Here is a 57,671-nt window from a genome sequence, read left to right on the forward strand (position 1 = left end):
TCGTTACCTTCTCAATGCCCTAAATATTTTTCTAAATCAATGAAGATGAGTTAGGGAACATAGCTAAGACCACATGCAAATTTGGATATTCATCTATCCAAAGAATCTGATGAAAGAAATGAAATCAAAACACAACAACTTAAACTCAATATTCCTTGAGCAATCGCCCCCAATTGTTCATTAATCACAAATTGCAGATAACAAGCCACAGCCGAGGCAGTTTTCTTAAAACTCAAAAAAAGCACACCAACATTTGTCAGTGTGCTTGAATCATCTCATGGCAGGGGTAGCAGGAGTCGAACCCACATCAACGGTTTTGGAGACCGTTGTTCTACCATTGAACTATACCCCTAAGTGCTTGATTATTCTAACAAAGAATATCTGGGTATGCAACGATTATTTTAAAAAAATTGTAAAAAATCAAATGAGCGGATTTGTTTGCGGATCGATCCTCATCTTTTGCACAACACGAAAAAGCACTGCGCTTTCCTTTTGAGATTGAGCAGTGCTTTTTAAATCATTTTGATTGATTCGTAACAATTTTTGCGATTAGTCTAAATCTTCGCCATCAGAAGCGATCACTTTTTTATACCAAGCAAAAGAATCTTTTCTTGAACGCGAGAAATCCCCTGTTCCATCATCATGACGATTGACATAAATAAAGCCATAACGTTTTGCATATTGACCTGTACCGGCAGATACTAAGTCAATTGGACCCCAAGTCGTATAACCGATCAGTGGTACGCCATCTTCGATGGCTTCTTTCATTTCCTGGATGTGATCACGGAAGTAATCAATACGATAACTATCGTGCACAGATCCATCTTCTTCGACTTGATCAAATGCGCCAAAGCCGTTTTCAACAACCATCAGCGGTGTATTCGGATAGCGATCATGCAGTTCATTTAATGTATAACGTAAACCTTTTGGATCGATCGTCCATCCCCAATCAGATGCTTTTAAGTATGGGTTTTTCAAGCCCATGGACATGTTGCCACCAATTTTTTCAGCAGTTGGATCGATCGAAACACAGTTTGTCATGTAATAAGAGAAGGTATACATGTCCACTGTTCCTTCTTTAAGGATTTTCTTATCTTCTTCTGTAATGAAAGAAGGATCGATTCCGTTTTCTTCGAAATAACGATAAGCATAACTTGGATATTCCCCACGAACTTGCACGTCACCACAATAGAAGTTACGGATTCTTTCTTCTTTTTGTGCTAACAACATATCTTCAGGGCGTGGCGATAATGGATAAACTGTAGATTGCGCAATCATGTTTCCAATCATGAAGTCTGGATTAATTTCATGACCCGCTTTTACCGTTAACGCACTAGCCACAAATTCGTTATGTAAAGCTTCCATTGTTTGTTGTCTGTTCGCTTTTAACTGATTTAAAGGAATGCGATGATCAGAATGGATATCTTCTTCATCCATCATTCCCAAACCGTATAAATCGCCCATTCCAAAACCCATCATGCCAATGTTAATTTCGTTGAATGTCAGCCAATATTTAACTTTATCTTTATAACGTTTAAAGCAAGTCGTCGCATATTTCACGAATAAATCGATCACTTTGCGATTTTTAAATCCACCATATTTCGTCACGATATTCCATGGAATTTCATAGTGGCAAAGCGTAACAAGTGGTTCGATTCCGTATTTTTTGCATTCATCAAAGACGGAATCATAGAATGCCAATCCCGCTTCATTTGGTGTTTCATCATCACCATTTGGGAAAATACGTCCCCAGTTAATGGACAAACGGAATACTGTAAAGCCCATTTCTGCAAATAGCGCGATATCTTCTTTGTAGTGATGATAGAAATCAATCGCTTCATGGCTTGGATAGAAAGCAGTTGGATCATTTTTGGGTAAGAATGTACGAGGGGTATTCACATCTCCCCCTAATAACATATCTGGTACACATAATCCTTTACCATCTTCTAAATAAGCTCCTTCACATTGGTTGGCTGCAACGGCGCCACCCCATAAAAAGTTTTTTGGAAAGCCCATATTTTCCTCCTGATTAATCTAAGTCTGCACCATTAGATGCGATCACTTTTTTATACCAATAGAAACTATCTTTGCGATAGCGATCAAATGTTCCATTTCCGGCATCGTCTTTATCGACATAAATAAAGCCATATCGTTTTCTCATTTCACCCGTTCCAGCAGACACTAAGTCGATGCAACCCCATGGTGTATATGCAATTAAATCAACACCATCTTCAATCGCCAATTCCATATCTTGGATATGTTTTCTCATGTAATCGATTCGATATGGGTCATGGATTGTGCCATCTTCTTCAAGTGTGTCATATGCGCCAAGTCCATTTTCAACGACCATCATTGGCAATTCATAACGATCGTAGATTTTTTCAAGATAGTATCGTAGTCCTTTTGGATCCAGTGCCCAACCCCAATCAGAATATTCAAGATAAGGATTTCTTGCCCCAGCAGAGAAGTTACCGGATACTTTATCAGTGACTTCATGCGTTGTGACAACAGTGGACATGTAGTAAGAGAATGTATACAGATCCACGGTTCCTTCTTTCAGGTCGATTAAATCTTGTTCAGTAATATCTAAATGAACATCGTGTTCAGCCCATAAACGTTTTGCGAATGTTGGATATTTCCCTTTACATTGCACGTCACCACAATAGTAAATACCTTTTTCCCAAGTGTGACGGTTCAATAAAATATCAGCCGGATCGCAAGTTGCTGGATAGAATGTAATTCCGCAAATCATACAACCCACAACATAATCTGGGTCAATTTCATGTGCCATTTTTACAGCATGCGCACTTGCGACAAACTGATAATGCAGATGTTGGTATGCTTCTTGATACATTTGATCCGTTGCTTTGTTGCCAAACATATCTAAGAACATCACCGTATTGTTGATTTCGTTAAAGGTCAGCCAATATTTCACTAAGCCTTTATATTCAGTAAAACAAGTTTTCGCAAAACGATCATAGAATTCGATCAGTTTGCGGTTTTTCCATCCACCATAATGTTCTTCTAGATACAATGGTGTATCGAAGTGATGGATCGTCACTAATGGTTCAATATTATATTTTTTGCATTCTTTAAAGACATTGCGATAGAATTCAATGCCTTTAGGGTTTGGCTCTAATTCATCGCCCTGCGGATATAAACGGCTCCAAGAGATGGACATTCGAAACATGTTGAATCCCATTTCCGCAAATAATGCAATATCTTCTTTATAGCGATGATAGAAGTCGATACCATCTTGGTTTGGATAGTAACAATCGTCAAGCACCGCATATTTTGCACCTTCTGGCAATTTCGCGCCCATGGATGGCATTTTTTGGGGATTACCATCTTTATCGATATAAGTCACATAGCGTGGTTCTTTAACTGATCCACCTGTCGTTACATCGGTTAAAGCTGGTCCTCTGCCATCAACATTCCATGCCCCTTCACATTGGTTAGCCGCTGTTGCGCCACCCCAATAAAAACCTTTTGGAAAACTCATAAATTTTGCCTCCTATTGACTGCAATCTATTTTTGTTTTTATAAAACAACGCCAAGATCCGCTTTATATAAAACTAACAATCGATCTTGAATTGCCATTGCGTTCTAGTCTAAATCTTCGCCATCGCTTTCAATGCATTTTTTATACCAGTAAAACGAATCTTTTTTATACCGTTTGAGCGTTCCTTTTCCTTCATCATCCATATCGACATAAACAAATCCATAGCGTTTTTTCATTTCACCTGTTCCAGCCGAAACTAAGTCAATGCATCCCCACATCGTATAACCCATTAAAGGAATACCATCGAGATTAATCGCATCACGCATTGATTTGATATTTTTCTGTAAATAGGAAATGCGATAGTCATCATGAACCGAACCATCTTCTTCTAATACATCAGCCCAACCAATTCCGTTTTCGACAATCCATAACGGTTTGTGGTAGCGATCATAGAGTTGATTTAAAGCGATCCGTAAGCATTCCGGATCAGTTGCCCATCCCCAAGCATTACTTTCCAGATAAGGATTGACGCGTCCACTCAAGCCATTTCCACTAGCTTTTCCCCCATTTTCATGGGTTCCTTGAACACCACTTCCATAACAAGAGAACGATAAGAAGTCACACGCATATTGTTTTAATAATTCCAATTCGCCATCACGAATATCTAATTGGACACCATTTCGTTCATATTCTTTAAGTTTGTAGTTTGGGTATTGACCTCCAACTTGCACATCGGCATACCATAAAAATTGTTCTTGAGCGATTTTGAGTGCCAATAATTGATCATAAGGATCGCAAGTTTCTCCATAAATTGGTTGATACGCTAACATCATTCCCACTTGCATTTCCGGATCGATTTCTCGCGCTGCTTTGACAGTCAAAGCACTGGCTAGAAATTGATGATATGCAGCTTCTGCTTTTAATTGATCATTCACCTGCATTAAGCCGATTGTGGAAATTTGCATATGTTCCATCATGTTAATTTCGTTAAAGGTTAGCCAATATTTTACTTTCCCTTTATAGCGATTCATGATTGTCGTTGAGAATTTAACGAATAAATCTACAACTTTTCGATTTGCCCATCCACCATATTTCATGACTAAATCAATTGGGATTTCGAAGTGCGCCATAGTCACAAGAGGTTCAATATTGTATTTTTTGAGTTCATCAAATACGTCATCATAGAACTGCAATCCTTCTTCATTAGGTTGTTCACTTTCTAAATCAGGATAAATTCTTGGCCATGCAATCGACATTCGGAATGTTTTAAATCCCATTTCCGCCATTAGAGCAATATCTTCTTTATAGTGATGATAGAAATCAGTTGCTTGATGGCTTGGATAATATTCACCCTCCATCACACAAGGAATCGCTCCTTGCGGAAATTGTACCGGTTTGCCAAATTCCATTTTATAGACACCCGTTTCGCCTGTTTCCGGAATCACCCAGCCAATCCGGCGTGGTTCAGTATGAGATCCACTCGTCGTTACGTCTGCAATCGTGAGCGCTTTGTTTCCTTCGTTATATCCGCCTTCATATTGGTTAGCAGCAGTTGCCCCACCCCAAAGAAAGTCTTTTGGAAATTTTGCCATTGTCATTCTCCTTATTGAATAAAAAAGATCTGTTTCCAACCAAACCGTGTTAAACAGTTGTTGGAAAACAGATCTGGTTAGATGACTTAAATAATATAAATGTTTAAGTTCATTAAGCTAAAACAGTTAATGCATCTTCTTTTTTCGTGATTTCCCCATTTTTCATTGTCACGATATCAAGATAATCTTTTGTATTCGTAATGATCACTGGTGTGACCATGGAATATCCTTCTTTTTTCACTTTATCAATGTCTACGCTAACTAAAGATTGACCTTTTTTCACATGATCACCTTGTTGAACGTGTGCTGTGAAATATTTTCCGTCTAATTGAACTGTGTTTAAACCTAAATGAATGAGAATTTCTGCACCATCATCAGAGACGATACCAATCGCATGTTTAGTTGGGAATAATGTCATCACTGTTCCATCACATGGAGCAACTACTTCACCATCTGTTGGATCAATTGCAAAACCTTTACCTAAAAGTTCACCAGAGAATGCCGCATCTTCAACGTCTTTAAGTTCCATAACTTTCCCTGAAAGTGGAGAAACTAAAGTTTCTTTTTTTACTTTTACAGCAGTTGTTTCTGCTTCTTTGGATTCTGGAGTTTTTGTGTCTTTATAAGTGAGATAAGCAATCACAAAACCAATGACGACTGCTGCAACAGCAACGATTACTGCCATCATTAAACTTTTGCCTGGATCATTTGGATTAATTGCCCCGGGAATGGCGAAGACACCTAAACCAGCCATTGTATACGAAGTCACACCCAGCATAACGGAAAGACCACCAACAATTCCGGCACCAACACAAGTTAAGATAAATTGTTTACCTGCTGGTAAAGTAACACCATAAATTGCTGGTTCGGTTACCCCAAAAATACCGGAGATCCATGCTGGGAAGGCAATATCTTTGAGTTTTTTATTTTTCGTTTTAAGCCAAATTGCAATTACTGCACCGGTTTGAACAAAAGATGGGAAAGCAACGACTGACATTAATGGTTGTGGTTCACCAGCCATTAATGCCATCATCACTGGTAGAATAACAACAACGTGGCAACCAACCATAACTAATAATTGCCAAGCAAAACCTAATAATAAGCCAGCAACAATTGGACTAAAGCCATAAACACTTGTTAAGAATTGGCTGATCATTGCACCAAGTGCATTTGCAGCTGGACCAATCACAACAAAGCCAAGTGGGAAGCAGATTGCTAAAACAAGCGCTGGAACAACGAATGTTTTAATGACATCTGGAATTACTTTATTTAAGAATTTTTCCAGTGGTACAGCAATGAAAGCTAGTAATACAATTGGCAACATTGTGCTTGTATATGTTGCATTCACCACATAACCAAATAAGTCGATATCCACACCTTGTAAAGTTGGATAACATAAAGCAGCACCTAAAGTCATCCCTAAAAATGGGTTACCACCTAGTTTTTTAAAGGAGTTAAATCCCAAAATAACTGGGAAGAAGAAGAACATGGCATCAGCAACTGCAGCCATTAATACACCTAAGCCACCAGCAGCTGGAATCCAGCCAAGTAAATCCATGACAGAGTTAAAGCCTTTTAAAATACCGGCAGCACACAAAATACCAATTGATGGCATGAAGATTCCACTAATGATATCTAATGCTCTTTGTGCGAAAGTCATTTTCACCTTTACGCCCGTTGCTTCTCCGCCAGAAATTCCTGCAACTTCGCAAACGTCTTTAAATACATCCGGTACGTGGTTTCCAATCACCACTTGGTATTGTCCTGCTGTTTGCATCACAGTCACAACACCATCCATGTTTTTTAGAACGTCAGTTTTCGCGATACTTTCGTCCTTGAGTTGGAAACGAAGTCGAGTCACACAATGTGTTAAAGAGACTACGTTTTCTTTGCCGCCGACATTTTTGATAATGTCTTTAGCGAGTTGTTCATACTTGCCCATAATCTTTTTTTCCTCCTTTGCAATCATGAACATCAATTATGTTGTGTTTGGCCAACTCAATGTCACCATCACGGATCAAATTGAAGACTAAATAAGTTGAGTACATCTATACAAAGCGAATATCGTATGTTGATATCTCGCAGGTTTTGACTATTTATTTTGTTTATAAACAATTCGTTCAATATGAATCATCAAATACAATTGTTCATCTTGAGAAAGATGCATTCCAAATTCTTGTTGAACATATTGATCAATTTTTTTGACACATTCATATGCATTGGGATATTTCAGACGAATAATCTCGAACAAATCATTTTCTTCGGCATCGCCATTTAACTTATTTAAAACAAGTCGTTGAGCGAAAAAACGAATATGCGTAATAAATCGATAGTAATAAACAGATTTCGTATCATATTCAATATGGAAGAAATGACGAACGATATTCGTAATATCCTGGATAATCTTGACTGTTACATAAGCATTGTTTAATGAATCATCATCCATTTCCGCATCCACTAAATGCATCGCAATAAAGCCAGCTTCATCTTGGGGAAGTTGTAGATCATATTTGTCGTTGATCATGTCCAAAATTTGTAGACCTACTTCAAATTCGGGTTCATAGAAGCGCGATATTTCCCACAACATTGGATTTTTTAAAGTCACGCCTTCTTTATAACGAGAAATCGAAGAGTAAATATGATCCATCAATGAAACATAAACCGATTCGCGAAATTCTTTATTGAGTGAGGTTTTCGCAAATTCAATTTCTTTAGATACAAATTCAACACAATCAGATGGAATATCATTTAACAGTTGGATAAAACGATCATTCCATTTGTCATCGTCTTGATAGAATCGTTTATCAATTTTTGATTCATCCACTTCATCACCACAGCGTTTGCCAAAAGCAATTCCTTTTCCCATGATGATCACTTCGCGTCCTTCTTCACTTAAAATCGAAGCCAAGTTGTTGTTATAGACTTTTTTTATTCGCATCTTAATCTACTCTTTTCCTCATCTTTAAAATCTATTTTCGTATAAAAAAACCTACACATAAAAACGACTTATAAATATCCCTTATAAATCCCGTTTTTATCTGTAGGTTTAGCTTGTATCCTGATACAATCACTATCCTGTTGATGCACTCACAAAATAACACAAAGCGCTTACATGTGTCAACAACATTTCAAACAATCTTATAAGTATAGTTTTTAAGGTTCTAAGTAAAACTGCGTGGGATTTGTCTTTTGGATTAAAAATTTAAATCTCTTTTTTCACAAAAGAAAAGAGATCTCTTTAAAATTGTAATAACCACAAAACAACTTAAGGAGATCTCATATGCATACTAACTGTTCTGTGACCATCAGTCAAACTATTCCTGGAGCTATTGTTTATCCTGAATCACTGACTGGATTCATCAATCAAACAACTGATCTAATCGTCAGCGATTCCGGACAACTTTTTTATCATATCTATGGTGAACAATTCATTACTCCAGAAGATTCTGTTTGCCCTTGTTGTAAAACGACGATGCATGTTCATGGTCAAATCACTCGAGTACTCAAGCATGAATCCAAGGGAAATTCAACTTGCAGAATTTTTGTGAAGGTTACTCGATTCAAATGTCCAAAATGCCATAAAACCCATGTGCAACAGATCCCTTATGAATGCCCCAATCACAGAATGACCACTGATCTTTATAAACAGATCGTATATCATCTTGAACGACACGATTTATCGCTTAAAAAGATCGCACAGATCTGTGGAGTAGATCCTCATACTGTAAAAGCGATTGATAAAGATCGTCTCTCAAAGCTCTACACGACAGAAGATGGATCTCATCGCAAACTCAAGAAACCTATGGAGTATTCTCGTTATCTAGGCATTGATGAATTTAAACTTCATAACCATCATCAATATGCCACTCATATTATCGATCTGGATACAGGACATATCCTATGGATCGCTTTTGGAAAGAAAAAACAGATTGTATATGATTTTATCAACCATGTAGGATACAACTGGATGCGTCACGTTAAAGCGGTGAGCTGCGATATGAATGCTTATTTCTACTCGGCATTCCATGAAAAGTGTCCATGGATCCAGGTTGTGTATGATCGTTTTCATTTGATCAAAAACTTTAATGACAAGGTCATTTCTATGGTCAGAAAAGACGAGCAGCGCCGCTTAATCGAAGAAGGTAATATTGGGAAAGCTCGTTCATTAAAACAAACCCGATATATTCTTCTATCCTCTCCAGAAACACTTGAAAGGAAGGATGCGTTAGCGAGTCAAGGAACTTTTCTTGATTCTGGTCATGTCCTATTTCGAAAAGAACCCAAAATTCGCAAAGGCGGGTTAATGAAGAAATATAAACAGCTATTTAAAGAGAACGAACTGTTTTTCGCCATAGATCTCATTAAAGAAGAACTAAAAGAGGCCTATGCGACAAGTGACGAAAATACAATGGCAAATCATCTTACGCATATTGTAGAAATCTGCAATGCGACAAAGAATGAACATTTTAAATGGTTCTCTAACTTAATCCTCAAACACTGGAATGGATTGATTAGTCATGCGATTCTACGCTTGTCTAATGGCAAAATAGAAGGGATCAATAATAGAATCAAAACGGTTCGAAGAATGTCTTATGGTTTTCGAGATGACGAATATTTCTTCTTGAAGTTAATTGACATGAGTCGTTATCGATCAGCTTAATTCATAGATGATCCCACACGATTTTCCATAGAGCCGTTTTTAAACTCATTTTCTTCATTGATTATGCCTGTCGTTTTCTCATTCTCTCGATTATTTCAATTCTATTTTTTATCGCATCCTTTCCTCTATTCTTTTTTCTTTGTGTAAATCTAATTTGTTAAAATAAAGAAACAGAAATTCTACATCACCATTATGTTTGATTGTTCAAATATTTTAATGGATTTGAATTTAAGGAGACTTACTATGCAAATTGCCGATCGTATGAATTTTATTCAAAACTCTGTATTTGCCAATTTACGCAAAGACAAAGAACAATATGAACAACAACATCACCAACAAGTATTAGATTTTACTTTAGGTTCACCCAATATTCCCCCGGCACCGAACGTGATTCAAACACTCTCTAACCAAGCTCAAATTGCGCGTAATTATCGCTATGCTGTGGATCCTTTAAATGAATTGATCGATACGATTAGCGAATGGTATTTCAATCGCTATCAAGTTCGTTTAACTGCCGATGAGATTTGTCTTTTACAAGGCTCACAAGAAGCACTCGTCAATTTACCGCTTCTTTATTGTAATCCTGGCGATGGCATTCTCGTTCAAAACCCTTATTATCCCGCTTATGTCGATGCACCTCATATTGCTCAAGCCGATATTCTCTTTATGCCTTTAAAAGAAGAACATGATTATTTAATCGACTTTGACGCGATTAGCCCGATCCAACGGCAAAAAGCCAAAATGATGATCGTTTGTTACCCAAACAATCCAACAGGAGCGACTGCCCCTGATTGGTTTATTGAAAAGCTCATCCGTTTTGCCAAAGAAAACGACATTCTAGTGATCTATGATAATGCTTATTCTGATCTTATTTTTGATGGCTCGAAAGGAAAAAGCTTTTTATCCTTCGATGGCGCAAAAGAAGTCGGCATTGAACTCAATTCCTTTTCCAAATCTTATGGCATGGCTGGAGCTAGACTTGGGGTAATGGTGGGGAACGAAACAGTCATTGCTCAATATCGCAAACTAAAATCGAATCTTGATTATGGAGTATTCTTACCTGTTCAATATGCTGGTATTGAAGCTTTACAAACAGGATCGAAAATTGTTGAACAAACTAGACAAACTTATATTGAGCGACGCCAACTGCTACAACAAGAATTTTCCAAAGCCGGTTGGGCAATTGAACTAACTAAGGCGACTATGTTTATTTGGGCTCAGATTCCCGATGAATATGAAGATTCTTATGTTTTCACCAAAGATTTACTGTTTAAAACGGGCGTGTTAGTGACGCCAGGACTTGCCTTTGGACAAGAAGGCAAACGCTATGTCCGTCTTGCGTTAGTGACGGAAAATGAAACGATTTGCCAAGCTGCTAAACGATTTGAACAAACGCAATTTTTCCATTCTTTAACAACTTCAGACTAAAATGATTCAAAAAAAGCAGAAGAACTTCTTCTTTTGAAGGGTTCTTCTGCTTTTTCGTTTTTTATGATTTGTGTACTTCACGTTCTTCTTTTAAAAGATCACGAATTTCTTCTAATAATACAATTTGCGGATCTGGTTTAGGCTCTGGTTTTTCTTCTTGTTCTGCTTCTTTTTTCACTAAAGCAGCAGCCCGTTTAGAAGCGGCATTCATCGCTTTAATCATCATAAATACAACAAATGCGATGATCAAAAAATTAACGATAGCTTGTAAAAACGCACCATATTTCACTTGCACCGTTCCTACTTGAATAGAGAGTTGCGCTAGATCAACGCCAGCACAAAACATACCGACAATTGGCGTAATAATATCGTTGACTAACGAAGTCACGATTGCGGTAAATGCCGAACCAACAATGATCCCGACAGCCATATCGACGACATTTCCTCGTGAAATAAAATCTTTAAATTCTTGGAAAAATCCTTTCATACCTTCTTCTTTGAACTCCTCTGTATATTTTAGAGTTTTAAAAAACACAAATTTTGTGTGGTGATGTGTTGTTCATATTGTTCTTTGTCTTTACATAAATCGGTAAATACAGAGTTTTGAATAAAATTCATACGATCGGTAATTTGCATAGTAAGCCTCCTTGTTTTTAGATGATTCCACACAATTTTCCATCGAGGCTTTTTTCTACTCTATAAATTCTTCCTGTTATTCGTCTTTTAACATGCGATAACCCACACCGATATGGGTTTGAATATATTGCGGATTGTTTGCATCCTCTTCGATTTTCCGACGCAATGTCGCCATAAAGACACGCAAAGAAGCGATGTCATTATCCCAACTACTTCCCCATATTTTCTGAGTAATAAAAGTGTGAGTCAAAACTTTGCCAACATTTTGCGCCAATATACAAAGCAATTTATATTCAATCGGAGTTAAATGTAATTCTTCGCCCTTCAAATAGACACAACCGGCAGCATAGTCGATGATCAGATCCCCATTTTTAAAAACAGAGGATTGATTATCGAGATCTTTTTGCATTAATGGCAAACGTCTTTGGGCAACACGTAGCCTTGCTAAAAGCTCTTCAACTGAAAAAGGCTTTGTTAAATAATCATCCGCGCCGGCATCTAATGCTCCAATTTTATCGTGATCTTCACTTCGTGCACTGATAACAATAATCGGCATGCTAGACCAGGATCGGATTGTTTCGATAATTTCCACTCCATCGATATCCGGTAAACCTAAATCAAGTAAAACGATATCCGGATTATGAGAAGAAGCTTCTAGTATCGCATTTTCCCCATTTTCGGCAGTTAAATAACGATAATCGTGCGTCTTAAGTGTAGTAACCATCAAGTTGCGAACTGACGGGTCGTCTTCGACAATAAGTATAAGTGGTTTATTCATGAATTTTCACCTCTCCTATCGGTAATGTAAATCTAAAGATTGTGCCATGAGGCTGATTATCCAATACCGATATCGTTCCTCCATGGGCATTAATAATCGATTTGCATAAAGATAAGCCTAGACCAAGGCTTCGTCTACTATCTGCGATTTTATTTGATCCACAATAGAACATATCAAAAACATGTGCTTTAACTTCATCGGATATACCGGGACCATCATCGCTTATAGAAACGATCGCGTTGTTCCCTTGTTTTTTTGATTCGATCACAATTGATGATCCTTTCGGAGTATATTTAATCGCATTATCGATAATATTAATCAGCACTTGTACGATCAATTTGGCATCCATTTTTGCTAGAAGATATTCATCACTTCGTTTGACAGAAATCTTATGCTCAACCCGTTTTCGATTTACATGACGTAAAGCTTCATCAATTGCATCATCGATCAAATCTTCGCTCATTTGAATATTCAGTCGTCCTTGTTCGATGCGGGTCACAGCAAGCAAATTTTCTACTAAATTAATTAGCCACATCGAATCATCATAAATATCAGTATACAGCTGTAGTTTGGTCTGTTCATCAAAATATTCACCATTGACGATCAAGTTATTCGCATTACCAGAAATAGACGTTAATGGCGTTCGTAAATCATGAGAAATTGCTCTGAGTAAGTTTGCGCGTAGTTCTTCATTTTTAGCACGCACCGCCGCCTCTTCTTTTTCTCTTGCGTTTTTCTCATTTTCCATCGCTAATGCAAATTCCCCCAGTATGGAGAGTAAAATACTTTTTTCAAATGCTTCAAGCGGCTCATCATGCATCACAATGCCTACAACACCATAGACTTGATCGGTTACCCGCACAGCCAAATATAAACATTTTGAATTAGATAACGTTTCTGTAGTCGCCCCGGCATGTTTATTGTTTTTAAACACCCATTTTGCAACTGCTTGCTCATTTTCATTAATATAACTTGGATCAAAAGAATTTTGATGAATAAAAAATGTCATCGGATCTTTGAGCGTATCATTTTGCGCCGGATAAAAAATAATATCTTTTCCTAATAATTTATTCAGTTGTATGCAGGAAGCAGAGATGATTTCATTTTGACCTTTAGCAAACTGCAAGAGTTGGTTGGTATCAAACAAAATCTTAGTGCGATATGCAGCTTGTGCTGATTGCTTAGCATGATTTTTTAAACGGTTCGCTAAAGAACCCGTAATAAATGCTGCAATAAACATAATTACGAAAGTAACTGGATATCCTTGATCATAAGCCTGAAACGTAAACTTCGGATCTGTAAACAAAAAGTTAAACACCAAAACACTGACAATCGACGAAATCAAACTATAAATTTGATGAGTTGTCATAACAGAAGTGACTAAAACGCCTAATACATAAACTGCGATGATGTTGGCTTCATCGAAACCTAAACTTTTGAATAAATAGCCAATTAAACTCGATATTCCTAATATTGCGAAACATTTCAAAATATCTGGTAAAGAAAACACGAAAAAGCGATTCTGTTTAGCTTTTTTGGGATGGTAGCCTGTGATATTTTGATTGGAATCGGGAATAACATGGACATCTAGATTCGGTGCAAGTGAAATCACTTTTTCGGTTAAAGTCGGTTTAGCAAACACATTCTTTTTTGTAGCCAAACTACGTCCAATCACAATTTTGGACACACCAGAAAGACGGGCAAATTCTGCAATCTGAAATGGAACATCATCTCCATATACGATTTCGATTTTAGCGCCAAGTTGTTCAGCCAGGCGCATATTGGTACGCAAACGATTGCGGTCTTGTTCATCCATTTCTGGAAAGTCGGGTGTTTCAACAAACAAAGCTGTAAATGCACCTCTAAAAGCCGATGCCATCCGCGCTGCGGTTCGGATTATTTTGGCATTCGAGGGTGAAGAAGAAAGACAGACTAGAATATGCTCATCGGTATGATAATCTCCTCGACTTTTTATCCGTTCATTTCCCGTTAGCCGATTAACCCGATCAGCACAACGGCGCAGGGCAATTTCTCTAAGTGCCGTTAAATTTTCGACCGTAAAGAAATTCTGAATTGCTCTGTTTGCTTGCTCTTCACTATATACATCTCCCTCATTTAAACGATCAATTAAATCCTGGGGTTCAATATCAACAAGTTCTACCTGATCAGCCTGATCAAAGATCGAATCAGGAATTCGTTCACGAACTAATACTTGTGTAATGGAAGCCACCATATCATTTAAACTTTCAATATGCTGGACATTAACTGTCGTATACACATCAATGCCTGCTTTTAATAATTCTTCGATATCCTGATAACGTTTTGTATGACGGCATCCTTTTGCATTCGTATGCGCGAGCTCATCCACAAGAATCAGTTGTGGTTTTCTCGCCATTGCCTGATCTAAATCAAATTCATTAAGTGTGATACCGTTGTATTCAATTTTCAATGTTGGTATCGTTTCTAATCCTTGCAGTAAAGCCATTGTTTTGGGTCTAGCATGTGGTTCAATATAACCGGCAACCACATCTATACCGTTTTCTTTTGCTTCATGAGCAGCTTCTAACATTGCATATGTTTTTCCCACCCCTGCTGCATAGCCAAAAAATATTTTCAAACGTCCTCTATTTCGTTGTTTGTCTTCCTGATTGATGATTTTGAGCAGTTCATCGGGATTTTGTCTACCATCACTCATAGCATCGCCTCCATCAATATATTCATGTATTCTAATCTAAAGTAAATAAATTCTAAAAAAGTATTTCTCTAATCGTATTAAGAAAATCTAAAGAATAATTTTAAGTCTTATCCAAACTCAGGGGTCATGCAAATCATATAGTAAAATTTACACTTCACATCTCAACTATCACAATAAAAAATTACAAAAAAAGAGCGTATTCACGCTCTTTAAAATTTTTCTATTCTAATATGCCATCCAACATTAAATTCACTTTTAAAACATTGACCGTCTCTTCACCGAACACGCCTAGAAATTTACCTTGAGTGCATTTGTCGATTATCTCTTGCACTTCTTGTTCATTCATTTGATTCTCTTTAGCAATCCTTGCAACTTGATAATTTGCCGCTGCTTTAGAAATATGAGGATCTAATCCACTTCCAGAACAAGTCACTAAATCCACCGGAATTGCCGTTTCTTTCATGTCTGGATTAGCCTGACGAATCATATCAACGCGTTGGGCAACAAGTTGTTGATATTCTTCACTAGCTGGACTGAGATTACTTGGTGTTGCGTACATCAATGGTTCTCCATTTTCATCTTGATAAGTTGAAACATCAAGATTCATAATTCTGCCCCACATATGACGTTCATCATTATATTGTTGACCTAATAACTCACTTCCATATCGAACTCCATTCACTTCAATGATGCTGCCGTTGGATTGATGTGGAAAAATCAATTGAGCAGCTCCGGTAATAACTCCTGTATAAGCAATGCCACAAAGCACAGTAAAGACAATTAACATACTCAATGCTTTTTTAGTTATTTGTTTAATTTCTTTCATGATATCGCTATTCACTCCTTATTAATCCTTAAGCCAATCCAAATGCGACAAGTAACATATCAATCAGTTTGACGAAGATAAACGGTGCAATAAATCCTCCTAATCCGTAAACAAATAAATTAGATGAAAGCAGCTTTCCTGCTGGGACCTCACGATATTTAACTCCTTTAAGTGCCAGGGGGATCAAGGCAACAATAATTAGAGCATTATAAATAATAGCGGAAAGAACAGCACTTTGTGGGGAATGCAATCCCATAATATTCATTGCCGCAAGTCCGGGATATAATCCAGTAAATAATGCTGGAATAATTGCAAAATATTTAGCTACATCATTCGCAATCGAGAAAGTCGTCAAACTTCCTCTTGTCATCAATAACTGTTTTCCGATTCGAACAATATCGATTAATTTAGTTGGTGAAGAGTCTAAATCAACCATATTTCCCGCTTCTTTTGCGGCCTGCGTTCCTGTATTCATAGCAACAGCAACGTCGGCCTGTGCAAGTGCGGGAGCATCGTTGGTCCCATCTCCTGTCATAGCAACTAAATGGCCTTTTGCCTGGAAATCACGAATCATCGATAATTTACCTTCAGGGGTTGCTTCGGCAAGGAAATCATCCACCCCCGCTTCGGCTGCAATTGCCGCAGCGGTCATCGGGTTATCGCCAGTAATCATAATGGTCTTGATCCCCATTTTCCGTAGATCCGCAAATTTTTCTTGGACCCCTTGTTTGATAATATCTTTTAAATGAATAACCCCTAATACTTGATGATTTTTAGCTACAACAAGGGGAGTTCCACCGACACGAGCAATTTCCTGAACGATTTGATCACATTGTTCAGAATATACTCCACCTGCATTTTCAATATATTCCCGAATTGCTTGGGCAGCGCCCTTTCGAATTTCGTTTCCCGCATAATCCACACCACTCATTCTTGTTTTGGCAGTGAACGGAATAAAATTCATTTTTTGATCGGTTAAATTTCTTTCTCGAATATTGAATTTTTCTTTTGCAAGAATGACTACGCTTCTTCCTTCTGGTGTTTCATCAGCTAAAGAAGAAAGTTGTGCCGCATCGGCAAGTTCTTGTTCACTAACCCCATCAACTGGAATAAAAGCAGTTGCCTGACGGTTTCCTAACGTAATCGTTCCTGTTTTATCGAGCATTAAAATATCGACATCGCCGGCCGCTTCAATAGCACGACCACTCATGGCCAAAACATTGGCCTGATTCAGTCGACTCATCCCTGCAATTCCAATTGCAGAAAGCAAGGCGCCAATTGTTGTTGGAGCAAGGCAAACAAGTAAGGCAACTAGTGTGGTCACAGAAGTTGGATTATCGATACCTGCTTGTTTTGCACTAAAGATTGAATAGGTATACAAAGACATCGTAACTAAAATGAAGATAATCGATAATGCGATCAAAAAGATCTGCAAGGCGATTTCATTTGGGGTTTTCTTTCTCGCTGCCCCTTCTACCATCGCAATCATCTTATCTAAAAAACTTTGACCCGCTTCACTCGTAATTTGAACGACAATCCAGTCCGAAAGAACCATTGTTCCTCCGGTTACTGCGCTGCGATCTCCACCCGCTTCACGGATAACAGGAGCCGATTCCCCTGTAATCGCACTTTCATCCACTGATGCCGCTCCTTCAATGACTTCCCCATCCCCTGGGATTTGTTGACCGGCTTTAACGAGAACTAAATCTCCTTTTTTTAAAATACTAGAAGATACAGTAGTGATTTGATCTTTACGATCAATTGAAGCAATGCGATATGCTTCTACATCTTTTTTTGCTGCCCGAAGTGAATCGGCTTGTGCTTTTCCCCGTCCTTCAGCAATTGCTTCTGCAAAGTTAGCAAACAGACAGGTAAACCAAAGGATAATTGCAATCGCTAATGTATAACTACTTGGCGCATCTTTTAGGCCAAATAAAGAAAAGATCCAAAGTCCTGTAGTCAAAATTGCTGAAACATAAACTAAAAACATCACAGGATTATCCAGTTGTGTTTTGGGATTGAGTTTTACAAATGAATCTCGAATCGCTCTCGTCAGCATTTTCTTATCCACAAAAGCATTTTTTGTTTTCATAACAGTCATGCCTCCTTACATCAGGTTGCTGAAAAACTCAGCTAATGGACCTAAAGCCAAAGCCGGAAAGAAACTCAATGCGCCTACAATCAAAACGACAACAATTAATAAGAAGATAAACATTCCATTTGTTGTCGACAGAGTTCCTGCCGTTGTTGCAATTTTTTTCTTTTTGGCTAAATTTCCCGCAATCGCCAAAGTACCCACAATGGGTACAAAACGAGCAATGAGCATCGCCAGACCTAATGAGACATTTAAAAATACTGTATTGCTGTTGAAACCAGCAAAAGCCGATCCGTTATTGCCTCCACAAGAAGAAAAGGCATATAACAACTCACTAAAGCCATGAGCGCCATGATTCGTTAAACTCTCGCTCACTTCAGGAATCATTGCTGCAATTCCACTACCCACTAAGATCACAATCGGTGTTGTCAGGCAAACTAGAACTGCCCATTTCATTTCATAAGGTTCAATCTTTTTTCCTAAAAATTCCGGTGTACGACCAACCATTAATCCCGCAATAAAGACGGTCAAAATCGCAAATGCAAGCATTCCATACAGTCCGCAACCTACACCACCAAAGATCACTTCACCGACTTGCATTAAAAGCATGGTGACCATACCGCCAAGTGGCGTAAAACTATCATGCATCGCATTAACACTACCATTGGAAGCCGCAGTTGTATAAGCCGCCCAAGTTGAGGAAGAAGCAATTCCAAAGCGTGCTTCTTTTCCTTCCATATTTCCACCAGCCTGGTCCACTAGTGAAATATTCACTGCCCCATTTTGGGCAAGTTGCTGAGTTCCTGCTTGTTCACTGACCCCAATGCAGGCAATCGCAACAACTAAGCAAATAAACATCGCCGTAAAAATTGCGACCCCTTGTTTTTTGTTTTTAAGCGCGCTGCCAAAGGTAAAACATAAAGCAGCTGGGATCAACAAGATCGAAGTCATTTCAATCAGATTGGTAAATGCACTTGGATTTTCTAAAGGATGTGCCGAGTTTACGCCCATAAAGCCGCCACCATTCGTTCCAGTCATCTTAATCGCAACCTGACTAGCCGCCGGTCCCATTGGAACAAATTGCTCAGTCACAATTTTTGCATCTTCAATAACTTGACCATCAACTTTAACGGTATTGGAAGATACATTAATATCAGCATCTTCAAGAATTTCACCATCTTGACTCACTGCTATAGGCTCAACTAAAGCAACACTGTTTGCTCCATCAAAATTTTGAATTACACCTCCACCAACGAGAAGTAAGGAAACTACAACATTCAATGGCAGAAGAATATGAATAATAATTCGCGTCACATCGACCCAGAAACTTCCCAGCCCATCTGCTTTCACTTTGATAAAGCCACGAATCAATGCGAACAATACCGCAATTCCAGTTGCAGCTGAAAGAAAGTTTTGAACCGTCAAGCCTACCGCCTGAGTTAAATAACTCAATGTTGACTCTCCGGCATAGGCCTGCCAGTTTGTGTTAGTAATAAAGCTAATTGCGGTATTCAAAGCTAAATCCCAATTCACACCCTTTAAGTGTTGCGGATTTCCGGGAAGAACACCTTGTAAAAGCTGTAAGACAAAAAGAAAGACAAATCCAATCCCAGAAAAGATCAGCACTGAAATTGCATATTTCTTCCAATTCATCTGCTCTTCACTATCCACACCCATCACCTTATAAACAGCAGTCTCACAGGGTGTGAGAATTTTAGATAAAAATGTCTTTTCCCCATTCATTACTTTTTTGATATAAGCACCTAGTGGAATGGCCAGCACAATCAAAAATGCAAGATACAGGACATATTGCATCACTGTCGCAAACATTACTGTTCATCCCCTTTCATCAAAATATAAAAATAGAAGATCAAAAGAGCTGTGGCACAAAGACCAATTGCTCCAACAATGACATTCATACTTTTTCCTCCTTACATGTGATACAGATTATAGTTCGTGCCAAATTAAAAATGGATTAACCTCAAACGCCACGAGATTAAAACTGTATAAAGAAATAAAAACAATTATCGAAAAACAATTTAGACAAATAACATTTAAAAAATAACTAGATGAAATGAAAAAGAGGATAATCAATAAATATCAACGTCATTTAGTTAACATGATTTCTTGTTCGCCAAATGATTCTTATGATTATCGAATTTGGAAAAATAGAAACTAAAATAAACTTTTCGTATTCTCAAAATGGTCCAATAAAAAGCCGATTAATTTGAGTTCTTTGCCGCCCAATGAGTAAGGGTAACTCCGTAAAGAAGGAATAGAGTCAAATAGGATTAATTCAAATTTCACCCTCTCACTACACCGTACGTACAGTTCTCATGTACGGTGCTACAGCTTTAAACCATTCTTATCCAGATTGTTCCAGAAGATTACAATTCTCCTGAATTAGATTTTTAGATCCAGAAGATCAATCCCACTCAACTTTACTTAGAATCAATTACATTAGTCATAATCAAAACATGAGTATGAGATCAGGATACTTCTATAGCAAACCTAATCCCCATGCAATTGGGAATGCAACCATTAAAGTGAATAAAAAAAGCGCAAACAAAGTTAAAATTGGTAATCCAATAAACATAAACAGCAACCCATATAATGGATGTCTAAAAGCCAAATGTTCTGCCCGAGCATCCATTTTATGTAAAATTTGATGAATAGATTTTAATGAATTTGTCATAATTCTTATCCCCCTTACACCAATAAGAATTACACGACTTGAATTAAAATAGGGAAAGGACAAGGATAACAGAATTAAGATCCTATAAACCTCAATTGTTTTTTTTCAGTACTTATCGAGGGCAGTTAGATATCCAATACACCATGACTCTTCCATAATCCCAAAACAGCATGTTCAGACTATCGTCTTGAACCAACGCAAAACAAGGTGCCAGATTCGCTCAAATCTTTTTGTTCGAGCTTACTGACACCTTGTTCAGACTTATTTTGTTCTTAAATAAGAAAGAAAAATTCGATCATTACACATCAATTTATTCTTTCATCAATATTGTGATGGTGTAATCCACTATTTGGATTGTAGACAAGATAAAGGGCTTGGCCAGTTTTCTTCTTCAGCCATGAAAGATATACCTTCATCATACCATTCAACACTTTTTACATATTTAGAGCCTTCTTGATTCTATGTAAAACCATGTAAGATGCTTATTGATTTCTATGTATACAAGGACGAATCATTACCGATCATACTTTTTAGCAAATCAAAATTTAAGCTTTTGAAATAGGTGCTGTTTTATTTTTCAGCCATTCTGCTTCTTCTTGAGTTAAACGTGGAGAAATTGTGTCATATACACGTTTATGATAAGCATTTAACCATTCGATTTCATCATCAGTCATGATGTTTAAATCTAATCCACGAACATCAAATGGAACTAATGTTAGTGGATCATGGCATAAGAAATCATGACTTTCAGTTGAGCAATAAGGTTTTGTGACGATTAAGTTTTCGTGACGAATACCAAATTTACCTTCTACATAAACACCTGGTTCATTACTTGTGACCATACCGACTTCTAATGGTGCAGAATCGCGACGTTCTGGTACAATTCTCCATCTAATGCCGTTAGGACCTTCATGAACGCTAAGTAAGCATCCAACACCATGGCCTGTTCCGTGATTAAAATCTAATCCTTTTTTCCATAATGGTTGACGTGCTTCAATATCTAAGTTTAATCCACATGCGCCTTTAGGGAATACGGCACGAGACAGATGGATGTGTCCTTGTAAAACAAGAGTGAACGCTTCACGTTCTTCATCTGTTAATTCCCCAACAACAAATGTACGAGTAATATCTGTTGTTCCTGTTAAATAATGTCCACCAGAATCGAGAAGGTATAAACCTCTTGGTTCAATGACAACAGGATGAGCTTCATCTGGGTGGTAGTGAGGCATAGACGCATTTGCACCATATGCAGAAATTGTTGTGAAAGAGTCTTCTACGAATTCTGGTTGTAAAGAACGTAAATGGTGCAGGTGGTTTCTTGCATCAATTTCCGTTACAGTATGGCCAGCATTCATTTCTTCTTCTAACCATTTCCAGAATTGAATCATTGCAACTGCATCACGTCTGTGTGTTTCATAGAAACCTTCAACTTCAACTGGGTTTTTCTTCGCTTTTAAAAGTTGAACTGGATCGACTGACCAAATTGGTTGTTGAATTGCACGACCGATGCGAGAGTTGATAAAGCTTTTATCCATTAAAACTGAACCATCGAGTGTTTCAACATCTGCGTAAATGTCGCGATATCCTTTAATTTCAATTCCATTTTGTGTCAATAATTCTCTACTTTGATCATCTAATCGAGAACCATCGATATATAAAACGCCATAATCTTGATCATCTAAAATGGAGTATGCTAAAGCGACTGGAAAGCTTGGAATATCGTGAGCGCGTAAGTTGTAGAGCCAAGCAACTTCGTCAATTTTAGAGAGGACATGATATTTAGCGCCTTCTTTTTTCATTGCTTCACGAACTGCAACGAGTTTATCGGCAATTGACATGCCAGTATATTTTTCATCGTAGTGGAATGTTTTAGAGTTTGGTAAAGCTGGACGATCTGGCCATGCTTCTCCTGCTAAATCTAAATCTGTAACAATTTCCAGATCTTTTGTTTTGAATGCATTTTGATACATTTCAAAATCAGTCATCGATACGCAACGACCGTCGAAAGCAACGCGTTGGTGTTGAGCAAGATGATCTAAAATATAATCTTTAATCGTTGGCGTATCTTTTTCGCCCATTTTCATTAAATCAATGCCACTGCCTTCTAATTCTTTTGCGGCTTGAATGAAGTAGCGTCCATCTGTCCAAACTCCTGCCTGGTCATCTAAAACAACAAGGACACCAGCACTTCCTGTAAATCCTGAGAAGTGGCGACGAGCACTGAAATAGTCACAAACATACTCAGTATCATGGAAGTCAGAAGTTGGAATGATCAGAGCATGGACATCATGTTCCCTCATCTTTTCACGTAATAATTTCATTTGATTGGATTCCATAAGTATTCCTTTCTTTCGTTGGCGTGCACAAGGCTATTTAAAGTCTGTAAGCAAGCATCTCTATTCATTGTAGACCATTTTTCACAATGTTGGGTAAGAATTTGTCTTTCCTAGTCAAACAAAAATAAAAACCCTTCTCATACAAACTCAAATTATTGCGTTTGAGCTTTGTCAAAAAGGGTTTTATTGAATCAATAAATTCAATAAATTTAATTTAAACGCCCGCTGGTACATTTGGATCAACTGGTGCTGAGGCATTTGGATCTACTGGCACATTTGGATCAACTAGTGCTGGGGCATTTGGATCTACTGGAGCACTTGGTTGCGCTTCTTCCGGTGGCATTGATTCTGAAGTAATCTGATCCACTTCATTTTTATTATGCGGTAGACGAACAAGCTTTGTGAGAGTTTGATCTTGGTTATAGATCATGGAGAGCACATTTGTAGAATAAGCACCTAAACCAAACAAGATTGACAACATCAAGAGCGTTTTAATTACATAAGAGACAATATGGACGCCTTTAAATGTATTTTCTAAACGCATATATTTAAACTGTCCCCATAGATTGACTACAGGAACAAGCAATACAATCAATTGAGCTAAATATCCCATTGGAGTAATGTTGTTGAGATAAAGCATAATATTGAATGCTTCTTTGGATTCGATCGTGTTGGCATAGTCAAAGAAATATTTCCATAACATATAACCATTCATCATGCCTAAAGCACACATTAAGCTAATCGCATAAATAGCACTGACAAAGAAAATCACGATTCGCTTATTGGCATCATTGTTGGCTTGTGTTAAACGAACAACACGCGACAATGTACAAAGATAAGTGAAAGTCAGCCACACTCCATATATCCAAGGGGAATATGGGATCCATGGTGCGCTCACACATAAAATAATTGAAATCCAGATCATGAAGTTGGCTAATGTATCCGTTCTAGAATGCCAGCGTTTGATTTTACGGATTCCAAACGTCTTCATCGAAAAAGGTGTCGTACATAATGCGATCATTTTAAATGGCAAGCAAGCGATCAGGACCGCAATGAATATTCCAATTCCGAGTTGAAGGTAAACGTTACTCAAAATTCCATTCATATTTTCTCTTCTTTTTTCCTTTATTTTGTTTAAAAATAGTTCCCGATTCGAGAGGGCTATTTCTTATATTTTTCAATCACCGTTTTTTATCGTATCATTGAATCCGTTTTTCTTCACGCTTTGTCCCATAAAAGCAATTCAATTTCCATAAACTCAATCCAAAAATGAAGCAAAAAAGGGCTGCAACAGCAACTACGGAAACTTGCAGATCTAGACTTGCCAGCTTTGAAACATAACGGATGGCTAAAAACAAAACAAATAATCCGGCTAAAGAAAGCCAACGCCAAATTCCATGATCAAAGCGTATAATCACTTCAATCAATGCCCGACAAACTAGATAGAGTCCCAGTGCACTAACGATTTGTGATAATCCAAAGTTCATCATCCCCATTAAATTTTGATGGTCGATAATTTGATCAAACAGCACATCAAATAAAACAATCCAAGCACTGATTGCTAGCAAAGCATCCCAAAAATCAACTGTCCATTTGTTTTTTGTTTGGATCAGTTTTTCTTTTTCGTTTGCAAACTGTTCTTGAAAACAATCTAATGCAGTTTGTGCATCTTCTTGATTTTGATTCAACTTTTCTAAAAGTTTAAAAATCATTTGTTCTTGTTGAACAAATGGGATTGGCAACGAGCGAATTTGATTGATCAAGCGCTTTGTGGGCGCAAATACACAACTCGGAATTTGATCGACATCAAAGCGTTTAGCATTTAAATACGTATAGAGATTCATGAAAGTACCTTTATATTTTCTTTTGGTAGTGCATCTTCGTGGTTTTGCACAATTTGTTCAACACGGTTACGAACACTGGCTAACACAGTCCAATAATCTTCTTGTTTCGCAAAACAAATGATGCGAATCATGAGTGATTTTCCATTTGTACTGTAGTCTGCTACGACAGTCATCGGCTTCGGATCTTTTAATACGCCCGTTTCATTTTCGAGCATCGTTTGGATCTCATTTTGGATTTGATCATAAGAACATGTTCGTGAAACCGGCACAATAAAAGCCACACGACGACTTGGTGAAACAGAGTAATTCACAATCGGCGTAGAGATCAATTGGGCATTAGGAATGACGACTTCTTGTAAATCAAATGTTTCTAATGTTGTAAACATAATTTCAATTGTTTTGACTGTTCCTTCAAACTCTTCATTTTGGATGTAGTCCCCAATACGAAACGGTTTTGTCATCAAAATTTGAATTCCACTCGCCACATTGGCCATATTTTCTCGCAAAGCTAAAGAAACACCTAAACCTAAAGCAGAAACAGCACCGACTACAACTGACATATTCACGCCAATTTGCGCTAAGGCAATGACAATTGCGATGATTCGAATCGAAATATTGACTGCCGATCCGGTAAACGTTAAAACACCTTGATCAACAAGTGTTCCTCTCGCATTTTGAAATTTTAATATGATATTTTTGACAAAAGAGCCAAAGAAAAACCCAACAGCAATCTCTGCCATTGCCGCTGCAAGATCGATCCAAAAGCTATTTTTAATGAGTTCTTCCCACATTGTTCATCCCTCGATTTCATTTTCTTGTTCAGTGATTTAGGAACTTTAATTTTATCAGACATCGCTTGCTTTAGACGAAAAAAAGGTTATCTCGATCTGGTCATTGATCAAAGACAACCTTTCTATTCATATTTTTTTATTTTTTAGCATTCAGCTTGAGCTGCTTGTAAACGTTCGATAGCAACATCGATACGTTTGAGTGCTTCTTCTTTACCTAAGATGAATGCAATTTCAATTGCTCCACCTGGAGTGAATTGTTTTCCAGAAAGAGCAGTACGAACTGGCCATAAAACTTGTCCGTTTTTCATTTCTAATTCTTTTGGTAAAGCCAAAAGTGTTTCATGTACGGACTCAGCAGTCCAAGTATCCATCTGTTCTAATACCCCGCGAACAGCTTGTAAAGCAACTAAAGCTGTTTCTGGAGTGGATTTCATTTTCTTATGGCGATACATTTCAAGATCGTATTCACCTGGTTGATCAAAGAAATCTACAGATTCTTCGATTTGATTGAGCACATCGATACGAGGCTGAATAATCTTCGCAATTTCACGACGATCATATGGTCCTTGTACAGCTTTTTCTAAATATGATGCAACGGTTTCGTAATATTCGTCTTCACTCATATTGCGCAGATACATACCGTTCATCCAAGTGAGTTTATCGATATCAAAGATCGCACCAGAACGAGAAATACGTTTCACGTCGAAGACTTCGATAAGTTCTTCTAAAGAGTAAATTTCTTGTTCAGTAGGTGGTGCCCATCCTAAAAGAGCGATATAGTTGATTACTGCCTGTGGTAAATAACCTTTAGCAACTAAATCTTGGAAAGATGCGTCTCCATTTCGTTTAGATAATTTATGGAATTCATCCTTCATTACTGGTGGTACGTGTACATAAGTTGGACGTTGCCATCCATATGCGTCATAAATTAAGTTGTATTTTGGTGTAGAAGATAAGTATTCGTTACCACGAACAACATGTGTGATGTTCATTGTGTGGTCATCGATAATGTTGGCAAAGTTGTATGTTGGGAATCCATCAGATTTTAATAAGATTTGTTCATCTAATAAATCACCATCAAATTCGATGCGTCCATAAACTTCGTCATCAAAATAAGTATCTCCCACGTTTTCGATTGTTTGGCGAATAACATAAGGTTCACCTGCATCAAGACGTGATTGAATTTCTTCTTGTGATAAGTGTTTGCATGGATCTTGGAATTTAAAAGAAATTCCTAAAGATTCAGCTTCTTTTCTTTGTTCTTCGATATCTTCTTCGGAACAGAAGCAATAGTGAGCATGTCCTGTTTTTACTAATTCTTCGGCATAGCCTTTATACATTCCTAAACGCTCAGATTGAACATAAGGTCCAAAATCACCACCGATATCTGGTCCTTCATCCCAGTTCAAGCCGACTTGTTTCAATGTGTCATAAATAATATCGACAGCTCCTTCAACCTTTCTGCCTTGGTCAGTATCTTCAATTCTTAACAGAAAGTCTCCACCTTCATGTTTTGCGATGAGGTATTCGAAGAGCGCTGTTCGCAAGTTACCAATATGCATATACCCAGTTGGGGATGGTGCAAACCGCGTTCTGATTTTTTTAGTCATGAAAGAAGTCTCCTTTTCTCATTGAAAGTTTAGTTGATTCCATCGTTTTTTGCAAAAAAACAAATCATCTTTACTCTGACTTTCCTTTATACAATATAAATTTCCACAAAATTACTACACATCAAAAAAAATGATCTTTCCTCGATCAAACTTCATAACAAAAGAAAACAGTATGAAATCTTAATCGTAAAGCTCTATATTTTAAACCTGCCTCACCTCAAAGTTTTGCGGAAATTGGAGGTTTTGGCATATAAAGTTTTGCGGAAATTGGAGGTTTTGGCATATAAAGTTTTGCGGAAATTGGAGGTTTTGGCATATAAAGTTTTGCGGAAATTGGATGTGCATTTGATTTTGTCCTTAAATAAAGCTAAAATAGAATCATGAAAGAGTGGTTCAAAATGTTCAAAAGAAAAATATATAATGAGATTAAAAAATGGAAAGAAGAATCGAATGGTAGAACAGCTTTATTGATAGAAGGTGCTCGTCGTGTAGGAAAATCTACCATCGTAGAGTCATTTGCGAAAAACGAATATGCCTCATATATTTTGATTGATTTTTCTGTTGTCGGAAATGATATAAAGATCCTTTTTGATGATATGTCCAATCTAAATTATTTCTTTACTTCACTACAATTGTATTTTCGAGTGGAATTAAAAGAACGAAACTCTGTAATTATTTTTGATGAAGTGCAGTTATGCCCAAAAGCCAGACAAGCAATTAAATCTTTAGTAAAAGATGGCCGATATGATTATATTGAAACAGGATCACTTATCTCCATCAAAAAGAACGTCAAGGATATTTTGATTCCAAGTGAAGAGCAAAAGATACAAATGAATCCAATGGATTACGAAGAATTCCTTTGGGCTCTTGGAGATTTTTCGACAATGAATCTTTTACGAACTGTATTCGAATCAAGAAAGAGACTTGGAGACGATTTAAATCGTAAAATGATGCAACAGTTCAGACTTTATATGCTAGTTGGTGGAATGCCCCAGGCAGTGTATGAATACATCCAAACAAATAATTTTAAAAAAGTTGACGAAGTTAAAAGAAATATCATCTCCCTCTATGAAGATGATTTTCGAAAGATTGATTCTACCGGTCGATTGGCTATGATCTTTGAAGCTATCCCATCCCAGTTGAATAAAAAAGCCAAGGGATTCCAAACAAAAAAAGTTATAAAATCTTACAAAGTCAAAGAAGATGTAATTTTAAGTTTGATATCAGAGCTGAAAGATTCAAAAGTTGTCAATATTGCCTATCATTGCAACAACCCAGATGTTGGTTTATCTGCCAGCAAAGATTTAGATCTTTACAAATTGTATATGGCTGATACCGGGTTGTTTGTGACGATGCAATTTAAAGATAAAGATTTTACAGACAACATCATTTATGAAAAATTGTTGAGCGATAAGTTATCAGCCAATCTCGGATATCTTTATGAAAATGCTGTAGCACAAGCTATCGTTTCTTCGGGTAATCAATTGTTCTATTACACATTTACCAATGATGAAATTAAAAAGAATTATGAAATCGACTTTATCTTGTCTAAAAAGAACAAAATCTGTCCTATTGAAGTGAAATCATCAAACTATAGAAAACATATCTCCATCGATAAGTTTTATGAAAAATTCTCCAATCGAATTTTAAAACGCTATATCATTCATACCAAAGACATTTCGAAAGACAAAGATATTCAATGCATACCAATCTATTTATCTTCATTAGTATGCGAAGAATAATTTAATATAGTTATCGATAACATCAATTCATCTGCGAAAGTTAGCCAGAAGAGCTAACAACTTTCGCAGATTTTTTATTAAATTTTTATCAACATATAAATGGAGAATTCGTAACCTTAGTTTGCAGAATCAAAATTGTTCAAAGAATGACTTTTGAAATGATGAGTCTCGTCTTGTAATTATCGATGTCAGTTGCTATCACATAACTTGATCTATGGATGACCCCACTCGATTTTCCATAGAGCCTTCTTTTTATATCGTCTACCACACTTCTTTCAGTTCTATGGTTTCACTTTCCCGAAAAAGCATAGTGCCATCTCCTTTATTTCAAATTTGTGCGTCTATCCTATCAAATCGTGCCGTTAAAGCTGACACGATTATGATTCAATTATGACACGTTATATACTGAACTGTTCACATAATTATACCTAAAGAGCCGCTACAGCCCCTTCTTGCTCACAGCGTGTGAAAAGATCGGATTTTACATAGAGAATAAAAAAACGCCATTCTTGCGAATGACGTAACTTTCACATGGCTGGGGTACTTGGATTCGAACCAAGGAAATGGCAGATTCAGAGTCTGCTGCCTTACCGCTTGGCTATACCCCAATGTGCCTAGTTATATTAGCCCACTTCGATGGCAAATGCAACAACGAAATGAAAAAAAGTTATTTGGTCAAGACGATTTTTGTTATCTAATCCTTCCCCTACCCCCAAATCAAAGATCGTTGTTGGTACAATAAAAATATGAATCAAACAAGCAATGCCCAGAAAGATATCATGCAAATGCTCCATCAAGAACCGTTTTTTCTTTCTTTGCATTATGTCTATATTTTATCTTGCCATGATGGAACACTCTATACCGGCTATACCTCTAATCTAATTCGCCGTCTTCAAATGCATAATTGCGGAAAAGGAGCAAAATATACAAAGTATCGCACGCCAGTGTATTTAACTTATCATGAAGTTTATCTTTCTAAATCAGAAGCGTTAAAACGAGAATATAAAATCAAACAGCTCACTCGTCTGCAAAAGCTCGAACTGATCAAAAATCATTGTTTCTGTTTGATTGATTCTTCTTTGCAGTCCTCATTATGGCAAAAATAAAAGGAGACCTTTTACGATCTCCTTATGTTCAATTTTTATTTCATTTCTTCTAGCGCCATCATTTTCTCTTCCCACTCGTTGGTATAATGGGCAATCTCATTATGCTTTTCATCAATTGTGGCATCGAGTTCTTCCATCTTGCGGTAGTCTTGATAATATTCAGGCTCATATCGCAGCTCTCTTAACGCTTCTAACTCTTCTTGCGCTTTTTCAAGTAATTCTTCTAGTTTTGCCACGCGGTTAGTGAGTGCATTTTTTTCTTGACGCATTTGCGCTGCTGTTTTTTCCGGTGATGCCGATTTAAGTTTTTGGCTTGTTTTAGCAACAACAGCAGCTGAAGAAAGCGTTCCTGCTTTTTTGCGTTCCGCATACTGATCATATGTAAAATCAAACAACTGACTATCCTCGCCGATTTCTAAAACTTGATCCGCCATTTTCGATAAGAACATACGGTCGTGGCTAACAAACAGTAATGTTCCGTCATAATCTTTGAGTGCTTTTTCTAACGCTTCTTTTGCTGGAATATCAAGGTGGTTAGTCGGTTCGTCAAGAATCAACAAGTTATCGTGTGCCATCATCAATCTTGCTAAAGAAAGACAAACTTTTTCGCCCCCAGATAAGTCATTGACTTCTTTAAACACCTCATCTTGCGTAAATAAGAAGGCTGCTAACGTACTGCGGATTTGAGTTTGCGTACTATCAGGATTGTCATCCCATAACGTATCGAGAACCGTTTTATTCGATCGCATTGCAGCTGTTTCTTGATCAAAATAACCAATATCGATTTGATGCCCAAAATGGAATGATCCGGACAAAGGCTGTAATTGCCCCGTTAATGTTTTTAACAAAGTGGATTTTCCAATTCCATTTGGTCCAACAATCCCAATTCGATTTTGACGATGCATTTCAAAAGAGACACAAGAAAGTGGATGATCATATCCAAAACAAAGATGATCAACCTCTAAGACTTGATTGCCTCCTTTACGTGCACTCGAAAATGAAGCTTTCAATTTAGACGTATCTGTTTTGACATCTTCAATGCGCTCCATGCGATCTAAATATTTTATCTTCGATTGTGCAAAAGCTGCTTTCGTTCCCTTGTAACGGAATTTTTCAATGACGTCTTCCAAGCGTTTAATTTCTTCTTGTTGGCGAATATAAGCCTCATGATTTTTTTCAAGCCAGTCTTCTTTCGCTTGAACATAATGGGTATAGTTGCCCGGATAGCGTGTCGTTCTTCCAAATTCAATTTCTATAATTTCATCGCAAACATGATCTAAGAACATACGGTCATGGCTGACAATAATGACTGCACTTGGATAACGAGCGATATATCCTTCTAACCATTCGATTGAATCCAAATCAAGATGGTTAGTCGGTTCGTCTAGCAATAAGACATCTGGTTTTTCTAATAACAGACGAGCGAGCGCAATTCGAGTTTGTTGTCCACTAGAGAACTCATTGATCCGTTTTGATAAATCACTTTCTTCAAATCCAAAGTGATAGAACACGCTTCTTAGTTCATGTTCATAATCATAACCGCCCATTGTTTCAAAGCGATTGAGTAAGCGATCATACTTTTCGAGTGCTTTTTCACTATGATCTAAGGCAAGCAATTCTGCTTGTTCATTCACTTGTTTTTCCAGTTCTTTCAAAGGAATAAAGACTTCTTCTAAAGCCTCTAATACTGTCATTGTTTTATCATCAAAAAGCGTTTGGGAAATCGATCCGATTTTTGTCGCGTTAGGAATAATCATTTCGCCACGATCAAAATCTTCGTTTTTCGCAATGATATTGAGTAATGTTGTTTTACCACAACCATTACGACCAACTAAGCCGATTTTCTCATTCCCTTTAACTTGTAAGCTTGCACCTTGCAAGATATCGTGTGCCCCATACGATTTATACAGATTGGAAACCTGAAGTTTCATCGGTTCACATCCTTTCTGTCATAAAAGAAGAAAGTACCACAATCGATACTTTCCGTAATTTTCTATTGAATATGTTGATGTTGAAAGTCAACAAAGATGATTTTAATCGAGTTTGATCGAATTGTGAATGGATGCATAATCTAAAATTCCTTGCGCAATTCCATCCGCAATTGCATCGACATGTTCGGCATAATAAGCGTGAGATTCAATATTCGCCGTTGAAGCATAATAGAAGACAACGCTATTCATACCATATTGATCCGAGAATGCCGCATTTCCTTGCCAATGGCTCATCATCCCGGCACTCGTGACTTTTCCACCCGCTTCGCGAATTTCATCCGTCATCGAAAAACGAGTATATTGATAAGCTTGATCTTTGACGAAATCGTCATAGATATTTCCTTGTTTCAATTCCGAAGTATGACTAACGACCTGCAAAGGTGCTCCCAAGTTTTGACAAGTTGACGAAATTAGGTCCCCTAATTTCGCATTTGTAAAAGGTGAGGACACGATGTAAGGTTGTCCATAATTAGGGTTTGAATTCATCGCTAAAGTTAAAAAGACTTTTGCGTTGGCTTCATATGCTTTTGCCATTGAAGAATCGCCGCCTAAAGTTGTCGTATACGTATCTTCATCCCGTGTTAACATCACGCGAAGTCCCGCTTGTTCTAAACGCATTTTAACTAATAAAGCAAGTTGCCAACTTTGTTGAGATTCATTAAATCCATCCTCTAATGGCGCAGGTGTGATTCCATATTCATTCACCCCGCTTGTTCCCGATGGATTGATCGCAACATCGTAAACTGTTGGTAACATCTCATCTACTTTTGTCACCGTTAAATATAGATAAGCTTGATCATACACTACATTATATTTACGCAAAAATGTTGGATTGGCGATGATACGAATTTCATTCGCTTTACCATGGTCACTCATCGTATAAAAAGGATCAGACAAGAAGTACGATGGCATATATGCTCGTTTTGGTTTATATCCATCAGCCAAATAGACTTCATACACCCCTTCGTCTAAAAGCTGTAAATCAATTCCCGAATCTGCTCCTCCACTAAATGTCGCTGTAACGGTTTCATCTGTTGCAATATTGCGCAACGAACAATTTCGACCAAAAAAGCCATCCGTTTCCATTGGTTCAAACGTACGATCGTAGAACACTAATGAAGTGCCATAAACTGTATAGTCTTTGACTTCAATTTGTTCATCTTTGGCAAATTCTGCTTGCGGTAATGTCATTAAATCCCCAGGTCCTATTTGATCGAGTGCTGTCCCTGTTTGATTTTCTGGCTCACGAATCGCAAAATACCAAATTCCAAATCCTGTTGCCACAATGGCCACGGCAATCGCACAAAGAATTGCGATTGATTTTTTCTTTATTTTTTTTCTTTTCTTATTGTCTTTCCGTTCGCTTGAATTTTGCGACGGATCTTTCTTTTTGAACATCATGTTCAAAGACTAACAAAAAAAAGCGCGAAATGACCAAAAAATCAGAATTATTTCAAAACTGTATTCTTTTCCGTTTCCATTTGATCATTATCCATCGCAAACCCGGTCTATTCTTTATGTTCTGACCTTTTATTTTGTTGAAACGTAAAAAGAAAAAGAAGAATTCTTACCCTCCAATTTGTTATTGAAATGGAGATCGAACTCTTCTTTTCTGAAATATAAGTTATAAGGAATAGAGAAAAAGGAAAACAGAACATTGCTTTAAGCAATTATTTCTTCCTTTACCACTATACAAAATTTAAAAGCATAAGCCTTTTGAAACGCCCAAATATTTGATTTCTATATTGGACAATTGCTAATTCAAAAAAATGCTTAATTGATATACCAAGTAAGAACACTTAACAAAAGTTATCGATCTCTTCTACAAATAGCGAATCATATTTCAGCCCGATTTTGGCATTAATCTTCTTTCCCATATTTTTGCCAAAATCCACTTTTTCTAGGTGCGATTTTCACGTTTATTTTCGACACTAAACCACGGCTATCGCATAAGATTCCCATTGACGGTTGCTAATATACAGTCAAGGAAATCAAAGCAGCAGATTTCCAATAATTTCCTTTCTTTTTTCTCTTAAAACATAATCATACTATGGAAACTCTCGACTCGCCCTCGAGAGTTTTTATTTGTTTTATCAAAGAAATCGATATATATTGCAACTTCATATCACTCTTTCATTCAAATTCAAAAATAGCTATTGAACAAAACTCTAATTCATCAGCCTGTACGAATTAAAAACAGAGATCTTCTTTTCTTATCTTCAAATAAGGAACTGGAATCATTTTCTCTATCGAAATCATCAAGATTTTTCTTACCCACAATTTTGCCGAAATCCACTTTTTTCTTACCTAATTTTAACGTTTGTTTTCGATACTAAACCACGACAATCGCATAAGATTCCCATGAGGAATTGCTAATATACAGTCAAGGAAATCAAAGCAGTGATTTCCAATAATTTCCTTTCTTTTTTCTCTTAATATCATAAACATACAATAGAGACTCTCGATTCGCCCTCGAGAGTTTTTATTTGTTTTGGCGATTTAAAGGAATAAACTTTTCGATCCATATATCAGTAAATTGATTTTTAAGCCAAATCATAGTCTACCTATTTGGAATGAAATCTTATAAAAAAGATTAAATTATCACCTTGCCGTTCGACAAAACAAGCGAAAGCGTTTAACCCATAATTCTGCCAAAATCCACTCTTTTCTTCCCCATTTTTCACGATTATTTTTGATACTAAACCACGACTATCGCACAAGATTCCCATGAGGAATTGCTAATATACAGTCAAGGAAATCAAAGCAGCAGATTTCCTAAATTTCCTTTCTTTTTTCTCTTAAAACATAATCATACAATGGGAACTCTCGCCTCACCAACGAGAGTTTTTATTTTGTCTTGTGCTCTGAATAGATTGATCTTGATCAAATTTCAACATCTTTTTAAAAGAAACTCAGCTCTGTTTAGACATCTCCAAGGCCAAATGGACACACCCACAATTTTGCCAAAATCCACTTTTTTACCACCTATTTTTCACGTTTGTTTTTGATACTAAGCCATGGCAATCGCATAAGATTCCCATCGACGGTTGCTAATATACAATCATGGAAATCAAAGCAGCAGATTTCCAATAATTTCCTTTCTTTTTTCTCTTTATAATATAAACTTTCGATAGAAACTCTCGCCTCACCAACGAGAGTTTTTATTTTGCCTTCTTTGCGCAAATAAAAAAAGCATGAACCTAATCGTTCACGCAATACAGATCTATACAATCTAATTCTAGTTTAAAGGTAATGTAGGATGTACATAAGCCACAAATGGAGTGGAACAATTCACGCTAAAGATTGCTGTTGTAAAACCATTCCATCCGCCGTGTACAGCTTGTCCATCGCCAATATAAATTGCGACATGTCCTTGGTACACAATAATGTCACCTGGAACAGGGGTATTTGTAACTTCACCTAAAGATAAGTAACCAGCAGGTGCGCTATGGAAGTCAATACCAACTGCTTTTAAAGAGTTCGTTACTAACATCGTGCAATCTTGATTTACACCGATTTGGCTTAAAGCTGCTTGGGCAATTTTGTCATATGCTTTTGGATCTGCTTGCCCTTTGCCTGTTTGGTCGAAGTAATAGTTTCCTCTGGTTACGTCAGTTTCCATTAAACCATTTTCGTCAAAGCTATATTGGGCATCGTTGATTTTTACGATTTCGTTTTCAATCATTTCTCCCGATTCATTGAAGTAATATGTACCTGCATTAGTATTCAATAAACCAGTATGTTTACTTCCTTTATTATCTAAGTAATACGTTTTGTCATTGATTTCAGTAAAACCAGTTTTTTTCACTGCATCTTGTACTGAATTTGTTTTATATTTTGAAGAAGTGCCATCCAATCCAGAAATTGTTGCTTTTAAGCTTTTGTTCACGATTTTATTTTGATTCACTTGAGCGGCAAGCACGTTTGGATTGATCACTCCTGTTGCAAGCAAGAGAGCTGTACTAACTGAAAGAAGAGATTGAGTAAATTTTGCTTTCATTTGGTGTCCTCCTTGTCGACGAAAAATACCTTACCAATCCTCTTTTTTGAAATCAAAGCTCTTCGTTCATTTTCCTTAATAATTTCTTAAGAATTTTGTTGATCAAAAATATAAAAAAGCTTTATATAAAGCACTTCTTCAATTTTTAAGGGAAATTATGTGTTTCTTCATGAAATTTCATTATTTTTTGTTTGTTTGTCTATTGTGAACATTTTTCTGTTTTTCCTTGAAATTCGAATACAATTTCAAATTGTTTTCTTCCCATATTTAAGGCATTTTCACTCGTTTTCTCACATTTTTTGCTCGCTTTTTCATTTATTCTGCGCTCATTAGATGAACAATCCCACTCTTTCTAGGCCTTGTTAAATATTAAGAAATTATGAACAAAAGAACGCTATTTTGGTTATTTTCCCTGTCCAACAATCGAAAAAAGGCACCTGATTATACCCAATCAAATGCCTTTTTAAATCTATATTAATATTGAATTTTAAGCTTCGAATTAGAAGATTAAGTTTCTTGGCGTACGTGGATATGGTTGTACATCACGGATATTTTGAATGCCGGATAAGTACATCAACATACGGTCAAAACCTAAACCAAATCCAGAGTGAACGCATCCACCAAAACGACGTAAATCCATATACCATTGTAATGTGGATTCATCCATGCCCATTTTTTCCATTTTGTCTTTTAAGACATCATAACGTTCTTCCCTTTGGCTTCCACCAACAAGTTCACCAACATAAGGAACTAATAAGTCGCAAGCTGCAACTGTTTTTCCATCTGCATTTTCGCGCATATAGAACGCTTTAATATCTTTTGGATAGTCTGTTAAGAATACAGGGCCTTGAACGACTTTTTCGCAAATATAACGTTCGTGTTCGGATTGTAAATCCATACCCCAATAAATTTCGTTATTTTCAAAAGAACCTTTCGCTTTTTCGAGTTCTGCAATTGCTTCTGTATAAGTCATGCGTTTGAAGTCGGAATTTGCCACGCGTGTGATGCGATCGATGCAATTTTTATCAATAACGCGTTGGAAGAAATCCATTTCTTCTGGTGCATGTTCTAATACGTAATTAATGCAATATTTGATCATTTCTTCAATGACATCCATGTTGTCGGATAAATCCGCAAAAGCCAATTCTGGTTCGATCATCCAGAATTCAGAAGCATGGCGTGTTGTATTGGAGTTTTCCGCACGGAATGTTGGACCAAATGTATAAACGTTACGATAAGTTAACGCAAATGGTTCAACGTGTAACTGACCAGATACTGTTAATTGCGCATGTTTGGCAAAGAAGTCTTTTTCGTAATCTTGGTTTTTGATTGTCGTTACTGTGAAGCATTCACCAGCACCTTCAGCATCGTTTCCTGTGATTTCTGGTGTGTGAACATAAACGTATCCACGATCTTGGAAGAATGTATGGATCGCCATGGATAATACAGAGCGAACTCTAAAAATTGCATAGTAAGTGTTTGCACGAGGTCTTACATGAGGAATCTCACGTAAGAATTCGAAGCTGTGACGTTTTTTCTGTAAAGGATAATCATGATCCGCCATACCTAATACAGAAACACGTTTTGCTTCAATTTCCAAAGGTTGTTTACCGTTTGGAGTTGCTTTAACAAGTCCTTCCACTTCGATTGCTGATCCAGTTGTAATTTTACTCGCTTCAGCATAGCCTTCCATTTCTGGCGTATATACGATCTGTAAGTTAGAAAAGCAGCTTCCGTCGTTTAATTCGATAAAACTTACGTTTTTAGAATTACGATTTGTACGCACCCATCCTTGGAGTGTTACGATTTGGCCATCGTATTGTTCTACTTGTTCTTTTAATTTTTTAACGAGCATCTTAATTTCCTTTCTCTTTTTTGCATATTCAAGCGTTTGTTTTTTTACATTTAGAATTCGTGTTCAGTCTGATCCATTCATTCAAAAAAAAGCTCCTCACTATCAAATTGATAATGAGGAGCGATAATTGACCGCGGTACCATCCTGCATTCCCACATCGGGGCACTTCATTAGCCTTAACGCGGCGAACGGAACAGTCTACCATTGATCAAATTGATTTGATCAACTTCTCCAGTTCAGCTCAACAGTTGTTCATTACTGAGTTCTGCTCCGGGTTTCACCTATATCCCGTCTCTCTTTGCCAGAATGATCAGCTTTCTACTGTTTCATAGCTGTTGTTGAATTCATCGAATTCGTTGTGAATACGAGTTCTTGGATAGAAGATACCACATCTACGGCTTTAACAGCAACCCCATGTGGTACTTGGAAGTGTTGATGCGTAAAATCAACGATTCCTGTAATTCCATTTCGAATCAAACGATCGACTGTATTTTGAACATCATCTGAAATTGTTAAAATTGCAATTCGACATCCATTAGGGATTTTTTCTTCAAGTTCATCTAATGTGTAAACATCAATGCCAAATACGTTTCCTGCTTTAGCTGGATCCGCATCAAATGCACATGTAATTTCACCCACGACATAATCCCATTTGTTGTAGTTTAACAAAGCGCGACCTAAGTTCCCGGCCCCAACTAAGATGATTTTTTCATCAAAATCAACGCCAAGCTCAGAGTTGAAAATTTCAATTAATTTATCTACATCATAACCATAACCTTGTTTACCAAGCGATCCTAAAAAGGAAAAATCGCGTCGAATTGTTGTTGGTTCAATGTCTACAAAACTACTTAGTTCACGAGACATAATTTTCGAAACTCCATTTTTTTGAAGTTTGCGCAACGCTTTTAAATAGACTGGATAGCGCTGAAGCGTTGCTTTAGGTACTGGATTTTGATTTTTCATGATTTATCACCGGCATTATTTTATCATCGTTTTTTCAAGTTGTGAATTTATTATCAAAAATTTCGTGCAATTTCTTACTCTTTTCACAAATATACACTGATATTACTCTCTAATCTATTCAAAAATGTCTATTTTTCACAAAAAAATCTTCAATTTCATATTTACGTAATAAGAATTTGAAGATTTTCAGATTTATGAATTTTAATAGTGATCTTCTTGCGATTCACCTAATCTTGAATATTCTTTATTTATATTTCTAGTTGCATGACGAACTTAGTAAGTATCATCACGATCTAAATCAGAAAAATGAATCGAATCTTGATCAGACAGACGAATGATCGGTCTTGCCGCATATCCAGTTTTTTTGCGATTCGGTGCGGCTTTGCGCTCGCTTTTCACTTTTTGTGGCACAGAAGGAACAGCTTCAAAATCGATATTTTCTTTTACAATCGGATTAAATTCTTGCGTGTTTTCGACACTCTTTGTTTTAAGTTTGCTCTTTTCTTGATTCTGTTTTGCCTTTAAGATCACTTCATTTGTAAAAGCAGTTTGTGGCATGTCAACATTAGCTTGTTTTTTATAACGTTCTAATCGTTCTAGATCGATCGACACTTTAAACATTTGTCGAATCGAATGTCCATCCGGTCGCCAATATAAGTTTTGAACATCTAAGCTGCGAACAAAGCACTTGGAGTCTAGCGACATGTCATCCGTAAGTTGTTTAAGACGATAAATATAATGCTTACGATCCCACCACCAAAAGTAATACGCTAAAAAAAGCGCATAGAGAATCAAACAAAGGATTAACATCCAAAAGAAATTTGCATGCAAGATAAAAACAGAAATGGCCATCCACGCCCCTAATAAAAGCGCTAAACCTAAAATCACAAACCAAGCAATGCGACTTCTTTCTTTGGCGATCCGCATCGTTAGGCGATTTTCGATCGGCTTAAATTCTTCTTGAATTGGCATAGTAAAATCGACTGAACGAAACAACATGGCAAGGAGTGGCTTTTGTTTTGCTTGGATGAGTGCATTCATCCAAGCAAAGACACAATCGGCGCTACGTTGATTTTTCCGTTTTTGATCGATACGCGCTAAACATTTCATTGCCTTGAGCGTGCCATTAATTTGTGTTGAAGAAGAAGACATCGATTGAATGTATTCAATCAAACGAGTATTGGCTAAAGAAAAAGTAGAAATCTCATTTTGCATCCCACGTTCAATTTGACATAGTGCAATATAATCGCGATCTTTTCTCATGAAATTTTCTCCTTTCTTCTTACTCCATGTCTTTTAAAAATCCCTATGTTCTTGAGATTTAATTTTAATATTTTACCTTATTTTGAAGATTAATTCGTCATCCATCATAATGGAAATATAAATTTTCTCGTGTTTATCTAAATAAACAAAAGCATTCAGCAAATTGCCAAATGCTTATTCTTGATTGAGTTTTGTTGTTGTTGCACCTTGGAAAAAGGTTACCGGAATCATCCGTCGTATAGAATTGTTTTGCATTGTTCCCACAATTTGTTCATCTAATATTTCGACCGCATTCATTGCAATTGTTTGGACATCTTGACGAATCGAGGAGTTTTCAAACTCAGTATTGATGTAAGGTTTACCTCCATCAAACCCAATAAGTTCTACATCTTGAGGAATACGAATGCCATTGGCACGTAATTCTCTTTTAAAGTGAATTGCTGTCTCGTCTGAATAAGTAAATACACCTAGATGACCAGCACGTTGATGAATCTCGACAATATCCTTTGTAATTTTTGTTACTTCACTTTCAAACAATGCTCTCTTGCGTGAAGAAGGAACTGTATAAATATCGTATTCAACTCCAGAATCGTTACACTGATCAACAAAGCCAGCTTGTCGAGCTAACATCGGAGAATAGCGATTATTTTCCGTACCCACATAAACTAAGTGTTTACAACTACGTTTCAACAATTCCTGAGCTGCAAGTTTTCCTCCGCCATAGTTATCTGAGCTGACTAAAGGAAATAATCCTGTATCCTCTTTTTCAATCGACACGAGCGGGATATTCACTGGAACATGACTATTCAAATCTGAGTAAGAAATTGATATAATCCCCGCCACACGTTGTTCAATCGACATTTTGACATACGATTTTTCACGTTCATAGTTATTTTCCGAAATACCTAAGATCATCTTGTAATCTTTTTCGTTTAAATATCGCTGAATCCAGTACGTTAGTTCAGAAAAGAACGGTGACCAGACCGTTGGCAAAACAAACGCTACACATTTTGACTCATTCATCTTTAATGCTCGAGCCGCATCATTTCTAACAAAATGTAATTTAGCAATTGATTTTTTTACTTTTTCTTCAATGTCAGGACGAACCTTTTTTCCATTAAGATAATTTGAGACTGTCGCAACAGATACATTTGCATCTTTAGCGACATCTTTCATGTTAGCCAATCAAATACGCCCGCCCTTCATAAGGCTGCAAGTAAAGCGTATGATTTAATTCATTCGAATCTAATGAATAGTTGCCGATCAATAATTCTCCATTTTCGAATTGAATGGGGAGATTATATTTGATCCGTTTATTCGCAAAAGAAAGAACAATTAAAATCTTCTTGTTATCCTTTTCGCGCATAAAGCTGATGACATCAGAATCATTGGTTTCTACGATTTGATAATCACCATCAATCAGTACATCATTTGTTTTTCTCAGTTCAATTAACTTTTGGTAGAATCGATAAATCGAGTCTTCACTTGCAAGATCTTTTTCTACATTGATTTTATCATAATTCGAGTTTAGAGCAATCCATGGCTCTGATTGGCAAAACCCTGCATTTTTCTGATTGTTCCATTGCATTGGTGTTCTAGCATTATCGCGTGTTTTCCATTTCACCATTGCAAAAGCTTGATCATCCTCTACTCCTAAACTTTTAAGCAATTCATAAGTGTTGTACGCTTCTAAATCACGCATCTCTGACATCGATTTGAAATCGACATTCGTCATACCAATTTCTTCACCTTGATAAACAAATGGGGTCCCTCTTTGCATGATTGTCAGCATAGCTAACATTTGCGCTGACTTTACACGATATTTTCCTTCATCGCCGAAACGAGAAACAATACGAGGTTGATCATGGTTTCCAAGATAATTTGAATTCCAAGAAAGTCCTTTTTGCCAATGGTCAAGATCTCGACGCAAATCACTCAATTTAAATGCAATATCGGAATAACGACCATATTCTCCATAGTCAACATGCATATGTTCAAATTGAAAGATCATATCGAGTTCTTCACGTTTTGGATCAACATATAATTGACCTTGCTCAACATCAGTATGCGGTGTTTCACCAATTGTAAAAAGGTTATATGGTTTTAAAACTCTCTCATACATTTCATGTAAATATTCATGAAGATGCTCCCCATTTGTGATTCCTTGGTAATAAGCACCGTATTTTTTATTATCCAAAAGAGGTGCATCTTCAAATTCATCAGGCTTTGAAATCAAACTAATGGAATCCATCCGAAAGCCATCAACACCTTTTTTGGCCCAAAATTCCATCGTTTCATACACTGCTTCTCGGAGCGCTTTACTTTTCCAGTTCAAATCTGGCTGCTCTTTTGCGAATAAGTGTAAGTAGTATTGATTGCGTTCTGGACAATATTCCCAAGCTGAGCCGCCAAATACAGATCCATGATTGGATGGTTCTGAGCCATCGGCTTTCGGATCTTTCCAAATATAGTAATCTGAAAATTCATTATCTCTGCTTTGTTTTGAGGCTTCAAACCATGCATGTTTATCGGAAGTATGGTTAACGACTAAATCCAGGACAATCTTGATTCCCTTTTCGTGGGCTTTTTCGAGCAATTCATCCATATCAGCCATTGTTCCATAAACATCCGCAATCTTTTTATAATCAGCAATATCATAACCATTGTCGACCATTGGTGATTCAAAAATCGGAGTGAGCCATAAAATGTTTACGCCTAGATCTTTCAAGTAATCTAATTTTTCAATCAACCCTTGTAAATCGCCAATCCCGTCGTTATTGGAGTCATTAAAACTTTGAACATAAACCTCGTAAACTACGCCCGTTTTCTTTTCTCTATTCATCTTCATCATCCTCGTTCGTTGCAGTTAAAAGAAGATTGACGTATTTCACTTGATCTTGTGCTTCTTTGACGATCTCTTGAATACGATCACTACTCATATATTCGTGACAAGGTTCCATGCTAAAAGCCATAGCAAGTGGCAAGTTCATCCCTGCAACTAAATGAGTATGAGGACGAGAACTATACGGTACAAACTTTTGGTTCACGGATCCAGCCAATAAATCCGTTAATATCACAACTTCGTCTTCTACAGAAATTTCATTAAAGATTTGTTCGATTTGCTCATCAATTGGTTTGTTGTCTACATAGGCAGTGATGACTGTAAACTGCTCCTGTTCACCTTGAAAAAACTGTAACGTTTTTGCAATACCATCTGAGAGCATAGAATGACTAGCAATAATAATTCTTCTTTTCATATTATTCCTCATTAATTAAGCGATTCCTAAGATTCCTGTAGCCGCACCGACTAATGAAATTACAATGATGAGTAAGATGATTTTTGTTGGAGTCCAGTTTTTCTTACCAAGTAAGTAGTAAACGAGTAGCGTTAATCCTACAGGCAATAGAGCAGGCATGATTTTATCGAAAATTTCTGTTTGTACGGACAATACGACATCACCTGTCGAAAATTCAAGAGGGGTAATCATTTTCACTACTGTAGGAATCAAAGATCCAACGACCATTAAGCCCATTACAGAAACAGCATCAGTAAAGCTGCTAATTTGTTTTCCTAAAGATGTAATCAACTTTGTACCAGATTCGTATCCAACTTTACAAAGCCACATTTTTAACCAATAGAATGCAATATACATTACCATCCATAAAATAGCGCCCATCGCATTGCCTTGTAATGCCATGTAACCTGCAATTGAACCCATGATAGTCGGAATTAAAATCCAAAATACAGAGTCACCAACACCGGAGAGTGGTCCCATTAAAGATGTTTTTAAAGATTGAACTGCTTCTTTTGCTTTCAAGCCATCTTTTTCTTCCATTGCCAATGTTGCACCCAAAATGATATTGGCCATTTGTGGGGTAGCATTAAAATATTTGTAATGATTTTCCATTGCTTCAATATATTCTTCATCATTAGGATAAATCTTACGTAAAGCTTTGCGCATCGCAAACACGACTGCAGGAGCCTGTTGGCTCTCATAGTTATAACCAAGACCAGCACCAAAGATCCATCTTCTAAACATGCTTTTGCGATCTTTTTCTGTTAATTTACTCATCAAAATCATCTCCTTCACTTGCATTTCCTTCTGTTTCTACAAATAATTCTTCACTCTTTTGAACATTATTCGAATAAATGATGTATGCAGCTGCTGCACCAAGTAATGCGATTCCCAGTACAGGTACATTTAAATATGCGGAAACAACATAACCAATAATTAAGAACGACATATATTTTTTAACAGGCATATAGCGTAATAATAAGCCAATCCCCACAACTGGAAGCATACCGCCGGCAATCTGTAGTCCGTTTGTAAACCAAACAGGAATAACTTGTAATACCAAATCAACGATTGGTGTTCCAAATAAAACAACTAATGTAACTGGAATTACGTACTTCATCATCCAAGTGACAACGGTTAAATAGAAAACACCATCCATTTTGTTAAATTGTTTATTCTGTAACAGTTTGAGCGACCAATGAGCGTACACGTTATTGATCATTTTCAAAACAACATCTAATTGTAAAGTCAACATCCCAACAGGTAGACCTACTGCAATTGCTGTTCCTGTGTCTGCCCCAGTGCGAACAGCAAGGAAAATACTTACGATTGTGGCTACCCCGTATTCAGGAACAGAGGATCCTCCAATTCCCGCAACACCAAGCGACATCAATTGAAGTGTTCCACCAATTACTAGTCCTGTCGTTACATCTCCCATGACCAATCCAACTAATAATCCAATCGTAACAGGCCAGTTCCCTGTGATTTGGTTTCCGGTCCCGTTATCCCAAGCCATGTAGGCTGCAATCAAAATCACTAAGATATCTTGGATAAAATTCATCTTTATTTCCCTCCTTTAGTCAATAAATCATCTAGTTCAACTTTTTCTTCTTCAGGTGTGTATTGGGCATAAACAGAAACACCTAGTTTTTTAATTTCTTCTAAATCTGCAATTTCTTTTTCATCTAATGCAATACGGGATGAAAATGGTTTACGTTGATCTCTTTCAAACATCGCTCCTAAATCAACTGCTGGTATTTCAACACCACCCTTGAGCATATTCAAAAGCGTTTCTGGTTGTTTGACCAAAACAAATACAGTATGTGAGTCATATTTTCCTGCATTGAAATTGGCAATTGCTGTTTGCGTGTTAATAATCGACATTCCTGTCCCGGATGGTTTGCTCATTCTCATCGTGGACTTAATCATTTCATTTTCACTAATTTCATCATCCACGACCATGTAACGCTTTGGATTCAATGCACGATTCCATTGATTGACGGTCACACCATGAACTAATCTCTCATCAACTCTAGCTAAAACAATAGGCATACTTTCTTTTCTCCTTATTTTTAAACGTTTATATATAAAACCTTTATACACTTTATATATCAATGTTTTAAGAACTTTAAACGTTTAAAGTTTATCGACAATTGAATCATACAATTCGCAAGCTATTATTGCAAGCACTTTCTTATTTTTTTAATTCAAATTCTTAAGCAATTAAAATCTAAAGAATACGACAAAACAAATTGCCCAAAAAACCTTCAAATTTCAAATACAGTTTTTGAAATTTGAAGGTTCAATCTATATGTTCTAGTTGTATATGAACAAAAAAAATAACCATACAGTCGGGCTCTACCACTCCTGATGTAACCGAGTGAATTTGATCACTCGGTCTTTTTTCTCTTGCTATACTGAAATTAGCGGAAGAGATCGTTGCTTTTTTGAGATTTGATCTCGCAAAAAAAATTGATAGAAGATCTTCTGTATGCACCACTGACTGTTTCGAAACAGAACGAATAATTCGCCCTGCTCGAGAACGTAGAAAAAAATATTAATTCGCAGAAGATCGGCCGCTTTTCTATTTTTGGAGGTAATTATGGAAAGACTATATGCGGTTTGTTGTGGTATCGATGTTCACAAAAAGATTTTGGTTGCTTGTTTGAGAACGAAACAATCTACTGAAATTCGTTCTTTTGGTGCATCAACTCAAGATCTTCTTGATCTTGTGGATTGGTTAACAGCCAATCAATGCGAAGCTGTAGCGATGGAAAGTACAGCTTCATATTGGAAGCCTGTTTTTAATATTCTTGAAGGCTATGATTTAAACCCAATGGTTGTCAATGCTCAACACATGAAACAAGTTCCTGGACGAAAAACAGATGTAAAAGATGCTGAATGGATTTCTGATCTGTTAATGAATGGACTTCTTAAACCGAGTTTTATTCCAAATAGACGTCAAAGAGAACTTCGCGAACTTGAACTATGTAGATACAGAAAATCATTGATCGTTGATTTAGGTGCTGAAAAGAATCGACTTCAGAAAATGTTAGAAGGAGCGAATATCAAACTATCTGGGACAATATCCGATATTAATGGTAAGAGTGGAAAAGCTCTTCTTGACTATATTGTTTCTGGCGAAATTTTTGACGACGAAGCTTATGAACGACTTCTTGCAGAAAAGTTGATTTCCAAACGATTAAAAGCACCTAAAAAACAATTGATCAAAGATATGCAAGGTTGTATCAGCCCAATTCAGGCAAAGATGATCAAAGTGATTCGAACTCATATTTCAGAACTTGAAGCGCACATCAAAGAACTGAATGACGACATTTCAAATCATCTAAACGAAGAAGAAGAAAACGCAGTTGAATTAATCAAAGACATCCCTGGTATTTCAGATACGAGTGCACAAACGATCGTTTCAATCATTGGAACAGATATGTCGCGCTTTCCAACAAGCGGAGCTTTGTGTTCATGGGGTGGACTATGTCCTGGAAATCATGAAAGCGCTGGGAAACGAAAGAATGGAAGAACAAACAAGGGAAATAAACTCTTAAGAAGTACTTTAGTTGTCTGTGCTCACTCAGCTGTGTTGAAAAAAGATTCTTACTTTGGAGAAATGTATAAACGGATTGCCTCACATAGAGGAAGGAAAAGAGCTATTGTTGCAGTTGCACACGCAATATTACAAATCATTTGGCAACTACTCAAAAAGAATGAGAGATATGAAGATTTAGGCTCAGATTACTTTGAAAAGAAAAATCACAAAAATAAGTTAGTATCAACTTTAAAGAGGCTTGAAAATTTTGGAATAACTCTCATGCCAGAACAACTGGCACAAGTAGCCTTCTAGAATTTTACTATTTTATTTTTTCAAAAACGTCAGGGATTTTGTGCGCTTTTTTCTAAAACGTTCGATTTGGTTACAGAAAAAAGCACCTGTTTGATCTTTTAGATCTATGCAGGTGCTCATACTCAGAATTTATAAAATCTATTTTGTCTTACTCTAAGCCAATTTCCTGGTTAGCTTGATGCCATTCTTGTTTGCGCAATCGCCGTAATAAAATTGCGGATAAATAAGCGATACATAATCCCGAAACTACTGAAAGCGCACTTAGAATTGGAGCAAGCGTTGCCATGAAAAATTGGGCATAAATGAATGTGATGGCGATAATTTGACCAAACGTATGGCATACAGCGCCCGCTGTTGAAACGCCATAAATGGAGAAGCGTTTGGTGTTTTTTGTCAAAATCATCGCAATACAAGAAAAGAAACATCCTGTGAACGATAAAACAAACGACACAGAAAATAAGGTTCCTGTTGCTAAAGCAGAAATAAAGACGCGAAGTGCTGTCACAATCACCATTTCTTTATTGCCATAGGCATAAAGCGCAAATAATCCCGCAATATTGGCCAAACCAATTTTATAACCCGGGATCATGACGAAGATCGGAAAGAACGATTCAATGAGCTGCATCAAAATTCCGACCGCTACTAAAAGCGAGAGCGTAGTAAGTTTTCGACCTTGATTTCTCATTATTGAATCACCGTATCTTCCATTGGCTTGCCGTTGGCATCTTCGATTGTGATGACTGTTTCATTCGGTAAACAAACAATCGGTACGACGCCACTATCCACAAAGCCTTGTTTTGAACAATAGTGCTTCGGTGAGTTTTCTTGGCTCACTTTCACTTGATGATCTTTCACAATAATATGTACTGGTCCAAGTGTTCCTTGCACTTCATATTCACCATCTTGTGCTAAATCTAATCGCATCTTTTCTTCATTTCGAACTTTCACGACCGCATAAGCGCCTTGAGATGAGACAAAAAAGAGTGGAATCAATAAGACAATCGATAAGATCAAACATAATGTAATTAATATTTTGTCTGCTCGCGTCATGGTTTTACCGTCACTTTCAAAGAACGTGTCAGCGCGTTGCCAAAACGATCGCGAATTTTAACTTCGATATCGTGTTCGCCAGCTTCAGTCCATATATTTTGGTTCATTTCATAGTAAACGCCCGATAAATCTGTTCCCCCATAAAACGCTTGCCAATCGGGTTGCTGGCCCCAATCCACAGTAACTTCGCTTGGTGTGGATTGTAGCGTTGGCGGTTGCGTATCTTTGACTTTGATTACAAAAGGCGTTTCTTCACGACCTTCTTTCATCACAAAATCATAAGTTCCGACACCTAAATAATCTAACGAAACTGAAACGAAACGATTTTCTAAAATGGTAATCCCTGGGGTTTGCGGTTCTACACTAAGCTTGGATACATCGATCTGATCCGGATCATTAATATATAAAGCAGGATTGGCGTAAACATCCGTTCCTAGTTCCATCACAAATGTTTGATTGGTCAGTTCAAAATCTTGATGACAACCTGCTAAAAGCACGGTTAAAAGCAAAGCGAATCCACTACAAGCAAGGAGTGAAATGATCGTAAATCGGCCCGCAAACGTCGTAAAGATCGGATATTGTGACCAAGAAATAATCGTATCGTGTAGGATGTCGATCCATTCTTGGAGCGAACGTTTTTGTTTTTGCACTTGTAGCGCTTGTCGGCGCAAAGATCGCTGCAATTTGACTGGCTCTTCTGTTTCTAAAGACGTTTCATTATCCGTTTGATCATCTTCTAAATTTTGTTCAGATTTGATTTCATATTGATTATCTTGTTCTAAAAGTGATTCAAGTATGGTCTGTTCAAGCGATTTAGAATCTGCGTTTTCTCCTTGTAATTGGATAGAATCATCTTCTTTAGAATCATAAAAAGACAAGATGTCTTGCTCTTGTTGGACAAGTTCAACATTGTCTTTCGGTTTCACTTTTTGAAGATCATCTTGTTGAACAAGACGATCTGGCGTTTGGGATTGAATAGAAGGATTGCTTGTTGACTTGTTGTGTTGATGTTTTCTCTTCACTTTTTTCATACTGTTCCTCCTATCTATTTCCTATATCAAATCATGTTCTATTGAATACGCCAAATTTTATTGGCTATTTTTTTCGTCTTTTTCTCTTTCAGACGCAAACGATGCCCCTAAAAGATCCGGGTTTCCATTCGTTTGCGACAGAGAAATTCCATCTGTAAAAGAAATTGATGAATCAAAATCAGTCTCTAAATCGAGTTCTAATTCCCCATCAAGATCCACATCTTCTTGGATGTCGCTTGCTTCTTGTTGCATGGCAACGTTTGTTGGTTCTAAAACAAAATCCGGGTTTGCTTCTAAAAATGTTTGTGCTAATTCTTTAATTTTGGTCATGCGGTGTTTCATGCCTGATTTTGTGATCGTTTCCCCATACATCAAATAGATTTCATCACAAAGTTCAACATTGCTTGCTTCCGGATTTTTCTTACGCGCTGCCATAACATGTGCGATTTTATCCGATACTTTTTGATGTGATTGTTCGATTACCGCAATCCAATACAATTGGTCTTTTGCGGCTTTTTGCGTTTTCATTTCATTGGCCACTTCGCAATTGTCTAAACGAGTTAATTGGTTATAGAAATCGCGCTGAATTCGGGCATCCTCAAACAAAAACAAAGATTGGTTTGCGCCCAGTAATCGTAAAAAGTCAGCAATTTTATCCCCAGCTTTGGTGTAGACGATGTACTGTTGTTTGCGCAATGTGATTTTGGCTGGAATATAAAAACGATCGAGAATCTTAACCGCCATAATTGCTAAATCTTGGCTTGGCACATTGAGTTCCATATGGTAATTCGTTGTTTTTGGGGAATTGATCGATCCAGATGCCAAAAATAGTCCTTGCATAAAGGCACGTGCATTTTTTTCTGAGCGCACAATCGTATAGGGCGGCGTGTTATATAATCCACCTTGGCGTAAGATTCCTAGATCTTCTAAGATGTCATTGGCTTTCGATTGAACAATTAAACGATATGTATTGTTCTTTTTCAAATTCATTCGTTTAATTGTGGCGATTTGGACATCCACATCATATTCGGTTTTTAAAACGCGAAACACCAATTTTGCGATCGAGGCATTTTGGGTTTGGAATGATAGCCACGTTCTGCCATTACTCCAGTTTAAAGAAGCGCGCGATAAAAAGAGCGCTGATAGAAGCGCTCTTGCTTTGCCTTCGGTAAATTCAAGTTGACTAATCTCTTGTTTAATATCACTTGAAAATGACATTGTAACTTTCCTTTTCTATACTTTCTAATATTTCAACTAAGCACTGGGCAAGTTTATCAGAATCGTGACGAATGCGACCCGTTTCATCCACAACTGTTAATTCTTTTGATACCACTTGATACATATGATCTTCTTCCTGCATTTGCACTGGCGTACTGCCTAGTTTGGCATAACGATCTAACACGTCTTGTTCAATTTTGGCATCGTTATACACCACGAGCGAAACAGGGTTTTTATATGTATGTGCTTCAATCGCGCGAACATGGTCTTCTAAAGAATAGCCCTCTGTTTCGCCCGGTTGGGTCATTGCGTTACAAAAGTATACTTTAGGGGCTAGGGATTGTGCAATCGCCTCGCTAATATCTTTGACAATGACCGCAGGTAAAATTGAAGTATATAAGGAACCAATCCCATAAGCAATTAAATCTGCTTGTTGAATTGCTTCAATTGCCTCTGGATAAGCGTGAATTTGATCTTGATAAAACACTTTGGAAATATGGTTTTGTTTACTTGGAATATTCTTTTCCCCACGAACGAGTGTTCCATCGCCCATTAACGCATACAAAACGGCATTATCTAAAGTCGCAGGATAAATTGTGCCTTCTACATTTAGTAGTTTGCGAATTGACGCAATTGCCCCCATAAAAGAGCCGGTAATATTGATTAATGCTAAAAAGATCAAATTTCCAAGTTGATGGCCACCGACATCTTGATCTCCGACAAAACGATAATTCATCAATTCTGTAAAAATCGAATCCTCTTCTTCTTTTGCCATGGCACATAAAACGTGGCGAATATCGCCCATTGCCGGAACATTATAGGCATCGCGAATTCGTCCTGTTGATCCCCCATCGTCGGCAACTGTAATGATCGCAGTCAAATTCACATCTTCGATATTTTTAAATCCTTTGACCATTGCGGAAAGACCGGTCCCGCCACCGATTAACACAACGTTTTTCATACCGCATCATTCCTTCTTGATAAATCACGATGAGACTTAAACACTTTATATTGATCTTTATAATGTTCGTACAAGTAGTTTGTGACCGATACCGAGCGATGTTGTCCGCCAGTACAGCCAATCGCAACGGTCATGTGATTTTTATTTTGTTCACTATAGGATTGGAACACAAAATCAAGATACGAAACTAATCGTTCCATAAAATGTTTTGTTTCTTCTCGTTCCATGACGTATTGATATACACTCGCATCATTTCCCGTCAATCTTTTGAGTTCTGGTTCATAGAAAGGATTGGCCAAGAAACGCACATCAATGACAATATCCGCATCTAAAGGTAATCCATGTTTAAAACCAAACGATTGAAAAGTGATCCCAAATTCCGGTTCACTTTGATTTTTGAAGTATGGTCTTAACATATTGACTAAAGCTTGCGGCGTGAGTCTTGTTGTATCGATATGAATCGTATCTTTCATTGTTTCTTCTAACAATTTAAATGAATCACGTTCGATTTCGATCGCATCTTCCACTGTTGAAGCTACCCCAGATAGAATGAGGGGATGTAATCGTCGAGTAAAACGATAGCGTAATAAAAGTTCTTCATCACTTGCATCGATAAACACAACCGTCAACGGATGATCTTTGGCATCAAAGAAATTGACGAAATCGATATAGTCATGACTAGAAACACTCAATGCTAAACGATCATAAGCAGGATCTTGAGAAGCTAATAGTTCCTCTAATGCCGGCAACAAAATTTTAGGATAATTGTCGATGCAGTTAAAACCGAGATCTTCTAATGCTTTCATCGCTGAAGACTTTCCTGCACCTGACATTCCGGTAATTAAAACAATCTGTTTATCCATAACAACGCATCCTTTCTCCATTAAAGGGGTCGATTTTTGAATCTTTTCCATTGGCTTTGGAGAAGTTGTCAAAACTTCTCTCTAATAATTTCCTATTTTACCACGAACACGACCAATCGCTTGAAATCAAGATAATTTCACAATTTCCTCTCGATCGATCTAGCCTGCATAACTTGCGGATTCGATCCTCGTTTTTACTGTTTTATATACATAACAAATAAAGTCAAAAACAAAATTAAAAACAACATTAAAAGATTGACTGATCAATCCAAAAGAAAACGACAACAAGCCAATTATTGCTTATTGTCGTTGATATATCGCTGAATTAAATGGTTTAGTCTTCATTAGCGACAATTCGTTCAAAGTTATGAATATTTTCGTTAGAGCCAATCACAATTACGATATCATCCGCTTCAAAGCGATAGCTTGGATCGATTTCTTCGATCGTTTGACGTTGTTTTTGAATCGCAACAACGGAGATGCCATATTGATTGCGTAAAGCAAGATCTTGCAAGCTTTTCCCAATAAAGAATTTAGGAATACTAATTTGCGCAATATCGATATTTCCCGATACAGAGAAGTAATCAATTACTTTTTGGTTAGAAAGCTGGTTCGCAAGGCGGATACCCATATCTTTTTCTGGATAAATAACTTCGGCACCAATCTTTTCTAAAATTTGACCTTGGTCTTTCGAGTTTGCTTTAGCAATAACGCGTGGGACATGAAGATTTAAGCAATACAAAGAAGCGAGGATATTGGCATCAATGGCACTACCAATTGCGACAACGGCTACTTCGCAATCGCCAACGCCAATTTCTTCTAATGCTGCTTGATCTAAGTGGCTAATCACATAAGCATAGTCAGTAAGACATCTCAGTTCTCTGACGCGATCAGGATCACGATCGACAATAATTAAATCTTGACCATTTTCTGCCAATGTTCTTGCGACCGCTGAACCAAAACGGCCTAGGCCAATTACGGCATATGTTTTACGGGGTTTCCCTTTTTTTGTAGTAAACTTCATACTCATTTCCACCTTTGTGTTTCGTTTCGATTTATTTTATTGAATCACGATTCATCTTATCCAATCAAGATCGTTTCTTCTGTGTATTCAGATCTCTTGCTGTCGCCAACAACTAAAGCATTGGCAATCGTCACTGTACCGACACGACCAATTAACATACAGAAGATGATCACCCATCTCGAAAATGTATTTAATGTTGAGGTAATCCCGACCGAGGAGCCAACTGTCGCAAATGCACTGACAACTTCCGTTAAGATGGCATCAAGCGTCAGACCCGGTTGAGATGCTGAAATCAAAATTGTGCCAATCACCACAACGCCAAGTCCAAAGAAGAACACGGTACTTGCTTTAGTAAAGATAATTTCTGGGATTCTACGATGAAAAAAGCTATTTTGATCATGTCCTGCTGAAGAGGAGAATGCTTTGAGCGTCAAGGCAAAGATTGTTGTCGTCTTAATCCCACCACCTGTTGAGTTTGGGCTTGCCCCGATAAACATCAAGACAATAAAGATCAACAAAGCGCCCGGAGAAAATAAGCTTAATGGATAAGAGGCAAATCCGGCTGTACGCGCAATGGTCGATTGAAACCATGATTCAAGCCACGTTTGATTTGTCATCAATTTAAATAAGACCGTTCCCGAAATCAAAAGTAAGCTCGTCATAAAGACCACGACTTTTGTGGATAAACAGAATTTTTTCCATTTAAACCGATTTCTACAAATATCGCATAGTGCCAAAAAGCCAAATCCCCCAATAATAACTAAAAACGTAATCGTTAAACAGAACACGACATTGTCGCTATATGGGATTAATGAGGCACTGCCATGGAACACATCGAATCCGGCGTTATTAAATGCGGAGACTGCTAAGAATACCGCATGACCAAACGCTTGTAATGGATCAAAGTATTTCAATAAACAAAGACCTAAAATTATTGCTCCGACCGCTTCAATACTAAATGTGATGATCACAATCGTTTTTGCAATATCGATTAAGTGCGTATATCCAGCTGATAAGTTTTGGGCAGCAATAAATAAAGATCGCGTTTTAAAACCAACTTTACGACCAGTAATCATGATGAGGAACATCCCCATCAAAATTACCCCCATGCCCCCAATTTGAATCAAGATGGCCAATACGATCTTGCCAAACAAATTGAACGTATCTCCTGGTGGTACGACGGTTAAGCCTGTTACGCAAACAGCACTTGTTGATTCGAATAAAGCATCTAAAAAAGAAATCCGTACACCAGGAAGTTGTGAAATTGGAAGCCACAATAAAAAAGCACCTGCTAAAATTACGCTAATAAAGCCTGTGGTCACGAGTCTTGCTGGTGCAGCTTTCACAAACCAGCGGTTAAAAAGTCTAGAAATCATATTCATTCCTTAGTTCGATTGATCTTGTATTAGACCAATCCCATTTACTTTTCATTTCTATTTTCTCAGTCAAACCGACATGAAATCTTCATATCTGATTTGCTTGTCCTCTATTTTTTGCCATTTTACGTTTATCTTCAATAGGTCAAATAAAGAAAGTCATCACAAGCATAAAAATGTCCTAAAGAATCCGGTTTCAAGGTTTATTTTTAAACATTTATATTCCGAATGTATCCGATACGCATACAGTTTCTCTACTTCAAATACAATTTTAATTGTATATTAACCTTCAAGTGCTTTTATCTTCTTGCCTATTCACTCTGTATTTCGCCTTTTTCTTTTATTTGATAAGCTTAAGACATGTCAGAAAAAATCAAAGCCAACTTTTCCTTTCAATCGCTATTCTGGCTTGTCTTAATTTTAAGTATCGATGCGCTGATCTTTTATTTTTCCAGTCAGCCCGGCGCAAAATCTGCAAGCCAAAGTGGTTTTGTTTTAAATTATTTTCAAATCGTAGATAGTTTGACCACGCAAAAAATCATTCGTAAGCTCGCTCACTTTTCCATTTACGCATGTATGGGACTTTGTTGGACTAACTTCCTTTGCACCCTCAATCTATCTTTACGCCATTGTTTTTGGATTTCGATCTTGATGTGCTTTTTGTTTGCGGCTGGTGATGAATGGCATCAAACATTTGTGCCGGGTCGAAGTGGTGAATTATTCGACGTTTGTCTCGATACTTTCGGTGCAATTTTGGCAACGAGCTGTACTCTTTGGCTGCATACTCATTTCTTCAAAACCAATAACGCACAATAAATTGTTTTAAAACATAAATCATGATTTTTCTCCAATCCCTATCTTTTCTTTTATAAAGATTCGGATTGGATTTTTTTCTGAGTAAAGAACAAAAAAATCCCTTTTAACGACATCTCATAGAGTATGTCGATGAAAAGGGATCGATCTTAATTTTCTTTTTGTGCCTGATTGGAAACTGGCTTTGTTTTCGCTTGATTTGAATATTTGCGGTTGGTTTGTGCTCGTTTGTTTTTTGGCGCTTGGTTTGAACGCGATGATTGGCCATTGCGATTCGTTCTTGATGCATTTTGGCGATCTGTATTGGGACGATTCGCTTTTAAACGTGGGTTTTGACCTTTTTTCTGATGGGTCTGATTTGCTCTGTTCTGGCCATGATCTTTGCGACTGGCTTTTGAAGCTGGACTTGATGTTGCGTTGTTTGACGTAGAATCAAGCTTGGATACATCGTTTTGTTGATTTCCTTTTGGCGCTTGCGTCCGTTTACCTCGATAGGGTTGTTTGATGGAATTGACTTTTGGTTTGGAATAAGGATTTGTTTTTGGTTTTCCTGTTCCATTTTGAGTGTGTTGTCGTTTTGGCTTTGGTTTTGCATAAGACGAACGAGAATTCAGATTGTTCTGATCTGGTCTATCTTCTTGAATCCGCCAATTGTCTTCCATAATTTGATCACGATTGGCAATTGTCATCGAAAACATCTTCTCTAATTCGAGATCAAAATCAATTGCGATTTGTTGTTGACGCGGCTTACGAACATTGGTTGGTAAAGATTCTTGCTTTATATCCAGTGTATTCGTATTCGCTGGTTTTCTTTTTGCTTGTTTAGATGGTTGCTCTGCACTTGGCGCTTCTTTTTGTTTAGCGTTTGATTTTCGCTTTTCTGCATTGTTCGTTATTTTTGATGATGGAATAGCCTTGCCATTTGTATTTGCTGATTTCTTTTTATTTGGCGATTTTGCTTCTTTATATTCATCATACATACGTGCTTTGGCATGGCGTTCAGAAGATTTCATTTTATTGTGCGCAATCTTGAGATCAATCGCATAATTTTTAAGCGTCGCATCAATTTGATCGGCATCAAAGTAGCAAGCAAACTGATCTAACGTTAAGCCTTGTTCAAAACAATCTTCCAAATCCAAATCCGTACGAATTTTCCCTAATGTGTAACAAATCTGCGCCATCTCTTTAGCCGACTTGCGATCTTGGGTCGCTTTTTTGGTTAATGCCGTATAAGGAGAAACGTAAATTCCCCAAGAACGCCATAAACGATTGAGATTTTTTCGTTCGTTTTTCGATTTTGCGTGTTCAACATCTTGATACAGTTCATCTAAAGAAGCATAATGCGCCGCAAGTTTAATGGAACGACTTTCTCCCATTCCCGAAACGCCTGGAATATTATCCGAAGCATCCCCGAATAAACATTTAATCATCGGCACGGATTCAGGATAATAGCCAAATTCTTTTTTTAGCACATGGCGATCAATGAGCACGACACGGGAAGGCAGGCAAGGTGGCATATGGTGCACTTTGCGCCATTCTTTGACTTTCTTCAAATCCGCCATTCCATACCAAATTTTGACGCGATCGTTGATCAATTGGAAATAATCTTTATCTCGTGTATAAATGCGCACGGGAATTTGCGAACTCATCTTTGAAGCAATCGTTCCCGCAAAATCGTCCGCTTCATACCGGGAATCGCGAACTTGGGCAATGCCTAATTGGTCGCAAATCTCATAAGCGAGTTCAAATTGTTGGCGTAAAGGAGTCGGCGT

Annotated in this window: 44 protein-coding genes and 2 tRNA genes (1 of these 46 running past the window's edge); 6 read left to right on the forward strand and 40 right to left on the reverse strand. The window is 37.3% G+C overall.

Annotation, left to right across the window (positions count from 1 at the left end; genetic code table 11):
- Positions 1–278: 278 nt before the first annotated feature.
- The 6 genes from ALLST_RS0106290 to licT all read right to left on the reverse strand — a co-directional run bounded on the left by ALLST_RS0106290 (position 279) and on the right by licT (position 8,032).
- Positions 279–352 (reverse strand) — tRNA-Trp (locus ALLST_RS0106290).
- Between the two features lie 197 nt (positions 353–549).
- On the reverse strand, positions 550–2,016 hold the full coding sequence (locus tag ALLST_RS0106295) for a glycoside hydrolase family 1 protein (protein ID WP_019893269.1): 1,467 nt from the start codon (positions 2,014–2,016) through the stop codon (positions 550–552).
- A gap of 13 nt (positions 2,017–2,029) precedes the next feature.
- The gene (locus ALLST_RS0106300; protein WP_019893270.1) at positions 2,030–3,502 is read right to left on the reverse strand and encodes a family 1 glycosylhydrolase; all 1,473 of its coding nucleotides are present in this window, start codon (positions 3,500–3,502) and stop codon (positions 2,030–2,032) included.
- Positions 3,503–3,606: 104 nt separating this feature from the next.
- Positions 3,607–5,094: a glycoside hydrolase family 1 protein gene (locus ALLST_RS0106305; RefSeq protein WP_019893271.1), complete on the reverse strand. Its 1,488-nt coding sequence runs from the start codon at positions 5,092–5,094 to the stop codon at positions 3,607–3,609.
- 112 nt (positions 5,095–5,206) lie between these two features.
- The gene (locus ALLST_RS0106310; protein WP_019893273.1) at positions 5,207–7,036 is read right to left on the reverse strand and encodes a beta-glucoside-specific PTS transporter subunit IIABC; all 1,830 of its coding nucleotides are present in this window, start codon (positions 7,034–7,036) and stop codon (positions 5,207–5,209) included.
- Between the two features lie 150 nt (positions 7,037–7,186).
- Entirely contained in the window at positions 7,187–8,032 is an 846-nt protein-coding gene (gene licT / locus ALLST_RS0106315) for a BglG family transcription antiterminator LicT (protein WP_019893275.1), read from the reverse strand.
- Positions 8,033–8,374: 342 nt separating this feature from the next.
- On the opposite strand from licT, the gene ALLST_RS0106320 reads away from it, so the two are divergent.
- Complete coding sequence (locus ALLST_RS0106320; RefSeq protein ID WP_019893276.1) at positions 8,375–9,754, forward strand: ISL3 family transposase; 1,380 nt, start codon at positions 8,375–8,377, stop codon at positions 9,752–9,754.
- Positions 9,755–9,997: 243 nt separating this feature from the next.
- Positions 9,998–11,182, forward strand: a complete 1,185-nt coding sequence (locus ALLST_RS0106325) for a pyridoxal phosphate-dependent aminotransferase (RefSeq protein WP_019893277.1) — start codon at positions 9,998–10,000, stop codon at positions 11,180–11,182.
- Positions 11,183–11,243: 61 nt separating this feature from the next.
- On the opposite strand, the gene mscL is transcribed toward ALLST_RS0106325, so the two are convergent.
- The 12 genes from mscL to gltX form a co-directional block, all read right to left on the reverse strand.
- Complete coding sequence (gene mscL / locus ALLST_RS0106330; RefSeq protein WP_019893278.1) at positions 11,244–11,669, reverse strand: large-conductance mechanosensitive channel protein MscL; 426 nt, start codon at positions 11,667–11,669, stop codon at positions 11,244–11,246.
- Positions 11,670–11,894: 225 nt separating this feature from the next.
- Positions 11,895–12,596 (reverse strand): response regulator, encoded by a 702-nt coding sequence (locus ALLST_RS0106340; RefSeq protein WP_019893280.1) that lies wholly within the window; start codon positions 12,594–12,596, stop codon positions 11,895–11,897.
- Positions 12,589–15,291, reverse strand: a complete 2,703-nt coding sequence (locus tag ALLST_RS0106345; RefSeq protein WP_019893281.1) for an ATP-binding protein — start codon at positions 15,289–15,291, stop codon at positions 12,589–12,591. Before ALLST_RS0106345 ends, ALLST_RS0106340 begins: the two co-directional genes overlap by 8 nt.
- 220 nt (positions 15,292–15,511) lie before the next feature.
- Positions 15,512–16,117, reverse strand: a complete 606-nt coding sequence (kdpC, locus tag ALLST_RS0106350; RefSeq protein WP_019893282.1) for a potassium-transporting ATPase subunit KdpC — start codon at positions 16,115–16,117, stop codon at positions 15,512–15,514.
- A 28-nt stretch (positions 16,118–16,145) separates the two neighbouring features.
- Positions 16,146–18,209, reverse strand: a complete 2,064-nt coding sequence (kdpB, locus tag ALLST_RS0106355; RefSeq protein WP_019893283.1) for a potassium-transporting ATPase subunit KdpB — start codon at positions 18,207–18,209, stop codon at positions 16,146–16,148.
- Positions 18,210–18,224: 15 nt separating this feature from the next.
- Positions 18,225–20,042 carry a potassium-transporting ATPase subunit KdpA gene (kdpA, locus tag ALLST_RS0106360; protein WP_019893285.1) on the reverse strand — a complete coding sequence of 606 codons (1,818 nt, stop codon included), beginning with the start codon at positions 20,040–20,042 and terminating at the stop codon, positions 18,225–18,227.
- 670 nt (positions 20,043–20,712) lie between these two features.
- Positions 20,713–20,907, reverse strand: a complete 195-nt coding sequence (locus ALLST_RS0106370; protein ID WP_019893288.1) for a hypothetical protein — start codon at positions 20,905–20,907, stop codon at positions 20,713–20,715.
- 545 nt (positions 20,908–21,452) lie between these two features.
- Complete coding sequence (locus ALLST_RS0106375) at positions 21,453–23,243, reverse strand: aminopeptidase P family protein (RefSeq protein ID WP_019893290.1); 1,791 nt, start codon at positions 23,241–23,243, stop codon at positions 21,453–21,455.
- 214 nt (positions 23,244–23,457) lie between these two features.
- Positions 23,458–24,348, reverse strand: a complete 891-nt coding sequence (locus ALLST_RS0106380; RefSeq protein WP_019893291.1) for a hypothetical protein — start codon at positions 24,346–24,348, stop codon at positions 23,458–23,460.
- Positions 24,349–24,442: 94 nt separating this feature from the next.
- A complete protein-coding gene (locus ALLST_RS0106385) occupies positions 24,443–25,087 on the reverse strand; it encodes a hypothetical protein (protein WP_019893293.1) in 645 nt (214 codons plus the stop codon).
- The gene (locus ALLST_RS0106390; RefSeq protein ID WP_019893295.1) at positions 25,084–25,878 is read right to left on the reverse strand and encodes a mechanosensitive ion channel family protein; all 795 of its coding nucleotides are present in this window, start codon (positions 25,876–25,878) and stop codon (positions 25,084–25,086) included. Before ALLST_RS0106390 ends, ALLST_RS0106385 begins: the two co-directional genes overlap by 4 nt.
- Before the next feature lie 143 nt (positions 25,879–26,021).
- On the reverse strand, positions 26,022–27,488 hold the full coding sequence (gene gltX, locus ALLST_RS0106395; protein ID WP_019893297.1) for a glutamate--tRNA ligase: 1,467 nt from the start codon (positions 27,486–27,488) through the stop codon (positions 26,022–26,024).
- A 398-nt stretch (positions 27,489–27,886) separates the two neighbouring features.
- Here gltX and ALLST_RS0106405 point away from each other — a divergent pair, with 398 nt between their 5' ends.
- Positions 27,887–29,230, forward strand: a complete 1,344-nt coding sequence (locus ALLST_RS0106405) for an ATP-binding protein (protein WP_019893300.1) — start codon at positions 27,887–27,889, stop codon at positions 29,228–29,230.
- A 532-nt stretch (positions 29,231–29,762) separates the two neighbouring features.
- Here ALLST_RS0106405 and ALLST_RS0106410 read toward each other — a convergent pair.
- Positions 29,763–29,838, reverse strand: a tRNA-Gln gene (locus ALLST_RS0106410).
- Positions 29,839–29,976: 138 nt separating this feature from the next.
- Here ALLST_RS0106410 and ALLST_RS10325 point away from each other — a divergent pair.
- Positions 29,977–30,336, forward strand: coding sequence for a GIY-YIG nuclease family protein (locus ALLST_RS10325; protein ID WP_342662495.1), 360 nt, complete (start codon positions 29,977–29,979; stop codon positions 30,334–30,336).
- Between the two features lie 35 nt (positions 30,337–30,371).
- Here ALLST_RS10325 and abc-f read toward each other — a convergent pair whose 3' ends face one another.
- The 12 genes from abc-f to ALLST_RS0106480 all read right to left on the reverse strand — a co-directional run bounded on the left by abc-f (position 30,372) and on the right by ALLST_RS0106480 (position 45,756).
- Complete coding sequence (abc-f, locus tag ALLST_RS0106425) at positions 30,372–32,267, reverse strand: ribosomal protection-like ABC-F family protein (RefSeq protein WP_019893305.1); 1,896 nt, start codon at positions 32,265–32,267, stop codon at positions 30,372–30,374.
- Between the two features lie 102 nt (positions 32,268–32,369).
- A complete protein-coding gene (locus tag ALLST_RS0106430; RefSeq protein ID WP_083922024.1) occupies positions 32,370–33,728 on the reverse strand; it encodes an N-acetylmuramoyl-L-alanine amidase in 1,359 nt (452 codons plus the stop codon).
- 1,837 nt (positions 33,729–35,565) lie between these two features.
- Complete coding sequence (locus ALLST_RS11080) at positions 35,566–36,327, reverse strand: NlpC/P60 family protein (protein ID WP_019893307.1); 762 nt, start codon at positions 36,325–36,327, stop codon at positions 35,566–35,568.
- 499 nt (positions 36,328–36,826) lie between these two features.
- Positions 36,827–38,182, reverse strand: coding sequence for an asparagine--tRNA ligase (gene asnS / locus ALLST_RS0106440; RefSeq protein WP_019893308.1), 1,356 nt, complete (start codon positions 38,180–38,182; stop codon positions 36,827–36,829).
- Between the two features lie 318 nt (positions 38,183–38,500).
- The gene (locus ALLST_RS0106445) at positions 38,501–39,145 is read right to left on the reverse strand and encodes a redox-sensing transcriptional repressor Rex (RefSeq protein ID WP_019893309.1); all 645 of its coding nucleotides are present in this window, start codon (positions 39,143–39,145) and stop codon (positions 38,501–38,503) included.
- A 273-nt stretch (positions 39,146–39,418) separates the two neighbouring features.
- Positions 39,419–40,408 (reverse strand): hypothetical protein, encoded by a 990-nt coding sequence (locus tag ALLST_RS0106450; protein WP_019893310.1) that lies wholly within the window; start codon positions 40,406–40,408, stop codon positions 39,419–39,421.
- Between the two features lie 174 nt (positions 40,409–40,582).
- Positions 40,583–41,584, reverse strand: coding sequence for a LacI family DNA-binding transcriptional regulator (locus ALLST_RS0106455; RefSeq protein ID WP_019893311.1), 1,002 nt, complete (start codon positions 41,582–41,584; stop codon positions 40,583–40,585).
- A 1-nt stretch (position 41,585) separates the two neighbouring features.
- A complete protein-coding gene (locus ALLST_RS0106460) occupies positions 41,586–43,250 on the reverse strand; it encodes a glycoside hydrolase family 13 protein (protein ID WP_019893312.1) in 1,665 nt (554 codons plus the stop codon).
- A complete protein-coding gene (locus ALLST_RS0106465; protein ID WP_019893313.1) occupies positions 43,243–43,665 on the reverse strand; it encodes a PTS sugar transporter subunit IIA in 423 nt (140 codons plus the stop codon). The genes ALLST_RS0106460 and ALLST_RS0106465 overlap by 8 nt, the downstream gene beginning before the upstream one ends.
- 15 nt (positions 43,666–43,680) lie before the next feature.
- Positions 43,681–44,481 (reverse strand): PTS system mannose/fructose/sorbose family transporter subunit IID, encoded by an 801-nt coding sequence (locus ALLST_RS0106470; RefSeq protein WP_019893314.1) that lies wholly within the window; start codon positions 44,479–44,481, stop codon positions 43,681–43,683.
- Positions 44,474–45,265 carry a PTS mannose/fructose/sorbose/N-acetylgalactosamine transporter subunit IIC gene (locus ALLST_RS0106475; protein WP_019893315.1) on the reverse strand — a complete coding sequence of 264 codons (792 nt, stop codon included), beginning with the start codon at positions 45,263–45,265 and terminating at the stop codon, positions 44,474–44,476. Before ALLST_RS0106475 ends, ALLST_RS0106470 begins: the two co-directional genes overlap by 8 nt.
- Positions 45,266–45,267: 2 nt before the next feature.
- Positions 45,268–45,756: a PTS sugar transporter subunit IIB gene (locus ALLST_RS0106480; RefSeq protein ID WP_019893316.1), complete on the reverse strand. Its 489-nt coding sequence runs from the start codon at positions 45,754–45,756 to the stop codon at positions 45,268–45,270.
- 550 nt (positions 45,757–46,306) lie between these two features.
- Here ALLST_RS0106480 and ALLST_RS0106485 point away from each other — a divergent pair.
- Entirely contained in the window at positions 46,307–47,563 is a 1,257-nt protein-coding gene (locus tag ALLST_RS0106485) for an IS110 family RNA-guided transposase (protein WP_019893317.1), read from the forward strand.
- 148 nt (positions 47,564–47,711) lie between these two features.
- Here ALLST_RS0106485 and ALLST_RS0106490 read toward each other — a convergent pair whose 3' ends face one another.
- The 8 genes from ALLST_RS0106490 to ALLST_RS0106525 all read right to left on the reverse strand — a co-directional run bounded on the left by ALLST_RS0106490 (position 47,712) and on the right by ALLST_RS0106525 (position 55,086).
- Positions 47,712–48,248 carry a Gx transporter family protein gene (locus ALLST_RS0106490; protein WP_019893318.1) on the reverse strand — a complete coding sequence of 179 codons (537 nt, stop codon included), beginning with the start codon at positions 48,246–48,248 and terminating at the stop codon, positions 47,712–47,714.
- Complete coding sequence (locus ALLST_RS0106495) at positions 48,248–48,613, reverse strand: NusG domain II-containing protein (RefSeq protein ID WP_019893320.1); 366 nt, start codon at positions 48,611–48,613, stop codon at positions 48,248–48,250. The genes ALLST_RS0106490 and ALLST_RS0106495 overlap by 1 nt, the downstream gene beginning before the upstream one ends.
- Entirely contained in the window at positions 48,610–49,644 is a 1,035-nt protein-coding gene (locus ALLST_RS11085) for a hypothetical protein (protein ID WP_019893321.1), read from the reverse strand. Before ALLST_RS11085 ends, ALLST_RS0106495 begins: the two co-directional genes overlap by 4 nt.
- Before the next feature lie 57 nt (positions 49,645–49,701).
- Positions 49,702–50,862, reverse strand: a complete 1,161-nt coding sequence (whiA, locus tag ALLST_RS10335; protein ID WP_019893322.1) for a DNA-binding protein WhiA — start codon at positions 50,860–50,862, stop codon at positions 49,702–49,704.
- A complete protein-coding gene (locus ALLST_RS0106510; RefSeq protein ID WP_019893323.1) occupies positions 50,846–51,823 on the reverse strand; it encodes a gluconeogenesis factor YvcK family protein in 978 nt (325 codons plus the stop codon). The genes whiA and ALLST_RS0106510 overlap by 17 nt, the downstream gene beginning before the upstream one ends.
- Complete coding sequence (rapZ, locus tag ALLST_RS0106515) at positions 51,820–52,686, reverse strand: RNase adapter RapZ (protein WP_026472822.1); 867 nt, start codon at positions 52,684–52,686, stop codon at positions 51,820–51,822. The genes ALLST_RS0106510 and rapZ overlap by 4 nt, the downstream gene beginning before the upstream one ends.
- 334 nt (positions 52,687–53,020) lie before the next feature.
- Positions 53,021–53,710: a potassium channel family protein gene (locus ALLST_RS0106520; protein WP_019893325.1), complete on the reverse strand. Its 690-nt coding sequence runs from the start codon at positions 53,708–53,710 to the stop codon at positions 53,021–53,023.
- Positions 53,711–53,766: 56 nt separating this feature from the next.
- Complete coding sequence (locus tag ALLST_RS0106525; RefSeq protein WP_019893327.1) at positions 53,767–55,086, reverse strand: TrkH family potassium uptake protein; 1,320 nt, start codon at positions 55,084–55,086, stop codon at positions 53,767–53,769.
- Positions 55,087–55,446: 360 nt separating this feature from the next.
- Here ALLST_RS0106525 and ALLST_RS11090 point away from each other — a divergent pair, with 360 nt between their 5' ends.
- The gene (locus ALLST_RS11090; protein WP_019893328.1) at positions 55,447–55,902 is read left to right on the forward strand and encodes a VanZ family protein; all 456 of its coding nucleotides are present in this window, start codon (positions 55,447–55,449) and stop codon (positions 55,900–55,902) included.
- A 146-nt stretch (positions 55,903–56,048) separates the two neighbouring features.
- Here ALLST_RS11090 and ALLST_RS0106535 read toward each other — a convergent pair whose 3' ends face one another.
- Positions 56,049–57,671, reverse strand: the 3' portion of a protein-coding gene (locus ALLST_RS0106535; RefSeq protein ID WP_019893329.1) for a 5'-3' exonuclease. Its footprint extends 309 nt past the window's final position; 1,623 of the gene's 1,932 nt are visible here — the last part of the coding sequence; its start codon lies beyond the right edge, outside the window; its stop codon occupies positions 56,049–56,051.

Source organism: Allobaculum stercoricanis DSM 13633 (assembly GCF_000384195.1).
GTDB lineage: Bacteria > Bacillota_I > Bacilli_A > Erysipelotrichales > Erysipelotrichaceae > Allobaculum > Allobaculum stercoricanis.

Coding starts and splice junctions, on each gene's coding strand:
- ALLST_RS0106295 (WP_019893269.1), bottom strand. CDS start 2,016: ATGGGCTTTCCAAAAAACTTTTTATGGGGTGGCGCCGTTGCAGCCAAC.
- ALLST_RS0106300 (WP_019893270.1), bottom strand. CDS start 3,502: ATGAGTTTTCCAAAAGGTTTTTATTGGGGTGGCGCAACAGCGGCTAAC.
- ALLST_RS0106305 (WP_019893271.1), bottom strand. CDS start 5,094: ATGGCAAAATTTCCAAAAGACTTTCTTTGGGGTGGGGCAACTGCTGCT.
- ALLST_RS0106310 (WP_019893273.1), bottom strand. CDS start 7,036: ATGGGCAAGTATGAACAACTCGCTAAAGACATTATCAAAAATGTCGGC.
- licT (WP_019893275.1), bottom strand. CDS start 8,032: ATGCGAATAAAAAAAGTCTATAACAACAACTTGGCTTCGATTTTAAGT.
- ALLST_RS0106320 (WP_019893276.1), top strand. CDS start 8,375: ATGCATACTAACTGTTCTGTGACCATCAGTCAAACTATTCCTGGAGCT.
- ALLST_RS0106325 (WP_019893277.1), top strand. CDS start 9,998: ATGCAAATTGCCGATCGTATGAATTTTATTCAAAACTCTGTATTTGCC.
- mscL (WP_019893278.1), bottom strand. CDS start 11,669: ATGAAAGGATTTTTCCAAGAATTTAAAGATTTTATTTCACGAGGAAAT.
- ALLST_RS0106340 (WP_019893280.1), bottom strand. CDS start 12,596: ATGAATAAACCACTTATACTTATTGTCGAAGACGACCCGTCAGTTCGC.
- ALLST_RS0106345 (WP_019893281.1), bottom strand. CDS start 15,291: ATGAGTGATGGTAGACAAAATCCCGATGAACTGCTCAAAATCATCAAT.
- kdpC (WP_019893282.1), bottom strand. CDS start 16,117: ATGAAAGAAATTAAACAAATAACTAAAAAAGCATTGAGTATGTTAATT.
- kdpB (WP_019893283.1), bottom strand. CDS start 18,209: ATGAAAACAAAAAATGCTTTTGTGGATAAGAAAATGCTGACGAGAGCG.
- kdpA (WP_019893285.1), bottom strand. CDS start 20,042: ATGTTTGCGACAGTGATGCAATATGTCCTGTATCTTGCATTTTTGATT.
- ALLST_RS0106370 (WP_019893288.1), bottom strand. CDS start 20,907: ATGACAAATTCATTAAAATCTATTCATCAAATTTTACATAAAATGGAT.
- ALLST_RS0106375 (WP_019893290.1), bottom strand. CDS start 23,243: ATGGAATCCAATCAAATGAAATTATTACGTGAAAAGATGAGGGAACAT.
- ALLST_RS0106380 (WP_019893291.1), bottom strand. CDS start 24,348: ATGAATGGAATTTTGAGTAACGTTTACCTTCAACTCGGAATTGGAATA.
- ALLST_RS0106385 (WP_019893293.1), bottom strand. CDS start 25,087: ATGAATCTCTATACGTATTTAAATGCTAAACGCTTTGATGTCGATCAA.
- ALLST_RS0106390 (WP_019893295.1), bottom strand. CDS start 25,878: ATGTGGGAAGAACTCATTAAAAATAGCTTTTGGATCGATCTTGCAGCG.
- gltX (WP_019893297.1), bottom strand. CDS start 27,488: ATGACTAAAAAAATCAGAACGCGGTTTGCACCATCCCCAACTGGGTAT.
- ALLST_RS0106405 (WP_019893300.1), top strand. CDS start 27,887: ATGTTCAAAAGAAAAATATATAATGAGATTAAAAAATGGAAAGAAGAA.
- ALLST_RS10325 (WP_342662495.1), top strand. CDS start 29,977: ATGAATCAAACAAGCAATGCCCAGAAAGATATCATGCAAATGCTCCAT.
- abc-f (WP_019893305.1), bottom strand. CDS start 32,267: ATGAAACTTCAGGTTTCCAATCTGTATAAATCGTATGGGGCACACGAT.
- ALLST_RS0106430 (WP_083922024.1), bottom strand. CDS start 33,728: ATGATGTTCAAAAAGAAAGATCCGTCGCAAAATTCAAGCGAACGGAAA.
- ALLST_RS11080 (WP_019893307.1), bottom strand. CDS start 36,327: ATGAAAGCAAAATTTACTCAATCTCTTCTTTCAGTTAGTACAGCTCTC.
- asnS (WP_019893308.1), bottom strand. CDS start 38,182: ATGCTCGTTAAAAAATTAAAAGAACAAGTAGAACAATACGATGGCCAA.
- ALLST_RS0106445 (WP_019893309.1), bottom strand. CDS start 39,145: ATGAAAAATCAAAATCCAGTACCTAAAGCAACGCTTCAGCGCTATCCA.
- ALLST_RS0106450 (WP_019893310.1), bottom strand. CDS start 40,408: ATGAGAAAAGATCGCGATTATATTGCACTATGTCAAATTGAACGTGGG.
- ALLST_RS0106455 (WP_019893311.1), bottom strand. CDS start 41,584: ATGAAAGATGTCGCTAAAGATGCAAATGTATCTGTTGCGACAGTCTCA.
- ALLST_RS0106460 (WP_019893312.1), bottom strand. CDS start 43,250: ATGAATAGAGAAAAGAAAACGGGCGTAGTTTACGAGGTTTATGTTCAA.
- ALLST_RS0106465 (WP_019893313.1), bottom strand. CDS start 43,665: ATGAAAAGAAGAATTATTATTGCTAGTCATTCTATGCTCTCAGATGGT.
- ALLST_RS0106470 (WP_019893314.1), bottom strand. CDS start 44,481: ATGAGTAAATTAACAGAAAAAGATCGCAAAAGCATGTTTAGAAGATGG.
- ALLST_RS0106475 (WP_019893315.1), bottom strand. CDS start 45,265: ATGAATTTTATCCAAGATATCTTAGTGATTTTGATTGCAGCCTACATG.
- ALLST_RS0106480 (WP_019893316.1), bottom strand. CDS start 45,756: ATGCCTATTGTTTTAGCTAGAGTTGATGAGAGATTAGTTCATGGTGTG.
- ALLST_RS0106485 (WP_019893317.1), top strand. CDS start 46,307: ATGGAAAGACTATATGCGGTTTGTTGTGGTATCGATGTTCACAAAAAG.
- ALLST_RS0106490 (WP_019893318.1), bottom strand. CDS start 48,248: ATGAGAAATCAAGGTCGAAAACTTACTACGCTCTCGCTTTTAGTAGCG.
- ALLST_RS0106495 (WP_019893320.1), bottom strand. CDS start 48,613: ATGACGCGAGCAGACAAAATATTAATTACATTATGTTTGATCTTATCG.
- ALLST_RS11085 (WP_019893321.1), bottom strand. CDS start 49,644: ATGAAAAAAGTGAAGAGAAAACATCAACACAACAAGTCAACAAGCAAT.
- whiA (WP_019893322.1), bottom strand. CDS start 50,862: ATGTCATTTTCAAGTGATATTAAACAAGAGATTAGTCAACTTGAATTT.
- ALLST_RS0106510 (WP_019893323.1), bottom strand. CDS start 51,823: ATGAAAAACGTTGTGTTAATCGGTGGCGGGACCGGTCTTTCCGCAATG.
- rapZ (WP_026472822.1), bottom strand. CDS start 52,686: ATGGATAAACAGATTGTTTTAATTACCGGAATGTCAGGTGCAGGAAAG.
- ALLST_RS0106520 (WP_019893325.1), bottom strand. CDS start 53,710: ATGAAGTTTACTACAAAAAAAGGGAAACCCCGTAAAACATATGCCGTA.
- ALLST_RS0106525 (WP_019893327.1), bottom strand. CDS start 55,086: ATGATTTCTAGACTTTTTAACCGCTGGTTTGTGAAAGCTGCACCAGCA.
- ALLST_RS11090 (WP_019893328.1), top strand. CDS start 55,447: ATGTCAGAAAAAATCAAAGCCAACTTTTCCTTTCAATCGCTATTCTGG.